General features: G+C 29.9%; 37 protein-coding genes and 1 tRNA gene. 20 read left to right on the top strand and 18 right to left on the bottom strand.

The genetic code is table 11. The features are described from left to right. The 3 genes from AC3ATN_RS05685 to topA all read right to left on the bottom strand — a co-directional run. A partial coding sequence (locus AC3ATN_RS05685) for an SUMF1/EgtB/PvdO family nonheme iron enzyme (RefSeq protein ID WP_487532272.1) occupies positions 1-920 on the bottom strand: 920 nt, incomplete at its 3' end. A 91-nt stretch (positions 921-1,011) separates the two neighbouring features. Continuing rightward, positions 1,012-2,160 carry a formimidoylglutamase gene (locus AC3ATN_RS05680; protein ID WP_487532271.1) on the bottom strand — a complete coding sequence of 383 codons (1,149 nt, stop codon included), beginning with the start codon at positions 2,158-2,160 and terminating at the stop codon, positions 1,012-1,014. Beyond that, positions 2,160-4,637 (bottom strand): type I DNA topoisomerase, encoded by a 2,478-nt coding sequence (topA, locus tag AC3ATN_RS05675; RefSeq protein ID WP_487532270.1) that lies wholly within the window; start codon positions 4,635-4,637, stop codon positions 2,160-2,162. Before topA ends, AC3ATN_RS05680 begins: the two co-directional genes overlap by 1 nt. Positions 4,638-4,978: 341 nt before the next feature. Here topA and miaB point away from each other — a divergent pair, with 341 nt between their 5' ends. The 7 genes from miaB to groL all read left to right on the top strand — a co-directional run bounded on the left by miaB (position 4,979) and on the right by groL (position 11,411). After that, on the top strand, positions 4,979-6,520 hold the full coding sequence (gene miaB / locus AC3ATN_RS05670) for a tRNA (N6-isopentenyl adenosine(37)-C2)-methylthiotransferase MiaB (RefSeq protein WP_487532269.1): 1,542 nt from the start codon (positions 4,979-4,981) through the stop codon (positions 6,518-6,520). A gap of 1 nt (position 6,521) precedes the next feature. Continuing rightward, positions 6,522-7,793 carry a sigma 54-interacting transcriptional regulator gene (locus AC3ATN_RS05665; protein ID WP_487532268.1) on the top strand — a complete coding sequence of 424 codons (1,272 nt, stop codon included), beginning with the start codon at positions 6,522-6,524 and terminating at the stop codon, positions 7,791-7,793. Continuing rightward, positions 7,777-8,304: an LPS assembly lipoprotein LptE gene (gene lptE, locus AC3ATN_RS05660; protein ID WP_487532267.1), complete on the top strand. Its 528-nt coding sequence runs from the start codon at positions 7,777-7,779 to the stop codon at positions 8,302-8,304. The genes AC3ATN_RS05665 and lptE overlap by 17 nt, the downstream gene beginning before the upstream one ends. Positions 8,305-8,308: 4 nt before the next feature. Further along, positions 8,309-9,025: a hypothetical protein gene (locus AC3ATN_RS05655; protein ID WP_487532266.1), complete on the top strand. Its 717-nt coding sequence runs from the start codon at positions 8,309-8,311 to the stop codon at positions 9,023-9,025. Further along, positions 9,022-9,360, top strand: coding sequence for a preprotein translocase subunit SecG (secG, locus tag AC3ATN_RS05650; RefSeq protein ID WP_487532265.1), 339 nt, complete (start codon positions 9,022-9,024; stop codon positions 9,358-9,360). The genes AC3ATN_RS05655 and secG overlap by 4 nt, the downstream gene beginning before the upstream one ends. Positions 9,361-9,476: 116 nt before the next feature. Further along, the gene (locus tag AC3ATN_RS05645; RefSeq protein ID WP_487532264.1) at positions 9,477-9,755 is read left to right on the top strand and encodes a co-chaperone GroES; all 279 of its coding nucleotides are present in this window, start codon (positions 9,477-9,479) and stop codon (positions 9,753-9,755) included. Between the two features lie 15 nt (positions 9,756-9,770). After that, positions 9,771-11,411: a chaperonin GroEL gene (gene groL / locus AC3ATN_RS05640; protein ID WP_487532263.1), complete on the top strand. Its 1,641-nt coding sequence runs from the start codon at positions 9,771-9,773 to the stop codon at positions 11,409-11,411. A 36-nt stretch (positions 11,412-11,447) separates the two neighbouring features. Here groL and AC3ATN_RS05635 read toward each other — a convergent pair whose 3' ends face one another. The 4 genes from AC3ATN_RS05635 to AC3ATN_RS05620 form a co-directional block, all read right to left on the bottom strand. Further along, the gene (locus AC3ATN_RS05635; RefSeq protein ID WP_487532261.1) at positions 11,448-11,807 is read right to left on the bottom strand and encodes a heavy-metal-associated domain-containing protein; all 360 of its coding nucleotides are present in this window, start codon (positions 11,805-11,807) and stop codon (positions 11,448-11,450) included. Positions 11,808-11,820: 13 nt separating this feature from the next. After that, a complete protein-coding gene (locus AC3ATN_RS05630) occupies positions 11,821-13,986 on the bottom strand; it encodes a TonB-dependent receptor (protein ID WP_487532260.1) in 2,166 nt (721 codons plus the stop codon). A gap of 113 nt (positions 13,987-14,099) precedes the next feature. Beyond that, positions 14,100-14,510, bottom strand: coding sequence for an HYC_CC_PP family protein (locus tag AC3ATN_RS05625; protein WP_487532259.1), 411 nt, complete (start codon positions 14,508-14,510; stop codon positions 14,100-14,102). 24 nt (positions 14,511-14,534) lie between these two features. After that, positions 14,535-15,221, bottom strand: a complete 687-nt coding sequence (locus tag AC3ATN_RS05620; RefSeq protein WP_487532258.1) for a heavy-metal-associated domain-containing protein — start codon at positions 15,219-15,221, stop codon at positions 14,535-14,537. A 98-nt stretch (positions 15,222-15,319) separates the two neighbouring features. On the opposite strand from AC3ATN_RS05620, the gene AC3ATN_RS05615 reads away from it, so the two are divergent. Genes AC3ATN_RS05615 through rodA form a run of 7 tightly spaced genes read left to right on the top strand, consistent with a single transcriptional unit; the run spans position 15,320 to position 22,785 of the window. Continuing rightward, positions 15,320-15,811: a GAF domain-containing protein gene (locus tag AC3ATN_RS05615; RefSeq protein WP_487532257.1), complete on the top strand. Its 492-nt coding sequence runs from the start codon at positions 15,320-15,322 to the stop codon at positions 15,809-15,811. Next, entirely contained in the window at positions 15,798-17,321 is a 1,524-nt protein-coding gene (gene purH, locus AC3ATN_RS05610; protein WP_487532255.1) for a bifunctional phosphoribosylaminoimidazolecarboxamide formyltransferase/IMP cyclohydrolase, read from the top strand. The genes AC3ATN_RS05615 and purH overlap by 14 nt, the downstream gene beginning before the upstream one ends. Positions 17,322-17,358: 37 nt before the next feature. Next, positions 17,359-18,378 carry a rod shape-determining protein gene (locus tag AC3ATN_RS05605; RefSeq protein WP_487532254.1) on the top strand — a complete coding sequence of 340 codons (1,020 nt, stop codon included), beginning with the start codon at positions 17,359-17,361 and terminating at the stop codon, positions 18,376-18,378. Between the two features lie 4 nt (positions 18,379-18,382). Then, a complete protein-coding gene (gene mreC, locus AC3ATN_RS05600; protein ID WP_487532253.1) occupies positions 18,383-19,174 on the top strand; it encodes a rod shape-determining protein MreC in 792 nt (263 codons plus the stop codon). Next, on the top strand, positions 19,174-19,674 hold the full coding sequence (locus tag AC3ATN_RS05595; protein ID WP_487532251.1) for a hypothetical protein: 501 nt from the start codon (positions 19,174-19,176) through the stop codon (positions 19,672-19,674). Before mreC ends, AC3ATN_RS05595 begins: the two co-directional genes overlap by 1 nt. Further along, positions 19,671-21,533: a penicillin-binding protein 2 gene (gene mrdA, locus AC3ATN_RS05590; protein WP_487532250.1), complete on the top strand. Its 1,863-nt coding sequence runs from the start codon at positions 19,671-19,673 to the stop codon at positions 21,531-21,533. Before AC3ATN_RS05595 ends, mrdA begins: the two co-directional genes overlap by 4 nt. After that, positions 21,526-22,785, top strand: a complete 1,260-nt coding sequence (gene rodA, locus AC3ATN_RS05585) for a rod shape-determining protein RodA (RefSeq protein WP_487532248.1) — start codon at positions 21,526-21,528, stop codon at positions 22,783-22,785. Before mrdA ends, rodA begins: the two co-directional genes overlap by 8 nt. Before the next feature lie 23 nt (positions 22,786-22,808). Here the strand turns inward: rodA and AC3ATN_RS05580 are convergent, their stop codons facing one another. Then, positions 22,809-24,929, bottom strand: coding sequence for a carboxy terminal-processing peptidase (locus tag AC3ATN_RS05580; protein WP_487532247.1), 2,121 nt, complete (start codon positions 24,927-24,929; stop codon positions 22,809-22,811). A 140-nt stretch (positions 24,930-25,069) separates the two neighbouring features. Between AC3ATN_RS05580 and surE the strand changes: the two genes are divergently transcribed. Genes surE through lpxB form a run of 3 tightly spaced genes read left to right on the top strand, consistent with a single transcriptional unit; the run spans position 25,070 to position 27,234 of the window. Next, positions 25,070-25,846, top strand: coding sequence for a 5'/3'-nucleotidase SurE (surE, locus tag AC3ATN_RS05575; RefSeq protein WP_487532246.1), 777 nt, complete (start codon positions 25,070-25,072; stop codon positions 25,844-25,846). Then, positions 25,839-26,120, top strand: a complete 282-nt coding sequence (locus AC3ATN_RS05570; RefSeq protein ID WP_487532245.1) for a hypothetical protein — start codon at positions 25,839-25,841, stop codon at positions 26,118-26,120. Before surE ends, AC3ATN_RS05570 begins: the two co-directional genes overlap by 8 nt. A gap of 1 nt (position 26,121) precedes the next feature. Then, positions 26,122-27,234: a lipid-A-disaccharide synthase gene (gene lpxB, locus AC3ATN_RS05565; RefSeq protein WP_487532244.1), complete on the top strand. Its 1,113-nt coding sequence runs from the start codon at positions 26,122-26,124 to the stop codon at positions 27,232-27,234. A 7-nt stretch (positions 27,235-27,241) separates the two neighbouring features. Here the strand turns inward: lpxB and AC3ATN_RS05560 are convergent, their stop codons facing one another. Genes AC3ATN_RS05560 through AC3ATN_RS05550 form a run of 3 tightly spaced genes read right to left on the bottom strand, consistent with a single transcriptional unit; the run spans position 27,242 to position 31,525 of the window. Beyond that, positions 27,242-27,796, bottom strand: coding sequence for a thioredoxin family protein (locus tag AC3ATN_RS05560; protein WP_487532243.1), 555 nt, complete (start codon positions 27,794-27,796; stop codon positions 27,242-27,244). An 11-nt stretch (positions 27,797-27,807) separates the two neighbouring features. Continuing rightward, positions 27,808-29,367: a peptide MFS transporter gene (locus tag AC3ATN_RS05555; protein WP_487532242.1), complete on the bottom strand. Its 1,560-nt coding sequence runs from the start codon at positions 29,365-29,367 to the stop codon at positions 27,808-27,810. Position 29,368: 1 nt separating this feature from the next. Beyond that, the gene (locus AC3ATN_RS05550; RefSeq protein ID WP_487532241.1) at positions 29,369-31,525 is read right to left on the bottom strand and encodes a S9 family peptidase; all 2,157 of its coding nucleotides are present in this window, start codon (positions 31,523-31,525) and stop codon (positions 29,369-29,371) included. Positions 31,526-31,634: 109 nt separating this feature from the next. Here AC3ATN_RS05550 and AC3ATN_RS05545 point away from each other — a divergent pair, with 109 nt between their 5' ends. Continuing rightward, the gene (locus AC3ATN_RS05545) at positions 31,635-32,939 is read left to right on the top strand and encodes a hydroxymethylglutaryl-CoA reductase, degradative (RefSeq protein ID WP_487532240.1); all 1,305 of its coding nucleotides are present in this window, start codon (positions 31,635-31,637) and stop codon (positions 32,937-32,939) included. After that, positions 32,940-33,836, top strand: a complete 897-nt coding sequence (locus tag AC3ATN_RS05540; protein ID WP_487532239.1) for a GYDIA family GHMP kinase — start codon at positions 32,940-32,942, stop codon at positions 33,834-33,836. 1 nt (position 33,837) lies between these two features. Here the strand turns inward: AC3ATN_RS05540 and AC3ATN_RS05535 are convergent, their stop codons facing one another. From AC3ATN_RS05535 to AC3ATN_RS05505, 7 genes are all read right to left on the bottom strand, one after another. Further along, the gene (locus AC3ATN_RS05535) at positions 33,838-35,958 is read right to left on the bottom strand and encodes a peptidylprolyl isomerase (RefSeq protein WP_487532238.1); all 2,121 of its coding nucleotides are present in this window, start codon (positions 35,956-35,958) and stop codon (positions 33,838-33,840) included. A 90-nt stretch (positions 35,959-36,048) separates the two neighbouring features. Further along, on the bottom strand, positions 36,049-37,323 hold the full coding sequence (locus tag AC3ATN_RS05530; RefSeq protein ID WP_487532237.1) for a hemolysin family protein: 1,275 nt from the start codon (positions 37,321-37,323) through the stop codon (positions 36,049-36,051). Positions 37,324-37,328: 5 nt separating this feature from the next. After that, on the bottom strand, positions 37,329-37,520 hold the full coding sequence (locus AC3ATN_RS05525; RefSeq protein ID WP_487532236.1) for a hypothetical protein: 192 nt from the start codon (positions 37,518-37,520) through the stop codon (positions 37,329-37,331). 9 nt (positions 37,521-37,529) lie between these two features. Next, positions 37,530-38,090 (bottom strand): LPS export ABC transporter periplasmic protein LptC, encoded by a 561-nt coding sequence (gene lptC / locus AC3ATN_RS05520; RefSeq protein WP_487532235.1) that lies wholly within the window; start codon positions 38,088-38,090, stop codon positions 37,530-37,532. Beyond that, entirely contained in the window at positions 38,090-39,475 is a 1,386-nt protein-coding gene (locus AC3ATN_RS05515) for a hypothetical protein (protein ID WP_487532234.1), read from the bottom strand. Before AC3ATN_RS05515 ends, lptC begins: the two co-directional genes overlap by 1 nt. Before the next feature lie 13 nt (positions 39,476-39,488). After that, positions 39,489-40,742: a BamG family beta-barrel-assembly machinery protein gene (gene bamG / locus AC3ATN_RS05510; RefSeq protein WP_487532233.1), complete on the bottom strand. Its 1,254-nt coding sequence runs from the start codon at positions 40,740-40,742 to the stop codon at positions 39,489-39,491. Further along, positions 40,739-41,470 carry a type III pantothenate kinase gene (locus AC3ATN_RS05505; RefSeq protein WP_487532232.1) on the bottom strand — a complete coding sequence of 244 codons (732 nt, stop codon included), beginning with the start codon at positions 41,468-41,470 and terminating at the stop codon, positions 40,739-40,741. The genes bamG and AC3ATN_RS05505 overlap by 4 nt, the downstream gene beginning before the upstream one ends. A gap of 101 nt (positions 41,471-41,571) precedes the next feature. Here AC3ATN_RS05505 and AC3ATN_RS05500 point away from each other — a divergent pair. After that, a tRNA-Phe gene (locus AC3ATN_RS05500) sits at positions 41,572-41,644 on the top strand. The last annotated feature ends 315 nt before the right edge of the window (positions 41,645-41,959 follow it).

The following is a 41,959-nucleotide window of genomic DNA, read 5'->3' as shown; positions in this document are numbered from 1 at the left end:
TCCCATTCTGCCTCAGTTGGAAGTCTGAATTTACTAACAAGAGGGTCTCCTTTAGATCTTTGATAATTATTTTTATTTAGGGTTCTCCAATTACAAAAAGCAGTTGCTTGTTTCCAAGAAATTCCTATAACAGGATAATCTTGAAATGCAGGGTGTGAAAAATAATCATTATGCATCGGCTCATTATAAGAATACATAAAATCTTTAATCCAAACAGTAGTATCCGGATATATTGAAACGTGAAGAGTGTCAATAAAGGTTTTACGTATTGAATCTGATAATCTTCTTGTTCCAAGACTTTTTGACTTCATAGCTGCACCTTCTGCATCAAAATTTATATAAGCATATTTCAATCTATTGACATCAATCTTCATTTCACCGTCATACCAAAAACTTGGGTCTAAGTATAAAGAATCCATTGCAGCTGCATAAAATTCGTCGGGATAATCATTGGTTCCCCATTCGATATCTTCATCCCAATTGATTTTACCAGGATCAAGATCATAATTATCCAACATATATTTTTGATAGGCATTTAATTCTTCCTCATCACTCGAAAGTTTTTTCCAATTACTGATGCCTTCTGCGCCTTCATTTCCTTCCGCTTCGTTTGCAAGGAATGTACGAGCTATTGAATCTTTCACCCAATAAACAAATTGTCTGTACTCACTATTTGTGATTTCAGTTTCATCCATATAAAAAGATGGGACTGTAACTGTTCTAGCTTGAGCATTTTGAAGCTGAGCAACATCCTCATCAGATTTACCCATAATGTAAGCTCCACCCTCTACAAGGGTCATACCAAATGGTTTTTCAGGAAACCATTTTTTTTGCTTGACACCAACTAACTCTCCTTTATCACGTCTACCACAACTTATTGTGGTCAGAACAATAACAATAATTAAAACAATTTTTTTCATAAGCTATTCAAGCTCTTTATTGTTCGATTTCTTTACAAAATTATTATTTCAATGCAAAGTACCACTAAAATAGTGGTTTTTTTTTACTTTTTTAACCTCTTTTTGATGCTTTCCACCACCTTACAGGTAATTCATCCGCACAAGCTGATGTATAATCCTCTTGTGTGCATGGTAATAACGTTGATCTTTTTAATTTATTATCTATATAATTTTCATTTGGTAATTCTACCCACCATCTTTTACTTTTATTACTTTTATGGAAAATCAACTCTCTGTCAGACAAAGTTACAATATACTTTACAAACTCATCACTTATTAAAACAGGATACTCATTAAACCTATTGGAATAACCTTCAATAAAATACCAAATTATTTGAGATAAAAGTTGATGAAAAACAGGATTGCTTGGTAATTCAAACAAACCAAAACTTGAGACCCTATCGCTAATTCCAGAATAACGAGCTAAAGAACATATACTTCTACCATCTATTCCGTTCGGCTGACCTGAAACACTAGTTCCACAAGCTGTCCAAGACAAAACCTTCATGTCAATACCCACAATGTCAGCATCCCTAAAATAGGGTTCAGTCTGGTTAATATCATCCAAAACTTTACCAAGCCGCATAGATTCAAAATACAATCTATCCATTAAAGCAAGTTCTTCTTGAGCAATGAAAAAGCTTTGATATCCTATATTTGTAAAATTATTTAAAAAGTTGGGTTCTTCCATTATAATTTGACTCATATAAGATCTTCCTGATATCAACTCTTCATTTTGTGAAAAATCAAATTGATTGTCTATTGAAACAATATTAGTTAATCTATTATTCGATGAATATGATTTGTAAATGGGATATATCAAATCATGACTTCCTCCAATTAACACGGGTATAATATTTTTCTTTTGTAATTCATTACATATCTCTGTAATAGCAAAATATGTATCATTTATAGTCTCCCCATTAGGTAAGTCTCCTAAATCAGCAATTTTAAAATTCCAATTTCCCGGGAAAAGATTATAAAAAGCTTTTCTAAATGAATCTAAGTCATAATCTAAAGTCGGAAAAAAAGCATTTCTATTTTCAGTGATTCCAATTAATGCAATTTTAACATCCTCCAATATTGGAAAACCATTTCCTTCATTATGGATTGCAATGGTTTTTCCAATTACCTGTTCAGGGGCAAGAACCAAAGAATTCATGGAAGTTTCAGAAATAGGATTAAGCAACTCTAGGCTCATTATTTCTTTTTAGTGGTTTGTTTTTTCTTTTTACTTTTTAATGAGGCTAAACGATCCTGGGCGTCTTCTAACGTTATCTTAGTCGCATCGATAGTTTTAGGTAACTCAATTTTTGTTTTACCTTTAATTATATTAGATCTTCCCCATCTTGCTTTTTCTACCCTTATTCCTTCGTCAATCCAGTTGCTGATAATTTTATCTTTTTCTTTTTGAATTTTCTCTTCTATTAATTTTAAAATATCAGAATCACTTAGATTGTCATAATCATAATTTCTATTGACATTTATAAATAAATTGTTCCATTTTATAAACGGACCAAAGCGACCCTTTCCTTTAGTTACAGGAAATCCATCGTGTTCATAAATTGGTGCGTCAGCTTTTTTCTTTTCTTCAATAAGATCAACAGCTATCTGATAATCAACTTCGGTGGCAATCATTCCTTTACTTAAAGAAACAAATAGCTCTCCAAATTTAATATATGGACCAAAACGACCGTTATTAACACTAATTATTTTATCTTCATATTCTCCGAGATCTTTTGGTAACTTAAAAAGATCCATTACTTCTTCTAAGGTTATAGTTTCTAAATTTTGATCTGGACCGAGACTTGCATATTGTGGCTTATCATCGTCTTCCATGTTCCCGATTTGGGCCAGCGGTCCAAATTTTCCAAGTCTAACTTTTATTACTCTTCCATTTTCAGGATGATTTCCTAGGACTCTTTCTCCAGATTCACGTTGAGCATTTTCTTTAACAAAATTAACTGAACTATGAAAATCTGAATAAAAGGTTTTAAGCATTCCTTTCCACTTCTGATCACCGTCAGCAATTCTATCAAAACTTTGTTCAACTTCTGCTGTAAAATTATAATCCAAAATGTTTTGAAAATTATTAACTAAAAAATCATTTACAATTTTACCTATATCAGTAGGAACAAGCTTTCCTTTATTGGACCCGACTTTTTCAGAAATATTTTTTTCGCAAACTTCATTTTCAACAAGAGACAAATGGATATACTCTCTTCCTACTCCCTCATCTAATCCTTTGGAGATATAACCCCTATTTTGAACTGTTGAAATTGTTGGAGCATAAGTGGAAGGTCTTCCAATCCCCAATTCTTCGAGTCTTTTAACAAGTGCTGCCGCCGAAAAGCGTGATGGAGGTCTCGAAAAACGCTGTATACTATTCAATTCTCCTAAAGCCAGGCTTTCACCCTTTAAAATGTTGGGTAAAATTCCTTGATCTTCCTCCGTATCTTCATCCGTTCCTTCAAGATAAACTTTTAAAAAACCTTCAAAAAGTAAAACTTCTCCATTAGCTACGAATATTTCATCATGATTAGAGGATTTAATTTTAAACTGTGTTCTTTCAAGTTTTGCTTCACTCATTTGAGAAGAAATAGTTCTTTTCCATATCAATTCATACAAACGAATTTGATCAAAATCTCCAGTAATTGTATTTTTACTTAGATCGGTGGGGCGAATTGCCTCATGTGCCTCTTGAGCTCCTTTATTTTTGTTTTTATAACTCCTTGCCTGCACATATTCTTCACCATAACGTCTTTTAATTTCAGCAATTGCGGTTCCCTGGGCTTCTTTTGATAGGTTTACACTATCAGTACGCATGTATGTTATTAATCCGGACTCGTATAGTCTTTGGGCAACAACCATTGTTTTACTGACTGAAAAATATAGTTTTCTAGATGCTTCTTGTTGTAAAGTTGAGGTTGTAAAAGGAGCTGTTGGACTCTTTTTGCCTGGTTTTTTCTCAACAGCATCAACATTATAATCAGAATTTACATTAATTTTTAAAAAATCTATTGCACTATTTTTATCCCCAAAATTCTTTTGAAGTTGAGATTTGATTTTCTTTCCTTCATTTGTTACAAAAACTGCTTGAGATTTAAATGATTGTTTAGATTTAAAATCTTGAATTTCCCTTTCCTTTTCTACTATTAACCTCACCGCAACTGACTGAACTCTTCCCGCAGATAAACCTCCCTTTACTTTGCTCCATAAAACTGGAGAAAGCTCATAACCTACAAGACGATCTAATACTCTTCTAGCTTGCTGGGCGTTAACCAGGTTTTCATCAATTAATCTTGGGTTTTCAATAGCTCTTAAAATTGCACTTTTTGTTATTTCGTGAAAAACAATTCGTTTAGTATTCTTAACGTCTAATTCTAATTGTTGGGATAGATGCCAAGCAATAGCCTCTCCTTCTCTATCCTCATCTGACGCCAACCATACGGTTGTTGCTTTTTTTGCCAAACTTTTAAGCTCTCTTACAACCTTCTTTTTATCATCTGTAACTATATATTTTGGGGAAAAGTCAGATTCGACAGCAACTCCTAATTCGTTTGAAGGAAGATCAGCTATATGTCCAAAACTAGATGCAACTTTATAATCCTTACCCAAAAACTTTTCAATGGTTTTTGCTTTTGCAGGTGACTCAACAATAACTAAATTTTTAGCCATGAAATAAATTAATTTAGAGAACAAAAGTATGTAGTTTTTTTAATAATAAATTAAAGTCTGTTTTTTTAATTAAAAATATAGAATGATTTATTCCCTGAGAAAGCTAATTTTAACATGTATGGATAAATAATAATTTTTTAATTAAACCTTTTTTATTTTTCATAAAATAAGAATGAGTTATTTAATTTCTTGATAAACTCTTCTTTTAGATTTAATATATTACTGACAAAATGACCGAAATTGATTATCTTTGTATTTTAAAAAGTATGTTAATTTTCTTTATACCCAAGTTTGGGAATAACTAATTTTAATTAAAAAAATATAAAAAAGGTTATACCTAAATGGGTAATACGAAAACACATAAAAAACTGAATAACAATTCATTAAAGAATTCAAAGGCTCTAACTTCATCAAGTTATACTCAAAGTTATACTCACAAAAATCCTAACCAATATAACGGAGAAACCATTTCTGATCAAATAGTTACGAGTAAAAATACCCATAATAAAAAGGTATATATAGAAAGTTATGGTTGTCAAATGAATTTTTCTGACAGCGAAGTTGTTGTTTCAATATTACAAAAAGAGGGATATTCTACAACAAAAATAATTAAAGAGGCTCATCTTGTTCTTGTAAATACCTGTTCAATTAGAGAAAAAGCTGAATTGACAGTCAGAAAACGATTAAATTATTTTCAGTCAATAAAAAAACATAATAAAAACCTTAAAGTTGGAGTTTTAGGTTGTATGGCTGAAAGACTTAAGCATAAATTTTTAGAAGAGGAGAAAATAGTTGATTTGGTTGTAGGACCAGATGCTTATAAGGATATTCCAAATCTATTAGAAGAAGTCGCCAATGAAAAAGAAGCTGTAAATGTAATTCTATCAAAAGATGAAACTTATGGTGATATTTCTCCTGTTCGTCTTAGCTCAAATGGAGTTTCTGCTTTTGTTTCAATAACAAGAGGTTGTGATAACATGTGTACATTTTGCGTAGTACCCTTTACACGTGGACGAGAACGAAGTAGAGACCCAAAAAGTATTCTGAATGAAATTAATGACTTAGCCTCTAGTAATTTCAAAGAAATTACACTTTTAGGTCAAAATGTCGATAGCTATTTATGGTATGGAGGCGGAATGAAAAAAGATTTTTCAAAATCAAGTGCTATTCAGCAAAAAACTGCCATAAATTTTTCAAAACTTCTTACCCTAGTTGCTGAAAGTTATCCAAAAATCCGAATACGTTTTTCAACATCCAATCCTCAGGATATGTCAATTGATGTTTTACACACAATGGCAAAATACGATAATATATGTAAATATATTCATCTTCCAGTTCAGTCTGGAAGTGACTCTATTCTCAAAAAAATGAATCGTTTGCATACTAGAAAAGAATACTTCAATTTAATCGATAATATTAGAGCAATAATTCCAGATTGCGGAATTTCACAAGATATGATTGCAGGTTTTCCAACAGAAACAGAAGAAGATCACAACGATACTTTAAGCTTAATGGATTATGTTAAATATGATTTTGGTTTTATGTTCTCGTATTCTGAACGTCCAGGAACTCTTGCTGCAAGAAAAATAATAGATAATATTCCTGAAAAAACAAAGAAGCGAAGACTTCAAGAGATAATATCTGTTCAGTTAAAGCATAGTAAGCATAGAACAGAACAATACATTAATAAAGTTGTTTGTGTATTAATAGAAAAAGTATCAAAAAAAAGTAATCATGAGTGGAGTGGAAGAACAACACAGAACACGACTGTTGTTTTTCCAAGAGAAAATTATTCTATAGGGGATTTTGTTGATGTTAAAATTGAAAGTGTTACTTCTGCAACCCTTAAAGGACATGCTATAGACTACTCAAAAACAATTTAATATGGAAATATTACAATCAATTAAACAACGATTTGGAATTATTGGGAACGATCCTGGACTAAATAGATCTTTGGAAAAAGCTCTAAGGGTTTCAGCAACTGACATCTCTGTTTTAGTAACAGGGGAAAGTGGTGTTGGAAAGGAAAGTATACCTAAAATAATTCACCAAAACTCTCCAAGAAAGCATTTTAAATACATAGCTGTAAACTGTGGTGCTATTCCAGACGGCACAATAGATAGCGAGCTTTTTGGGCATGAAAAAGGTGCATTTACTGGAGCCACATCAAATAGAAGTGGCTATTTTGAAGTTGCAGATGGAGGAACGATTTTTTTGGATGAAATAGGAGAACTGCCCCTTCAAACTCAAGTTAGACTTTTAAGAGTTTTAGAAAATGGTGAATTTATTAAAGTAGGCTCATCCAAAGTTCAAAGCACTAATGTTAGAATAGTAGCTGCTACAAATTTAAAAATGGACGATGCTATCGCAAAAGAAAAATTTAGGGAGGATTTGTATTATCGACTAAGTACAGTAGAAATTAATTTACCTCCACTAAGAGAAAGAAAAGAAGATATTCCTCTTCTCTTTAGGAAATTTGCTTCTGACTTTGCTCAAAAATATAAAATGCCAACTCTTAGACTTGATGATAATGCACAGAAAATGCTTCAAGACTATTATTGGAATGGAAACATTAGACAATTAAGAAATATTGCTGAGCAGCTCTCAGTTTTAGAGAAAGAGCGCATTTTATCTCCAATGACTCTAAATAATTATTTACCAAAGAATTTTAGCAGACTTCCTGCTCTAATTGAAAAAAGTAAAATGAAATCTGATTTCTCATCTGAACGAGAAATATTATATAAAGTTTTATTTGACATGAAAGGAGACTTAAATGATTTAAAAAAATTAACATTAGATCTTATGAAGAGTGGTAATTCTTCTGAAACTCAGGAGAAAAACCAAAACTTAATTCAAAAGATATATCAAAATGTTGAAAAAAAATCGGAAGTGAAATCTGTTAAAAATGATATAAATGTCAATGAAGAAACAAGCAGTTTAGACAATAAATATACCCAAGAACTAAATTACGATTATGCTGAAACTGTAATTGAAGAGGAACCCCTATCTTTACTTGAAAGAGAAATAGAAATGGTGAAAAAGGCTCTGGTTAGAAGTAAAGGTAAGCGAAAAATTGCCGCACAAGAACTGGGTATTTCTGAAAGAACTTTATATAGAAAAATAAAACAACACGATCTTAATGAACTGGAGGAATAATCTAAATTTATATTTTACAATATTAATCTTTACTCTTTTAATTGGGTGTAAATTTTATTCTTTTACAGGGGCTTCTATTCCTGCTGGGACAAAAACATTTCAAGTTAATTTTTTTGAAAATCTTGCAGGTAATAGACCAGGGTCTATTGTTGAGCCTGGTTTAGATCAAGAGTTCACAATAGCTCTTCAAGATCTTTTTTTAAATCAAACTAATTTATCCATAGTAAACAAAGGAGGTGACTTGGTATATGAGGGAGAAATTGTAGAATTTAGTGTGACTCCAATGTCGGCAACTTCTCAAATAAAAGCAGCACAAAATAGGTTGACTATGGAAATAAATCTCAGATACTTTAATAAAAAAAATAAAGATGATGATTTTGAAAAAAGATTTTCTCACTTTTATGACTTTGAGGCTAACAAACAAGTTTACGATGTTCGAGACGTAGCTTTAGATGAAATATTTGAAAGAATAACTCAGAATATTTTCAACGAAACATTAGCAAAATGGTGACAAAATGAATAAACATAAATTCTCTACTTTATTTGAGGAGTTTGATCCTAATTTACCCAAAACATCTGAAGAATTAGAGACAATTACAAAAATATATCCTTATTTTCAAACAGCTCATTTTCTCTATGTAAAATCTTTACAAAGCCAAGAAAGTATTAATTTTAATTCAGTTTTAGAGAAAACTGCCATAATAACTTATGACAGAAATTTATTAATGGAATGGATAAATGATAAATTTAAAATCAATAAACCTGAAAAAGAAAAAAAGAATAAACGGCAATTTAAGGTAAAACAAAAAGTTGAAAATACTTTTCAGAGAAACAAAGAGGATTCAAAACCTGATTTTAAATTAAAAAAATTAAGTTTTACTGAATGGGTTTCAATATCAAATAAAAATATTCAAAATAATTTTCACTTATCTAATAACGATAGTGAACATAATTGGAGAATTATCAATTCATTTTTGAAAACAAATCCAAAGGTTTCTCAACCAAAAGATATAAATCTAAATAATACAATTGATTTAAGTTCTGAAAGCAACTTTTCTGATGAAGAACTTATGACAGAAACCTTAGCCAAAATATTTTTTAAACAAGAAAAATATGAAAAAGCTCATCAGGCATACAAAATATTAAGTTTGAAATATCCAGAAAAAAATGCTTTATTTGCAATCCAAATAAGTGAAACAAAAAGATTAATGAAAAAAATGAATAAAAAATGAATACATTCTATGTCTTTATTGCCTTAATTATATTTTTCTGTTTTCTACTAATCCTTGTTGTTATGGTTCAAAATCCAAAAGGCGGTGGATTATCTTCATCTTTTGGAGGTGGAGTTCAACAAATGGGTGGGGTTCAAAAAACTACTGATTTTTTAGACCGTAGTACATGGATATTAGCAGCTGTTCTTCTAGTATTGATATTGTTATCTAATGTTGCTTTAGAAAAAAGTAGTTCATTTTCAGATTCCAAATTAATCGATGGAGATAATATTATAGAAGAGGTGATTCCTGAAGAGTCTTTCCCAAATAATTCAATTCCTGAAGTGAAAAATTAATTTTCCAAACACTTCTACAAACATGACATTTTGACATTTTATCATTAAATTATCTAATTGATACTATTTGGCATAGTTTATGAAATTATAGTTAATTAATTAATTAAATTTTAATTATGAGTAAAATCAATCTTAAACCTTTAGCTGACAGAGTGCTTATTCATGCTCTTGAAGCCGAAACAAAAACTGCTTCGGGAATATACATTCCTGATAGCGCAAAAGAAAAACCACAAAAAGGAACTGTAGTTGCTATTGGACCCGGTACTAGTGAAAACCCAATAACTGTAAAAGTTGGTGACCAAGTACTATATGGCAAGTATTCAGGAACTGAATTAAACCATGAAGGAACTGACTATCTTATGATGAAAGAAAGTGATCTAATGGCAATTGTTTAAACTTATAAAAAAATTATGGCAAAGAAAATAATATTTGATATTGACGCTAGAGATGGTGTCAAAAGAGGAGTTGACGCTCTGGCCGATGCAGTTAAAGTTACATTAGGCCCTAAAGGTCGAAACGTAATCATCGGAAAATCTTTTGGATCTCCACAAGTGACAAAAGATGGTGTAAGTGTAGCTAAAGAAATCGAACTTGAAGATCCACTTGAAAATATGGGTGCTCAAATGGTTAAAGAGGTTGCATCTAAAACTAATGATTTAGCAGGAGATGGAACAACTACTGCAACAATTTTAGCTCAAGCCATTGTAAAAGAAGGTTTGAAAAATGTTGCTGCAGGAGCAAATCCATTGGATTTAAAAAAAGGAATAGATAAATCTGTAGCTGCAATTGTCTCTGATCTTGAAAAACAATCAGTTGAAGTCGGCAATTCTTCGGAAAAAATAAAACAAGTTGCAAGCATTTCGGCAAATAATGATGAAAACATAGGTAGTCTAATTACTGAGGCATTTGAAAAAGTAGGAAAAGAAGGTGTAATAACAGTTGAAGAGGCAAAAGGAACCGACACTTATGTTGATGTAGTTGAAGGAATGCAATTTGACAGAGGTTACTTGTCTCCTTATTTTGTGACAGATTCTGAAAAAATGCTTACTGATTTAGAAACACCATATATTTTATTGTATGATAAGAAAATTTCTTCAATGAAAGATCTTCTTCCCGTTCTAGAACCCGTAGCTCAAACAGGAAAACCTTTATTAGTAATTGCAGAAGACGTTGATGGTGAGGCACTAGCTACATTAGTAGTTAATAAGCTTAGAGGGTCCCTGAAAATTGCAGCAGTTAAGGCTCCTGGATTTGGTGACAGAAGAAAAGCTATGTTAGAAGATATTGCTATTTTAACTGGTGGAACTGTTATTTCTGAAGAAAGAGGTTTTACTCTTGAAACTACTACTATTGAAATGCTAGGTTCAGCTGAAAAAGTAACTATAGATAAAGATAATTCAACTGTAGTAAATGGTTCTGGAGATAGTAAAGCAATCTTGGATAGAGTTAGCCAAATAAAAGCACAAATTGAATCCTCAACTTCAGATTATGACAAAGAAAAACTGCAAGAAAGATTAGCTAAGCTCTCAGGAGGAGTGGCTGTTCTTTACGTTGGGGCTCCATCTGAAGTAGAGATGAAAGAAAAAAAAGATCGTGTAGATGATGCTCTTCATGCAACTCGAGCTGCAGTTGAAGAAGGTATTGTTGCAGGTGGAGGAGTCGCTTTATTGAATACGAAGAAGACTCTAGAAAAGCTAAAATCAGATAATGCTGACGAGGCAACTGGTATTCAAATTGTCTATAAAGCGATTGAGTCTCCTCTCAGAACAATAGTTGAGAATTCTGGAGGCGAAGGGTCTGTAGTGGTCTCTAAAGTTTTAGAAGGTGATGCTAATTATGGATATAATGCAAAAGAAGGAACTTTTGTTGACATGCTTAAAGAAGGAATCATTGACCCTAAAAAAGTCACAAGAGTTGCACTTGAAAATGCAGCTAGTGTAGCAGGTATGATTCTCACAACTGAGTGTGCATTGGTTGATATTAAAGAAGATTCTCCGGCTGGAGGAGGTGGTATGCCTCAAATGGGTGGTGGTATGCCAGGAATGATGTAAATATCATTTTTCCTTAAACCCTATCAAAGCCTCATTTTATTTTTTAATGGGGCTTTGATTATTTTCTCTTACGTACAAACAACATATTGGCAACTCATTATAAGTTTCAGTTGGAGCACTTTTAACTGAAGTATCATGCCCACTATTTGCAATTGAATTATGAATCTCTGTAAGCTCAACCCTTCTTGGATTATATATTAATCTTATTTGATTATCTGGTATACTCCAATTAGCATATTTAACACCTTTTAGAGAAAGTGCAGCTTTTTCAATTCTCATTTTACACATTTCACAATTACCCGCGACTTTGAAAGAAATTTCATCTTTTTTTAAATTATTTTGAGCATTTGAATTTGAGAAAATTACCAAAAACAGAATAAATAAATACTTTTTCATATTATTATAATTATTAAATTTTAAAACGAAAACCTCCATAAATCATTTTCCCAAAAACAGGGGCCCAAACTTGGGAGGTGTCAAAGTTTGCGCTAAAAGGATCTTCACTCGATATTATAGGATTACTTTGCGTGTAATTACCTAAGTTTTCCATTCCGATATATATTTCAGAAGAACTCGAAAAAACCCTTGTTAGTTGTGTATTTAAAAGAGAGTAGGATGGGCTTTGGTTGTTATTTGTGTTTAAACTATTTTCAACCAATCTCTGACTCCCCAGGTGATGTATTGTGAAATCATAAAGCCATTGTTTACCTTTTATTGTTTTGATAGATTTCCAGCTTAAATTTGCAAAAACTCTATTCTTAGGTACTAATTGTTTTTGTTTTTCTCCGCTCCTATAGTCAATAGATACTATATCATTTTTATACGCAGATTTGAATTCTAACTGAGATGTTAAATCAATATCAAATGATACTTGAAGGCTTTTAGCAGAACTATTTCCATTTAAATTGTAAAATGATACTCTACCTTCATTTTCTAAATCTACAATAACCTGATTTTCAAAATGGGTTGCGTAATAGTCAAAAACAATATTTGCATTTTTATTAAACAATTCTATATTTTTACTTAAACTAACTCCAAAATTCCATGCTCTCTCAGGTAATAAACCATAAAATGGGTTACCCCCCTTTTCAATATATATTTTTCTATTTGAACCAAATATTGGTTGATTCTCGGCAAAAATATTTGCAGCCTTTCTTCCTGATCCAGAAGAAAATCTAAAAATAGTTGATGAATTGTAAGCGTATCTTAAATGAATTCTTGGCGTGATGAACGTACCAATATTATTATTAATATCAATCCTCACACCCGCTGTCCAACTTAACTTTTCTATATCATCGTGACTCCATTCAAAAAAGGCACCCAAATTTTTATCAATTCTTGAAAAACCATCATTATCAACATTTTCAACATATTTATCAACTGAAAGGTTTAATCCAGACTTGAATTTATTATTTGTATTATTTAAAATTGAGTTATATAAAAAATTACTGTAAAAACTTTCATGAAAAATATCATAATTCCTTAAACCATAATAAGCTTTTTGATCGTGATTACTATAAGCCGCTTGAACACCAAAACTCTTGTAAGAATATTCTGGAAAAACATATCCAATCTTTAAAGCGGTATCAAATCTTTTTGTATTTATTTCACTTCCCCACAAAACACTTGAGTTAATATCTGATGAAGGATTAAATAAAGTCTGGCCTGTTTGTTTTTGATCATTTAAAATTCTCCAGTTATAAAAGACTACCCATCCTTTTAAAAGATCCATAAACTGAAATCGATTGAGAATATTAACCTGATTCGATAAAGGTACATCTAAAAAACCGTCAATATTATTATCAATTTTTTGATTTCGTTGGTTTAAATGAATATATAAGCCTGTACTCCACTTTTCTCCAATTTTTTTGTTAAAATGGGTATTTAACTCTAATCTTCCATTTTTTGATCCAAATAAATTTAAAAAAAATGGATTGTCAGTGAAAGGTTTTTTTAATTCTGTATTAATTTGTCCGGCAATACTCTCAAATCCATTGACAACACTTCCTGTTCCTTTAGAAATCTGAATACTCTCAACCCATGTTCCCGGTGTAAATGTTAATCCATAAGCCTGGGAAGCTCCTCTTACCATTGGAATATTTTCTTCAGAAATAAGAATATATGGACTTTTAAGACCAAGCATATTAATTTGTTTTGTTCCTGTAAGAGCATCTGAAAAATTTACATCAATCGAAGGATTAGTTCCAAAACTTTCAGAAAGATTACAGCATGCTGCCTTTAATAGTTCACTTGCATCAACAAGTATGGTGTTTTGTGTTTTAGTGAAAGAAATTTTAGAGGTTTTTTTTCTTTCAACCAAAGATACTTCATCAAGGTTAGTACTAAGATCTTCTTTCAAAAAATGCACAAATCTACTGTTGGATAAAATTTTTAAAGTATCGGAACGAAATCCTAAATAACTTATAACAAGTTTATCAGATTTCTTAGATAACTTTATATTAAAATCACCGGACTGGTTAGTAACACTGCCTTCGTTTGTAGATAGCCAATATATATTGGCTCCCTCCAAAGCGATGGTTTCTCTGTCTTGTTTGTACACTATTTTTCCACTCAAAGTTTCTTGGGACTTTAAAAAGTTGATACAAAAAAGGGATATAAAAATATAATACTTGATATTCATAAAATTCGAATTAAATTAAAAAAAAATATATTTAAAAGAATATTAGATTACGAGTAATATAATAATTGAGTAAACAATAAATACTTTTTATTTTTGTTTACAGGGGGAGAATCCTTGGTATGGAGATTCTTTGTTAGAAATGGTTCTAAATTATTGAAAGTATAATTAACAAAAGTGGAAGTTGATAATTTATGATTTTCAATTTCAAAAATTGGTTCAAACTGAAAATCTATTAAATATGTATTTAATATTTTATCCTCACAACAAGATTCTGAATTATAAGAAAGAACTTTACTTGAATTAATATCTGTTTTTGAGTGCATTCCACAATCAGTGGATTGATTAATGAAAGATAATGAAGAAAAACTACCACCACAGTAATGCAAGTTTAAATCAACACCTAATTGATTAAAAATTAATGTGAAAGAAATTAATAAATGTGATAATTTATTATACATTTTCATAATATAAAAGTACACTATTTAAATTAAAAAACTCACTGACATCGAAATCATAACAATATTCTCGACAAGAGTAGCTTCAGTCATTGGAAGATTGAGTGCTGTTCCTAAACAAGCACATTGAATTTCACTTTTATTATAAAGTGATTTTATTACTCCAAAGGTCGTAATACTGAGTATACATAGGGTTATTATGGAACATATTTTAATATTCCAATTAAACAAAAAACAAATACCCAAAAACAACTCTAAAAATGGATACAACTTTGCATAAAAAAGAGCTCTTTTGGCTAAAGGGTCATATTTCGAAAAACTAATTGAAAAAGATGAATAATCAAGGAATTTAAAGAAACTAAAAGTTAAAAAGAACAAGCCCATAAAATCAATCATCATTTTATCAAAAATAAAATCATTTCTACTTAAAAAAAATGTTCCAAAAATTAAATAAGCAAAAACTAACAATAACGGTTTAAGTTGAATTATTTTATTTCCCTTATTTTGTTTAGTTATATTATTTATTGAATATTTATCCCCTAATACATTCTTAATTTCATCATTACTAATTTTTTTATCAGAGTAAATGGTTGCAATATTATCTTTTAAACTTACTATGACTTTATTTACTCCAATTAAAGATTTTAAAGTATCATGTACGTGTTTTTGACAATTTTCACATGTCATTCCAAATATTTGTAAACTTTTAACCATATCACAAAATTAATTTAATTATTGCTTTAATAAATATATTTTTTGTTAAAAAAAGATATCATAGCCTTAATATATTTAATATTTTAGCAAAAAAAATAGTGAGCAATTTTTCAAACTTAACATCCAGAATTGAAATTATTTTAGATGATGAATCAAATTCTTTTAAAGTTTCTCTAGACGAAATTTGTAAAATTTTAAAATCTGAAATTAATTATTTTGATTGGGTTGGTTTTTATTTCTCAAATCATAAAGAAAAGGTGCTAATTCTTGAGTCTTATTCTGGAAAACCTACTGATCATTTAAAAATTCCATTTGGAAAAGGTATTTGTGGCCAAGTCGCCGTTTCTAATATGAACTTTATTGTCCCAGATGTATCGAAACAACAAAACTACATCTCTTGTAATGTCAATGTCAAATCTGAGATAGTAATCCCAATATTTGTTGATAGAAATAATGTTGGTCAAATAGATATTGATTCTGATTCACTTGATCCTTTTGGTGAAAAAGAAATTAAATTACTTGAATCTGTGGCCATACTAGTGTCAAAAAAAATGAAAAAAAGTAAAATAAAAATGTATGAATTCAATTAAAATATCTTCAGCTTTAATATCTGTTTTTGACAAAACAGGCTTAGAGCCAATATTAAAAAAATTAATTAATAATAAAGTTAAGATATATTCAACTGGAGGAACAGAAAAATATATTCGTTCTCTTGGATATTCCGTTACTCCAGTTGAAGACATAACTGGCTATCCGTCTATTTTAGATGGAAGAGTAAAAACTTTACATCCAAAAATATTTGGTGGTATTTTAAATAGAAAAGACAATATTTCTGACAACAAGGAGTTAGAAAAATTTGAAATTCCACAAATCGATTTAGTGATTGTAGATCTTTATCCTTTTCAGAAAACTGTAAATTCTGGAGCTACTGAAATTGATATCATTGAAAAAATAGATATTGGAGGAATATCTTTAATTAGAGCCGCAGCCAAGAATTTCAAAAATGTATTTTGTGTTTCTAGTAAATCTAATTATAAGAGTTTTCTTAATATAATTAATGAGAATAATTGTCATACTTCACTGGAAGAAAGAAAATATTTTGCTTCTCTTGCATTTAGTGAATCCAACGAATATGATTCAAGCATATTTAAATATCTAACTACCAGTGAAAAAAGTTTAAAAATAACTGAGAATACTCACAAAAAACTTCGCTACGGAGAAAACCCTCATCAAGAAGGATATTTTTACGGTAAAATAAATGAATTAATTGAACAAGTTAACGGTAAAGATATTTCATATAACAATTTACTTGATATTGACTCTGCTATTCATCTGATGAATGAGTTTAAAAAAAACGAACCAACTTTTGCAATTCTAAAGCATAATAACGCTTGTGGCTTAGCAACAAGAAACACTTTACTTAAAGCTTATGAGGATGCCTTGTCTGGAGATCCTGTTTCGGCCTTTGGCGGAGTTTTAATTAGTAATAAAGAAATAGACACAATAACAGCTAATTCAATCAATAATTTATTTTTTGAGGTTTTAATTGCTCCTAGCTACAACCCGGAAGCTCTAAAGCTTCTGGGTTCCAAAAAAAATAGAATACTTCTAATTCAGAAAAATACTATTTTACCTGAATCCTCAATCAGAAGCTGCTTAAATGGATATTTAGTTCAAAACAAAGACTTAAAAACCGATAGCTCTGAAAGTTTAAAAAATGTTACAATTAAATCTCCTGGCAAAAACGAATTAGCAGATCTAATATTTGCCTCTAAGGTCTGTAAACATACTAAGTCAAACACAATTGTTTTAGTGAAAAATAAACAATTATGTTCTTCAGGAACTGGACAAACATCCAGAGTTGACGCTCTAAATCAAGCAATAACGAAAGCCAATAATTTTGGTTTTGACTTATCAAATTCTGTGATGGCAAGTGATGCTTTTTTCCCATTTCCAGATTGTGTTGAAATTGCTAATAACTCTGGGATTAATTCAGTAATTCAACCTGGTGGATCAATTAAAGACGAATTGTCAATCAATTATTGTAATGAAAATAATATGTCAATGGTATTTACTGGAGTACGTCATTTTAAACATTAATTTATTTACCTTTAAAGGAATATAACTTTTATCTAAAATGGGATTTTTTACAGAAGAAATTGCAATTGACCTCGGAACAGCTAATACACTTATTATTCATAATGGTAAAGTTGTAGTTGACAGTCCTTCAATTGTTGCTATTGACAGAACAACTAATAAAATTATTGCCATTGGAAATGAGGCGAGTTTAATGCAAGGAAAAACTCATGAAAATATCAAAACTATTAGACCTCTAAAAGATGGTGTTATTGCCGATTTTAATGCTTCTGAACAAATGATAAGTAAATTAATCAAGAGTATACCTAGTTTGAAAAATCGATTTATTACTCCTTCCTTAAGAATGGTGATATGTATTCCATCAGGAATAACAGAAGTTGAAATGAGAGCAGTAAAAGAATCAGCTGAGAGAGTTAATGGAAAAGAAGTTTATTTAATTCACGAACCAATGGCAGCTGCAATTGGTATCGGAATTGATATCATGCAACCAAAAGGAAATATGATTGTTGACATAGGGGGGGGAACTACAGAAATTGCTGTAATTGCATTATCCGGAATAGTTTGTGATAAATCAATTAAAATCGCTGGAGATGTTTTTACAAATGATATTGTTTATTATATGAGAAGTAAACATAATCTTTATGTTGGAGAACGTACTGCGGAGAAAATTAAAATAATGATTGGTGCCGTAATTGAGGACCTGGAGTCTCCTCCAGATGAAATGTCAGTTCAAGGAAGAGATCTTTTAACTGGTAAACCAAAACAATCGATGATATCTTATACAGAAATATCAAAGGCTTTAGATAAATCAATAATTAGGATAGAAGATGCTATAATGGAGGCCTTGGCACAAACTCCACCAGAATTAGCTGCCGACATTTATAATACTGGGATTTACCTTGCTGGAGGCGGAGCTCTTTTAAGGGGTCTAGATAAGAGGCTGTCGAGGAAAACCGACCTGCCTGTTTATGTTGCTGAAGAGCCGTTACAGGCTGTCGTAAGGGGTACTGGGATCACTTTGAAAAATCTTGATAGATATAAAACAATATTGATAAAATAAGTTAATGCAACAAATTATCAATGTGCTTTTAAAGAACAGAACCTTTATTCTTTTCCTAGCTCTATTGTTTGTTTCTTTTATTTTTATCAAAAACAGAAGTCTATACCATCAATCTAAACTAAATAAAATCGCTATTGAATTTACTGGGTCAACTTATAATATTACCAAATCAATAAATGATTACTTTAATCTTAAAGAAATAAATAATAATCTTTTAATTGAAAATAAAATATTACTAAAGAATCAAATTAATGGTAACAAAAAAATTTCATATAATAAATCAAAAATTCCTTACGAGGTTATTGAGGCAAGTATTATAAAAAACAGTACAAAGTCTTCCAGAAATTATTTAATAACTAACAAGGGTGAAAAAGATGGTATAAAAATGGAAATGGGTGTAATATCAATTAAAGGTATTGTTGGGGTAATTAACAATGCTTCTGAAAATTATTCTAGTATTATTTCAATTTTAAATAAGGATTTACAAATAAATGCGAAATTTAAAAAAAATAATGCTTTTGGATCTTTAAATTGGGATGGATTGAATCCAAACATTATAAACCTAAATGATATTTCTGAAATAAATGAAGTTAAAATTGGAGATTCAATTGTTACAGGAGGAATGTCAACTTATTTTCCTGAAGGAATTCTGATTGGAATTGTGAAAGATTTTAAATTATACCCAGAAATGGGTTATTATCAAATTAAAGTAAGCTTGAATAACATAGTGGGGAATGAATTTAATGTATTTATAATAAAAAATAATTCACAAGATAAAATCAAATCTCTAGAGTAATGGTACATGAAAACTTAAAAATTGCAAAATATTTTATTTTAGGAATTGTAGTTCAAGTGACAGTTTTTGAATCATGGGATTTTCTAGGCTATTTAGACCCAATATTCTATATAATTTTTCTTTTAGTTTACAAATTTGATGGATCAAGGTTACAGTTTATTTTGTTAAGCTTTACTCTTGGGTTGTTAATAGATTTAATTACTCAAAACCCAGGATCAAATACTATATCATGTCTTGTTACAGCTTATATTAGACCATTATTAATTAATTTTTCTTTTGGAGTTAATGCTGATATTTCGAATGGGATGTTAAGTGGTACAAAAATCAAGAATAGAGTTTTATTTTCAGGATTAATAATTTTGATTCATCATTTTATTTATTTTTTCGTCTCTTATTTTAGTTTTTTAGCATTTGCTAATATTTTAAAAAATACAATTTTGACAGGTTTATTAACATCTATTTTAATTGCAATTTCATTAGGTTTTATTTCTAAAAAATGATAAGAAATTACTTCATACAAGTTTTTACTTTTCTTATTGCAATTATATTTACTATTAGACTTATGGAACTTCAATTAATAAATTCTAATTACAAGTCTCTTTCAGAAAACAATGCAGTACTTGAAAGTCCAATTTTTCCAGATAGAGGATTTATATTTGATAGAAATAATAAGATTTTAGTTGCTAATCAACCTGGTTACGACCTTATGGCTATTCCAGAAAACACTCGCAAATTTGACACTCTAGAGTTGATTGAAATAATTGATATATCTGTACAAAATTTCAATTCTAAATTTAAAAACGCCATACTTTATTCAAGAAAAAAGCCATCAATAATTTCAAGTGAAATTTCAAAAGAAAAACACGCCATTCTTCAAGAAAAATTATGGAAATATCCTGGATTTTATCTGCAGAAAAAATCAATTCGAAAATATTTTCATAAGGAAGGGGCAAATGTTCTTGGTTACATAAGTGAAGTAAATGAAAACGATTTATTTAAGGATTCTTATTATCAATCTGGAGAGTTGATTGGAAGACAAGGGATCGAAAAATTCTATGAAAAGATTTTAAGAGGTGAAAAAGGAAAGTCTTTTTATCAAAAAGATAGATTTAATAGAGTTATTGGACCTTATGAAGATGGGGATTTTGACATAAAACCAATTGCAGCAAAGAATATTAGCTTAACTCTGGATATTGATCTTCAAAAATATGGAGAAAAACTTCTACAAAATAAAAGGGGTGGAATTGTAGCTATAGAACCCAGTACAGGAGAAATCCTGGCTCTTATATCTTCTCCAAACTATGATCCAAATCTATTGGTGGGGAGAAACAGATCTAAAAATTATGGAGAACTGTTAAATGACACTATTTCAAAACCCTTATTCGATAGAGGCTTACAGGCTCAATATTCCCCAGGATCTCCTTTCAAAGTTTTAAATGCTCTAATAGCTCTGCAAGAAAAAGTAATAAATAAAGAATCTAGATTTATCTGTAATAAAGGGCATTTTTATGCAAAAGGTTCTTTCATGGGTTGTCATTGTATAGCTGGTACAAGTAATAATCTTATAAGTGCAATACATCAATCGTGTAATACATACTTTGCAAATACATATAAAAAAATAATTAATTCAAAAGAATCTCCTAATGCGGGTCTAAATAATTGGAAAAATCATCTTTCTAGTTTTGGGTTAGGTAATTATTTAGGCTATGATCTTCCCACAGGTCAACCAGGATTTATACCAGATGGTGAATACTACAACAGAGTTTACGGTCAGGGAAGATGGAAGGCAGCAACAAATATCTCTAATTCAATTGGTCAAGGAGAAGTATTGACTACTCCCATTCAAATGGCAAATTTTACTGCTGCAATTGCTAATCGAGGATTTTATATTACCCCCCATTTTATAAAATCTATAAATGGAAATAATCATAACAGTATATTTAAAAAAAAGAAAACTACAATAGATTCAATTTACTTTGATCCAGTAATTGATGGAATGGAAAAAGTTATTTTAAATGGAACCGCTAAAATTGCAAAAATAGATGGAATCGAGTTTTGTGGTAAAACTGGAACAGTAGAAAATTTCATTAAACTAAATGGGGAAAAAACACAATTAACAGATCATTCGATTTTTATAGCTTTTGCCCCTAAAGATAACCCTAAAATTGCTTTAGCAGTTTTTATTGAAAATGGATATTGGGGATCAAGATGGGCTGCCCCCATAGCAAGCCTAATGGTTGAAAAATATATTTTTAAAACCGTTAAAAAAAAGTGGCTTGAAACAAGAATGTTGGAGGGGAGTCTTAATGAGGAGTATTTAAAACCTTTTAAAGGAAAATCATTTAAAATAAATGAATAAACCTCTTATATATAGACTCGACTGGATAATAATTTTTTGTTATTTAATCCTTGTTTTTTTTGGACTTATAAATATTTATTCTTCAAATTATAGTAGTGAAATCCTTAATAGCACAAACTCAAGTAGTTTAGTGGGGAAACAAATTATATTTATTTTATTAAGTATCTGTTTGGGGTTTATTGTTTTAGGTGTTCGTACAAAATTTTTTCAACAGCTATCATACATAGTATATATACTTAGCATATTTTCATTGTTGGGTCTTTTTGTTTTTGGTCAAACAATTAATGGGGCAAATTCATGGTATATTTTCGGAGGGATAGGTATTCAACCATCCGAGTTTTCAAAAATTGCTACATCATTAATGATTGCAAGACATTTAAGTGAATACCAAACTAATCTTAAAAATAAAAAATCTCTTTTAATTGGAATATTAATTATTGCGCTTCCAGCAACTTTAATTATTCTTCAACCTGATCCTGGTTCTTCAGTTGTTTTTTGTTTCATTTTTTTAGTTTTTTTTAGAGAAGGACTTTCATTTAATTATTTAATTCTATTAATATTATCAATAATTTTATTTATACTCACTCTTTTGATTCCCGTTCAGATAATGATTTATTCAATAGTATTAATTAGTTTTTTTTTATTTTTCTATTTTAGAAAAAAGAAAAATAATCTAAATAATTTTCCGATTTTATCAATTGGACTTTTGTCAATAATTTTTATATTTTCAGTAAATTTTATATTTAACTCCGTATTTGATCAGCGTCACCGTGACAGATTTAATGTGATACTTGGAATAACTCAAGATTCGAGAGGTATAGGTTACAATATAGAACAATCAAAAATAGCTATTGGTTCTGGGGGATTATCAGGAAAAGGTTTTTTACAAGGAACGCAAACAAAAGGTAATTTTGTTCCAGAACAACAAACAGACTATATTTTTACTACCGTTGGGGAAGAGTGGGGTTTTATAGGTGGATTTGGATTAATTGCAATTTTTGTAATATTGATTGTAAGAATGCTAAATCAAGCAGAAAAACAAACTAATATCTTTAGGAGAACTATTATTTATTGTATTGCCTCCATCTTTTTTGGACATTTCACAATAAACATAGGGATGACTCTTGGGTTGTTGCCAACAATCGGAATACCCCTTCCCTTTATGAGTGCAGGAGGTTCAAGTCTTTTAACGTTTAGTTTGTTTATTTTTATTTATTTAAACTTTGATTCAAATAGATTAAGTGATTGGTAATGTTTTGCAGCATCAATCTTAAGTCAATTTATATTAAGTGAAATCTTTTTTTCAAAACTTATGTTTAAATCACTTAAAATATTTACAGCTTCTTCAAGATAAATATCTTTTTTTAGTCCTTTCACCCATCTATCTCTTCTTATTTCTAAATCCTTTGTTGGTCCATTTTTTTCATACGAATCAGGAAGCCATTTGATAGATAATCCTGAATTAAAGTCTTCTAGGGCTTTAAATCTGAGAGAATAAGATTTATCTTTATTTTTTTCATTAATATACTTTTCATATTCTAAGTTATAAGTGAAATCATTTTGTTTTAATTTAATCCATTCTCCTTGCTCTAGTATCAATTTCACCAAAGGATTATTTTCTATACGATCTTTACTTTTTGAAATTATATTATTATACTGAATAATTTCTGTCCAAGATGAATAATTTGCAGGACTAATCCTATCCCAAACTAACGGGTTTGGTTGATCCTTCTCTCCAATCTTGATTGAATTATATCTGCTAGGAAAAACGATATCACTCTTCACACCTTCTAACTGAGTAGATCCACCATTTATTCTATAAAACTTGTCTGTAGTAATCTTTAAAGCCCCTAAATCACCATATTGATTCAAATTAATTATTTGATTTAAATCAATTACATTTTGGACTGTTCCCTTTCCATAAGTCTGATTACTTCCTAATATAATAGCTCTTCGATAATCTTGAAGAGCTGCAGCTAAAATTTCAGATGCCGATGCAGAAAACTCGTTAACTAAAACAACTAATGGTCCATCCCATATTAAAGATGGATCTGTATCCTTTAAAATTTCTTTTCTACCTCCAGTACTTTTAACTTGAACAACTGGACCCTCATCAATAAAATATCCAGTCATATCAACAACTGTTTTCAAAGATCCCCCACCATTATTTCTTAAATCAATAACAATTCCATCTACTGAATTGTTTTTAAATTGATTTAATACTTTTTTTACATCTGTTGCTGCATTGCGTTCTCCATAATCTTTAAAATCAACATAAAACTTCGGGAGTTCAATTAAGCCAAATTTCTTTTGATCTTTTTCTATGATTGCACTTTTAGCATAGGACTCTTCCAATATGACCACATCCCTCTCTATTGTAACATTCTCAACAGTTCCATTTACTCTTTTTACAGTTAAAATTACATTGGTTCCTTTCGGACCCTTTATTAATTTTATTGAATCATCTAGTCTCATTCCAGATATTTCAATTGGATCTTCATTGGGTTGGGCAACCATTAAAATTTCGTCACCGGGTTGTAACGAATTATTTTTCCACACTGGTCCTCCAGAAATAACCTCTACTATTTTAACCTTTTCTTGTCTTTTAGATAATCTTGCACCAATTCCTTCAAACTTGCCAGACATGCTTGTGTCAAATAGTTCTTTTTCTTTAGGGGGAAAATAATATGTATGAGGATCAAATTCTGAAACAACTGCGTTAACAAATAAGTTGAAATAATCTTTTCGCGTAACCTCACCTATCATTTCGAAATATTCATCTATATTTTGACGAGTTAGAATTCTTGCTTCTCTCTCAAGAATACTATCTTTCCTAATAACATAGGAAGGATCACTGTCTTTTTTGGATAATTCTTGCTCTTTTTTACTTACAAATCTATCGAGTGTTGAAAGTTTAAATCTTTTCCTCCAAATTTCCTTTAATTGAGATAAATTTTTGGCATAAAGTGTTTCTTTAAAATTTAAGGTTGTTGACTCATCGATCGTGAAATCAAACGGATTTACTAGTAAACCTGGATAAAAATTTTTTACTTGCTCAATCCGAATTTTGTATTGATCATATGTTAAATTGAAGAAATCAACTTTTGCTGATTTTAATTGATTGTCAATCTCTAATTTATATCTACCAAAATTATCAATATCAGATTTTAGTAAATACCTGTGCTGTCCATCCATTGTTTCTAAATAAGAATTGAAAACATTTTTAGAAAATTCATCATTCATCTCTTTAGGATCATAATGTCCTTTATTGATGACGTAAGTTATAATCTCCAAGAGTAATTTATCTTTATCTGAGTTGTTAAATTTTGGGTGAGAAAAACTAGAAAAAAGATTTACAATAAATAATAAAGAAAATACAAAATCAAAAATTCGCATATTGAGTTTTAAAATTATAAATTTAACCATAAATGTAGCTAAAATGAAGAACCTTATGGCATCAGAAAACAAAAGTTTATCTTAAATTATTAAGTCTTATCAAACCTTAATTAAATATTAATCTTATGTCAAAAAAATAAATGTCAAAAAGACCACTAATACTCATAACAAATGATGATGGAATAACTGCCCCAGGTATTCGCGCATTAATAGGTGTGATGAATAAAATTGGGGAAGTTGTTGTTGTTGCTCCAGATAGACCTCAGTCTGCAATGGGACATGCAATAACGATTAACTCAACTCTTCATTGTACAAAAATTAAATTAGACAAAGGACCGCAGAAAGAATTCAGCTGTTCTGGGACTCCAGCAGATTGTGTAAAACTTGCAGTCAACGAGTTACTGGACAGGAAACCGGATATATGTGTGTCAGGAATTAATCATGGATCAAATTCATCAATTAATGTGATTTATTCAGGAACAATGAGTGCGGCTTTAGAAGCTGGAATACAAGGGATTCCGGCTATAGGTTTTTCATTATTAGACTACAGGTGGGGAGCAAACTTTGAACCACTAAAACCAGCAGTTAGAAGTATTACTGAAAACGCAATAAAAAATGGTATTCCGCAAAATGTAGTATTAAATGTTAATTTACCTAAAATTTCATCTCGAAAAGAATTAAATGGTATTAAAGTTTGTAGGCAAGCCAGAGCGCATTGGATTGAAAAGTTTGATAAAAGAACAAACCCAATGGGTAAAGATTATTATTGGCTTACTGGAGAATTTATTAATGAAGACAAAGGGGAAGATACTGACGAATTTGCGCTAGGTAAAAACTTCATTTCTATTGTTCCCGTTCAATATGATCTAACTGCTCACCATGCAATTCAAGAATTAAATACATGGAATTTTGAATAAAAAAGAGATTTTTACTGGATTTATTACCGGTTCACTAGCTACTGCTTCATGTATAATATTTTTAACACTAATTTTATCTGATCTACCCATTGAGAATAGCTGGAAACAATTGTATTATCAAAAAAAGCTCGGTAGCTTAATTAGTTTAGGTGCATTAATTAATTTAATACTATTTTTATTTGCAATAAAAAAAAATAAAATCTCATTTGCAGCCGGTCTAGTAATACTATCATTATTTTTAATATTACTTATTGTTGTTTTAAAAGTATTTTAAAATGAAATATTACATTATCGCTGGAGAAGCCTCGGGAGATCTTCATGGGAAATACTTGATAAATGCTATTAAATCTAAAGATGAGAATGCCGAAATTCGTTGTTGGGGTGGCGATTTGATGAAAAGTGTAGGCGGAGAACTAGTAAAACATTATAGAGAATTATCCTTCATGGGCTTTTGGGAAGTTTTAATAAATATTTCAAAGATTCATAAAAACTTAAAATTCTGTAAAAGTGACATAAGTAACTTCAAACCAGATGTGATTGTTTATATTGATTATCCAGGGTTTAATTTAAGAATTGCCAAATGGGCTAGAGAAAAAGGATATAAAAATCACTACTACATAAGTCCACAGGTCTGGGCATGGAATGAAAGTAGAGTAGCTTCAATGAAAAAAAATATAGATTCATTGTATGTTATTTTACCATTTGAAAAAGATTTTTTTGAAAAGAAGCATAACTACAAAGTTAATTATGTTGGACATCCACTAATGGAGCATATTCCAAAATTATATGTCAATGAGAATGCTGTTAGAAAAATTGGTTTAGATCTTAAAAGACCTATAATTTCATTTTTACCTGGAAGTAGAAAACAAGAAATAAATAAAGTTTTACCAGAACTTATTAAGATTCAAGATCAATTTCCTGATTATCAATTTGTCATTGCTGGTGCTCCTGGAAGAGCAATTGGAGACTATAATAAAATTCTTAAAAATTCCTCAATACCAGTGGTTTTTAATGAAACTTATAATCTTATAAAAATATCTAAAGCTTGTATTGTAACAAGCGGAACCGCAACATTAGAAACTGCATTAATTGGAACTCCTCAGATTGTTTGTTATAAAAGTAGTTTACTAAGTTATTTTATCGCTAAGAATGTTGTCAAATTGAAGTACATTTCATTAGTAAATATTATCATGAACAAAGAGGTAGTTCAAGAACTCATCCAAACAAATTGTAATTCCAAAAAAATATCAGACTCTCTAAGAAAAATTTTAACTACTAATAAGATAATTACAATGAAAAAAGATTACAAAAATTTATATCAACTTTTAGATAAAGGTGGAGCTAGTAAAATAACCTCTGATTTGATATTTAAAAGCATCTCTAAATAAAATATCATCATTTGATTCTAAATCTAGGTCGAAAAAATTTCTTGTACTTTTCAAAATCCTGGGCTGTTGAAAAAACTTGATAATCTCCCTGTTTTATCATCTTTAAATATAATTCCATTTGATGAGTATTTAAATACCCAACGACAGGTGTAATCAAATCTCCTTTCTCACTTAAGAATATGGTAGTAGGATATCCGTTTACACCCAGAAATTGACTAAATTGATGTGTGCTATTTCTTCTTGATTTTCTTGACTCGTCATAGTTTGGGTTTTCAAAATTATTACCAAAAAAACTAATTTTTTCGTTACCTTCTCCATTAAATTTAACTGCATAATAAAATTGGTTTACATAGTTCACCAGGTCAGGGTTTGTGAAAGTTTTTTTATCCATTAGTTTACAAGGACCGCACCAAACAGTGTAAACATCCATCATTATTTTTTTTGGCTCACTCTTTTGAGCTGCCAAAGCCTGGTTTAAGGTCATCCAATTAATTTCTTGTCCAATCAGTGAATATTGCGAACAAAAAACTAAAATAAAAATTATCTTAAATTTAAAAGACATATATATTAATCTTAGTTAACTCCGTGCATCATTTTGACTATTTTTTTATTTGCTATAAGCATAACAATTCCAGCGGCTGTTGGTATTATTGTAAACATAAGGAAGAAAATACTCATTCCGTAATCCTCAACAATTGGATCAATATAACTTCCGGTAAATCCTGCAGCAGTATTTGCTATAAAGTTGGCAACAAACCAAACCCCAAACATTAAACCTACTAGGTTTTTCGGTGCCAACTTACTTACATATGACAAACCAACAGGTGAAACACACAACTCTCCCATCGTATGAAAAAAATAGGCAAGTATTAGGAAAATCATACTTACAGATGCAGTTTTTGCTCCTAATGGAATATCGATTGAACCATATGCTAAAATAGCAAAACCTATAGCTAATGATATAAGTCCAAAACCGAATTTGAACGGTCCAGATATGTTATACTTGCTTTGCCATACTTTAGAAACAAGAGGAGCAAATACTATTATATAAAAAGAATTTAAAATCGCATACCATGAAGCTGGAACTTCAGTAGATTGATTTTTAAACTCTCTACCTAACATCCAAATTATAATAAACCAAATAATTATAAAACTTAGAATTAAAAAAATATTAGACAGTTTATAGGTTGAATAAGTATTTAAGCTAAGCAAATAAATTATATAACTTATAATTATCATTGGGACAATAGTAATCAATGAGTTGAATATTTTAAATATAAAAGCGCCATTGCCTTCTAAAAGTCTATCCGTATAATCAGCGGCAAAAATCGTCATTGATCCACCAGCTTGTTCAAAAGCCCACCAAAAAAATATTACACAAAAAGAAAAAATAACAATTACTAAAAGTCTATCAAATATTATATTTGAAGAAACTTTATTTTTATTATTAAGTAAGTTATCATCAGATTCTTCAAGTGAATTTGAATTGTCAAAAACTCCTATCGAACCAAATATCTCTTGGGCATAATAAAATTGTAGCATGCCCAAAAACATAAAAATTCCAGCTAATCCAAATCCATAATGCCAGCCTATATTTTCACCAATATAACCACACAATAAAATTCCTAAAAATGCCCCTGAATTAATTCCCATATAAAAAATAGTATATCCGGCATCTTTATCTTGACCTTCGGTTTTATATAATTGACCTACAATTGAACTTATATTTGGCTTAAAAAACCCATTACCTATGATTAAGCAAACTAACCCCAGATATAGAAAAAACCCATTAAATACTTCCAAAGTCATAGCTGCATGGCCAAGGGTCATAACTAATGCACCTATTATTACAGCTTTTCTATATCCCAAAAATTTATCTGCAATGAATCCTCCAAAAATTGGAGTAATGTATACAAGTCCAGTATATATTCCGTATAAGGCAAGCGCTTCACTTCTCTCCCATCCCCATCCACCTTCAGTAATAGACGAAACTAAAAAAAGAACCAAAATTGCTCGCATTCCATAATAAGAAAATCTTTCCCACATTTCAGTGAAAAATAAAATATAAAGTCCGGAGGGTTGTCCCAGGATTGTTTTTTGATTTAGTTCACTTCCGTTATATATAGAATTCATCTCATAAATTATTTAGGATAAAATTAGTCATTTTTGAATAGAGATGGTTTTGTGTATTTCCCCCGTAAATTCCATGATTTTTATCAGGATAAATCATCCATTCAAATTGTTTGTTGGCATCAATTAGAGCTTTAATCATTCTCATTGAATTTTGAACATGTACATTATCATCACCTGAACCATGAATTAGTAAATATTTTCCCTTCAATCTGTCAGCATAATTTATTGGAGAGTTTAAGTCATATCCTCCAGGGTTTTCTTGGGGGGTTCTCATAAAACGCTCAGTATATATTGTATCATAAAACCTCCAATTGGTTACAGGGGCAACAGCAATGGCCATTTCAAAAACATCGTTACCAAGTAATAACGAATGGGTGGCCATATGGCCTCCATAACTCCAACCCCATATGCCAGTTCTATTTTCATCTATGTACGGGAGTAATGAAAGCTTTTTAGCAGCTGATATTTGATCTTGAGTTTCTAATTCACCCAATTTTAAATATGTCATTTTTTTAAAATATTCTCCCTTAAAACCTGTTCCCCTTCCGTCAACACAGGCTATGATATAATCTTTTTGAGTTAGCATTTTATGCCACAAATCTCTATTATTCCCCCATCTATTTGTCACTTGTTGAGACCCAGGTCCAGAATATTGAAAAAATAACAAAGGATATTTTTTTGATGGATTAAAGTTTATAGGTTTTATAAAGTACATATTAAGGTCGTTTCCATTGATTCTTAATTCTGTAAATTCTTTATCTGGAAGATTATATGTCTTTAGTTTATTTTTTAATTCTGTATTATCAAGAAGAACTTTTATTGTAGATCCATTTTTAGAGGACTTCAAAGTATATTTCGGTGGGGTTATTTGATCAGAATAAGTGTGTATAAACGTACTTCCATCTGAACTGAAAATAGCCCCATTGTATCCCGACTCATTTGTTAATGGTCTCATACTTAAACTATTAAAATCTATAGAATAAACACCTCTTTCAATCGATGATGATTTTGCAGCACCAAAATAAATTTCTTTTGTCTTTTGATTAAACTTATATAAAGATGTAACCTCCCAATTCCCACGAGTAATTTGTTTAAGAATATTTTCTTTTATGTTGAAATGATAAATATGATTATATCCATCTCTCTCACTTAACCAAAAGAAGTTATTATTCTCTAAAAAATTCAAATCGTTTTTTACATCAACATATTGAGTAGATTTTTCTTCAATTAAAAGCTTTGATTTACTTGTCTTAATATTATATAGGTGAAGTTTCAAATCATTTTGTTTTCTATTGAGAGTCTGAATCGTTAAAAGAGAAGGATCGTTAGTAAATTTTATTTTAGGAATATAATATGGATTTAAATTTTCATTTAAAATAACTTTAGATTTCTTGCTTTCTTTAGGATAAAAAAGATGAAGTGATACTTTTGAGTTTGATTCTCCAGCCTTTGGATATCTAAATTTATATGGATATTGATACAAATTAGTTCCATAAATATCCATTGAAAATAAAGGAACTTTTGATTCGTCGAATCGCATATAAACTATTCTTGAACTATCTGAACTCCATTCAAATGCTCTAACAAATCCAAACTCTTCTTCATATACCCAATCTGTTATTCCATTGATAGTTTGCTCATCTCCATCGTTTGTTACTTGAATAATTGTATTATCAATTAAATTTTTAATAAAAAGGTTTCTATTAAAAACAAAGGCAACTTTATTTCCATCAGGAGAAAAATGGGGTTCTTGAATTTTTTTACTGTAAACCATTTTTAATGATTTATCTTTTCTATTGTAAACCCAAAAAATACCTTTGATTGAACGCCTATATATTTTCTCTTCTTTGGTTGTTATTAATATATTTCGCTCATCATTTGAAAATTTATAATCAGTAAAAAAAGGGACTAATAATTCATTTTTGGAGCTTAATACTATTTCTTCATTTTTAGAAGAATCGTAGTATCGTGAAATTATTTTTGAATAACCCTTACTTAAATCAATGACAGTATACTTATTCCCATCTTTCATTGAATTTAATGATTCCAGTCTGATTGGAGAGAATTTATCGTTCCAAATATCATCCAAATTTAATTGCTTTTGAGCGGATAAAAGAAAAGTTCCAAAAATAAATAATACAAGTAATTTTTTTTTCATTTATCTAAATGATTTAATGTTCTAAAATAGGGAAATTAGATAGTTTTAAAAAATCATTCTGAAAAGATTGGAAATGAAAATACATATCTTTGAGTTTTAAAACGAAAAAATGAAAAACGAGATCTCTGGATTTTCTAAACTCAGTAAAACCGAAAAAATAGAGTGGATAACTAAATCTTTTTTTAATAATCCTGAAAAAGCCAAGAAAAAACTTAGTACATATTGGAACTTAAATCCAGAAATACAACTAAAACATGATGAATTTATTGAAAATACGTTAAGTAACTTTTACATGCCCTTGGGTGTTGCTCCTAATTTTTTAATAAATAATAAAAGCTACACAATTCCAATGGTTATTGAAGAAAGCTCAGTTATAGCTGCAGCCTCAAATTCTGCAAAGTATTGGTTGAAACGAGGAGGATTTAATGCAAAAGTTATAGATATCGAAAAAATTGGTCATATTCATTTCACTTACAGTGGAATTAAGAAAAATTTAGTTGCTTTTTTTGAAAAAAACAAAAGCATCCTTTTAGAAAAATGTGATGAAATTACTTCTAATATGAAAATTAGAGGAGGAGGTATATTATCCATTGAGTTAAACGATAAAACAAATGCTCTAGATAACTATTTTAAGATTTGTGTAAAGTTTAATACTGTGGATTCAATGGGAGCTAATTTTATAAACTCCTGTTTAGAGATAATAGCCTCGTCTATGAAAGATTTATCCTTAAAATCTAATTTGATTGATGGCAATGATTTGGATATTATAATGAGTATTTTATCAAACTATGTTCCTAATTGTCTCGTCAAAAGCTGGGTAAGTTGCCCTGTGAAAGATCTTGGTGAAAATGGTCAGTTATCACCCGATGAATTTGCGAAAAAGTTTGTTCAAGCAGTTAAGATTTCAGAAATTGATAAATACAGAGCTGTTACTCACAACAAGGGTATAATGAATGGGATTGATTCAGTTGCTATAGCCACAGGAAATGACTTTCGTGCTATTGAGTCTGGAATTCATGCATATGCTTCAAAAAATGGTTCTTATGAAGGTCTCACTAAGGCTAGTATTATAGATAACATCTTTACTTTAGAGATTACAATTCCTTTATCTGTTGGTACTGTCGGAGGATTAACTAATCTACATCCTCTTGTAAAATGGTCGTTGGAACTATTAAAAAATCCAAATTCTAAAGAATTAATGAAAATAATTTGCGTTGCCGGATTAGCACAAAATTTTGCAGCTATTCGCTCATTAATTACATCTGGAATTCAGAAAGGTCATATGAAAATGCATCTATTGAACATTTTAAATCAAATAGGAGTCAAAAAAGAGGAAAAGTTAAAGGCGATTGAATATTTTAAAAACGATATTGTTAGTCATAAAAAGGTTGAAAAATTTATAAGATCATTGTAAATGAATAACTATTATAGTAATGGTAAAGTTTTACTTAGTGGAGAGTATGGTATTTTATATGGAGCAGTCGGAATTGGCCTTCCAACAAAAATGGGGCAGAACCTATTAATTCACAATCGAAATGATGATTTAATAGAATGGATTAGTTTCAATATGGATAAAAAAGTTTGGTTCAATTGTGACTTTAAAATTGATAATTTAAATATCATTAAAACTAATGAGATTAATATTGCAAAAAGACTTCAAAAAATATTAATAATTGTTCGAGAATTGAATAGAGATATTTTGCGTTCTGGAAAAACAATAATAACGTCTCTTGATTTCGATTTTAGGTGGGGGTTAGGCTCTTCTTCAACCTTAATAAATAATCTAGCTCAGTGGGCGAAAATCGACCCATATAAGTTATTGAACGAAACATTTGGAGGGAGCGGGTATGATATTGCTTGTGCGTCAAATAACTCTCCCATTTTATTTTCACTGAATTCAAATAAACAAATAATAAAACCTGTAGTATTTAATCCAAAATTTAAAAATAATTTATTTTTTATATATCAAAATAATAAACAAAATAGTCAGAAATCAATTAAAGATTTTAAAAAAAAGATTTCTATCGAAAAGTCAACATTAGAAAAAATATCTAAGATAAGTCTTGATTTATTATCTGCTTTAAATGTAGATGAATTTACAAATTCAATTAATTGTCATGAAAAAATTATAAGTAAACTGTTGAAAATAAATCCTCTTATTGAGAAATTTCCTGATTATAAAGGGGCTGTTAAAAGTCTCGGGGCATGGGGAGGTGATTTTTTTCTAGCAATAGGACCAATCAACTCTTTAGAGTATTTCAAAAGAAAGGGTTTTAATATAGGCTACAATTTTAATGACTTTATTTTATAAATTAATAGTAAAGTGATCTGTTGTCCACAATAAAAGCTGATGATTTTAAAGCTTCGTAGATTGCTATGTTTATTCTAGCATTTTCAGCCGACTTAAGAGTATTAGAATAGGCAGAATAATTTGCTAAATCCTCAGCAATCTTTTTAGTTATTAATTTTATTTTATATAAACCTTTTTTTCCACTTATAAAATTAGATATCTGCTTCTCTTTAAGAGAAAATGCAGCTCCAATAACATATGGCTCTTGACCTGACCCGACTAAAACAGCATTTAATTGGGTTAAAGCTGAGGCAGATTGAATCTCTGAATCTGAATTTTTAGATAGCTCTTCTAGAGAAGTAAATTTATCGTATTTAGCCCTTAAAATTTTAGCTTTTTTTTCATTCTTCAGAACTTCAAAAACATCAAGTCTTGCTTCGTCAACATCAGCAGTTTTCATATCTCTTATTTTTGTTATTTGAACAATAACATAACCGCCTGAAGAAAGCGTGAATTTTCTAATATCACCCACATTGGAGTCTGAATTAAATGACCATTGTACAATTTGTCTTTGATTTGGTAAACCAGGAAGATTATCATCTAAAATATTGACGTAATCGACTTGTCTTACGTCTATTTTTTGTGATTCGGCTATGGAAATAAATTCATTTTTTTTAGCCTTGATTGTCTCCATTTCAAAAGTTGTTGCTAACTTAAATATACTGTTTGAGGTTAATTCAGAGGGGACTATTGGCTGCACAACATCGGCCATTAATAAAATATCTTGTTTTTCTTTTATATTGATTATGTGAAATCCAAACTCTGTTTCCACTAATCCAATTTTACCAATTTTATTTTTATTTGCAAAATCATAAAACTCTTGAGCCATGTAACCCTCTTGGAAAAAACCTAAATCCCCACCTAAAACATTTGATGGCCCATCTGAATTATCTTTGACTAATTCTTCAAAAAGCCTAGGATTCCTTCTTATTTTTCTAAAAAGACTACTAGCTTTTCTTTTTGCATCATCCTTACTCCTAACAATTGATGGGTTAGACTTTTCAGAACCCTCATATGCAACAAGTATGTGACTTGCACGTATAGAACCTCCTTTTTTTCTATCTATAATTCTAGATATTTTAAAATTATCACCATCCTTGTAGGGACCAAAAACTTCCCCTTTAGAAAGGTTAAACAAAATTTCTGCATACTCGCTAGATAACTGGCCTTTGGGTTTAAATATAGAATCGAATGGCTCAGAAGAATATTGAGAAATAAAATCAGAAACATTTTTAATATTTTTAAAACCTATTATTGTGTCATTAAGTTTTGAAACATCATTATATTCTATTTTATTTTCAATGATTGACTCCAAGTAATTTCTTTGATTAACGATATCTTGCTCTGAAGCTTCTTCACTAAACAAAACATATCTAACTGACCTAGTAGGCTCTCTTTTAAATTTATCAGGATTTTCAGAAATATAATTTTTAATTTCTTTATCAGAAATTGATATTAGACTATCTGGTATCTGTGCATATGGAAGCTGAATGTATTCAATAGAAACCTGATCATTTTCCATATGATATGCATTTTTTCCTTCATAATTTGTAAAACCTGCACTTGATTTGACTAAATCAAGGTAAATTTTTTCTTTTGCTAAACCGATAAGATTTGCTTCTTGAGATTTCCAATTTTCATATCCATCCGGATTATTGGTTTTCATTGAAACTATAAAGTTTGTGAACAAGCCGAAATCAAAGAAACCAGATTCATTCAAGAATCGACTATCATTCAAGAAAGCATTATTTGAACTAATTATTTCTTCTAGTTGCGCCTTTCCAGCATCTATTCCCAATATTTTGTATTCTTGATTCAGAATAGTATTTCTTATTGTTTGATCCCAAACCAATGAAACAGATTGAAGTGTTGAGTAATTATAATTTCTTTCTGTTTGCTCAACATTAAATCTAAAAAGATCTATGTCAACTTCTGCATCATTAATAACGGCTATAGGGTCTGAAGGAGATGTGTTATCTAAATTACTGGTAAATACACCTGAGATTACAAAGGCAAAAAGTGCCATCCCTATAACAATAATTAAAAAAAATGATCTTTGCCTGATTTGTCCTAGTACAGCCATAATTATATTTTAGTTTTGGATCGATTGCGAATTTACAATTTCCATAGGGTTTTAAAAAATTAAAATCTTAAAAATAAGTTCCTCACTAGGTTAAATATCCTCATTTAACTCTAAAAATATCTTTTCAATTTTAGTGGACGAAACTTCTAATATTGTAATTTTAAAATTATCTATATCAATAATATCCAGCTCGTCAGGAATTTCTTCGGTATGAAACACGATCCATCCGCCTAATGTTTCATATAATTCGTTTTCGATAATACCCAGCTGATAATTTTGATTGATATAATCAACCTCAAGTCTTGTAGAGAACTCAAACTTATTTTTTGAAATAACTTTTTCTATATGATCAATTTGATCATGTTCGTCCTCAATCTCTCCAAATAATTCTTCAACGATATCTTCAACCGTGATTAATCCAGATGTTCCACCGTATTCGTCTAAAACAATTGCCATGCTACTTCTTTGTTTAGAAAGAAGTTCTAAAACCTTATTTATTTTCATTGGTTCAGGAACAAATGAAACAGGTAAAATAATATCTTCTATTTTTTTTGGGAGTTTAAACATTTCAAATGCATGGATGTACCCTACAATATTATCTATAGATCCTCTGTAAATTGGGATTTTAGAAAAGCCTGTTTTTATAAATATTTCTTTTAGTTCTGCTGATCCCGTGTAAATATCAACTGCAATTATTTCAGTTCTCGGAACCATCGTTTCTCTAGATCGTAGGTCTGAAAAATCTAGTGCATTTTGAAATATTTGAATTTCTGGATCAATCCGATCTTTATTTCTCGCACTTTCTATTTGATTTTCAATATAATCTCCCAATTCAAGTTTGGAGAAAGATAGCTGAACTTTATCAGACTTTGTTTTAAAAATATTTTTTAAAATCCAGTCTGTTAAATTTATTATGGCAGAAGTGAAAGGGCTGAACAAATAGAAGAAAAAAGCTGCAGGTATTGCAAAAACCTTGATTGATTTATGAGCATATAACCTAAAAAAAACTTTTGGTAGAAATTCAGCCGTTATTAATATTATAAGTGTTGAAATTATGGTTTGATATAATAAAATATCAAGTCTGATTTGATTTTGAGTATTAATCTCTGGAAATAGAATGCTTATTATTCTCTCACCCATGAAAATCCCATAGATAACTAATGATATATTGTTCCCCACTAACATAGTAGCAATAAATCTAGAAGGATTTTTAGTACATTTTTTTAAAAGTCTGGAACTATATCCCTTTTGTTTTTTTTGGATTTCTAAAAACAATCTATTAGATGAAACAAAGGCAATTTCTAACCCAGAGAAGAAGGCAGAAAATAATAATGAAAAAATAATTATAAAATCAGTAATTATCATCAGTCTTAGTCTGATTTATTTTTGGAATATTTTTTTCGAAAGTATCTACGAAAAAGGGCCATAAAAACAGAAACAACAACAAAAAATATGAAAATATAGGACTTTTGCCTGTTTAATTGCCAATTTTGGGAAACTTGAAAAAGAGAGATTGTAGCAATTACCCAATATAAAATTTCAGATATTAAAAGTCTTTTCATTTTCAATTTTTATTTTACAGAGTCTCTAACTGCAATAGTACCCGTAAGTCTTCCTGTTTTGAATTTACTAAATTCTTTATTAGTATCCAATCTAGTTGCTGATATCTCATAATCTGAATCTTTAAAATCGAATGGAAACTCTGTAAAAACCCAATTATTAGAGGAGTCCCAATAAATCTGATCTGAAGTCAGTTCCGCACCATTATTTGATTTAATCAAAACATTTCCCTGTAAATCAATTAATTTTGTTAAATCATACATAATGGCATAATCGGCTGTAACTACATTTTCATTTTCATTTTCATCATAAAAAACTACTTTAACTCCCTCGGGGAATTCAGAATATTTAAAAGAAAGGTTTGTAAAGTCGATATGCTTACTAGCTGTTAAAATTGCCGATACTCTCATTGAGTCTGTATATACCATTCTTACATTGGAAGCTGTTCCAATAGGTTCTTTTTCGTATAAATTTATTTCTGTAAGAGCTTGTTTATTATCTAAACATGAATAAAAAAATATTATTGATAATATAGATACTCTATTTATCTTTTTTAATAAGTTTTTAAACATTATAATTTCGGTACAGTAATGCTGGCTCCAACCCAACAATTAAAGGTAATTTTAGTGCCTTCATTTGCCTGAGAAAATATATCAGTTTTACTTGGCGCTCTTCCCATATAACTTTCAGCAGTTTTTATTGCGGACTTTTTAATTGATGCATCTACTCTACCAGCTTTTCTTGCAACATCAGCTGCTAACCAATATATTGCACGTTTATCAAATTGATTTTTACCACAATCATTAGCACTTGAAGCATAAAGATTTGCTATAAGTAAATACGCACGTCCCATTGAAGGTTGATTCCTTAGTGCTTTTTGAGCATATTTTCTAGCTGATTGTTTTCGACCACTGTTTTTAAATTTAACAGCAATTTTATATAAAATTTTTGCTTTTTTATATTGATCTGTTTCTAATGAAATTGATTCTTCGAAGTATCCTAAAGCCTCAGAACTTTTACCTTTTTTGTCATTCAATAAGCCAAGATAATATGCCGAGTCAGCGGATGGATCCAAATTATGAAGAGCCTCAACAAGAGTCACAAACAGTGGATCATCTGAACATTCTTTGCTATCCATTCTACTTGCAGCTCTTTTCAACCATGTTGGGTCTGATTTATTTTCCTCAAAATTTCTTTGATATAGTGGAATTAAGTTTTTGCATGTAGCCTCGATAGCAATTATTGCATCTAAATTCGATAAAAATATACCAATAGCTCTTGAGTTAACGTTATATACTCTTTTGTTTTTTATTTCTCTTTTAGTAAGAGGTTTACCATTCTCCTCCTTTATTAAAATTTTATCTAATTTTTTTGATAGATTGGTTGATTCAAACTCAAATTTTTCAGATATTTCTTCATACATATTGAACAAAAGTTCTGTTGTTACATTAGTATCTGTGTCCTTGTATAACTTATATAGAGTGTCAAAATAGTTGTACAAACCTTTAGGGTTTGTAAAACTTGCTGGATCTTTTTTATATGCCTCGTCAAAAACTTCATAAACTCCAGCGTTATCAGCCATTTTATAATCTATTAATGCTTGCGCTTTTGTACTTAATATGCTCCCCACTTTACTTATCCCTTTTCTTTCAGGAAAATTAATTATCCAGTCATCGTATAGAGAAATAAGATCTTTTTTAAAAGACTGCTGTTCTTCGTTAGTGGAATTTTTTATTTTATATTTCAAAATTCTTTCGCCATAAGAGTAAATTGCTAGATTTAATTTTGGACATTCATTCAGAACTAAAATCCAAGGGTCATAGGCGGCATCGTAATTTTTAATTTTTGCAGATTCTGCAAAAATTGATAAGTTATTCAAACATTTTTCGTTCGATTGACCATTCGCAAAGTTGAAGGTCAATAAATATGAGATTAAAAGGTATTTAAAAATCTTCATGTCTTCTGTTTTGTTAGTTATACTTTCTTTTTATGAACCAAATATCATTGAGCGAAAATCCAAATCTAACTGCCCAATAATTTTCTTCAATTAAATTACTGTTTTTTGTTCCAAGTTTACCAATTTCAAAAGTAACATTTGTATTTGAATACCCTGCCATTGGCAAACCTAACCCAAATGTAATACCATTTTCTTTAATTGACTGATTGTTTATTTGATACCCCTTATCTTCAAATCTAAAACCAAATCGATAAACTATCCTTTTCCAATAAGATGTTATAGATGTATATTCAGGTATGTAAAAACCACCAAGTCCAAATCTTGCTGCATCCTCGTAGGTTATACTTTCTTGATTTACAAATTCATTTATGAAACTACTATTATTAGATTTATTATATTGAGAACCAAGGAACCATTTCTTATCTTTTCCAATACCCAAACCAATTGAATATGTTCTTGGAAGTATAAATTTAGTTTTATCAAGACCCCTTTTAGCTAAATCCGTCTCCTCAAAGTCTCCCAACTGGTCTCCATTAAGGAGGGATCTAGTATAGACAATCTGAACGTTTTGTGAGGTGAGTTTAGATTCTGGGCTAAAGCTAACTAATCCATGAAATTCTAAGTTTTGAAACGGAATAGTAAAACCAACAGAAGCTTTAAAATTTATCCCTGACAAACTTGAATTACTCTCAAGATATGTTCCATTTTCAATACCATCAATTATTTGAGTTTTTCTGTATGTTATGTCTCCAAATCCATAATTTGTTGAAAGTCCAATATTTAAACCTTTTGCAGCTTTAAACCCAATATTTAAAAAAGCATTATTTATTCCACCTTCACCTGTAAATCTGTTGATTGCATCAATCTGATTTGTTTGTGTTACTTCTTCAAGCAAATAGCCAACTGAACTAAAAGGAGTAATTCCGAATCCAAATCCAAAACGTTTTGTTGGTATAGAGACTCCAATGTAGTCTATGGCTGAAGTAGTAACTTTTTGAGATTCTGAGTTATTAGATAAAATATTGTTTCGATAATTAACACCAACAGAATATGTGGTCACCTTTAACATACCATAGCTTGCAGGATTATTTATATTGGGATGTATCGAGTCTATGTAAACATCAATACCACCCATTGCTCTATTTAAATGATTTCCCCTAAAATTGGTTTCACCAAAACCAATATAAGAGTATGGTGATCCGGTTCCAACTTGGGCAAAAGATGGTAGACTAAGTAAAACGATAAAAAACAGAATTATTTTTTTCAAAATCCTTTTGTATTCAATTTTAAAAGGGAATATAATCCCTTAGCTAAAAAAATATGATTGGCAAATATGCCATTTTTTATTTGGTTTGCCAACTTATCACTGTCTCCTCCTGTTAAAATGACTGTTAAATTTTTATAAATTTTCGTGTAATATGCTATTTGATTTTCAACCTCCGCTTTTATGCCATAATATATTCCGGAATGAATACTTTTTTCTGTCGAAGTACCATGAAAATTATCTGGCAAATGAAAATCTAATTGAGGTAGTTTTGAGGTATATAAATTCAGACTCTTATATCTTAGCGAAAAACCTGGACTTATTGATCCTCCAAAATAATCTCCAAGGTCATTTACAAAATCATAAGTTATACAAGTTCCTAAATCAATAACTAAACAGTTTTTTTTAGGGTATTCAACTACTACTGAACTTATAAGACTGATTCTGTCTGCCCCCAAAGTTTCAGGCGTTTTATATTCTATTTTAAATGGTAATTCAATTTTATGTGAAACCCAAATAACTTTACATTTAGCTATTGACTCGAAAATAAAATTATCAATTCCAAAAACATCTGAAACTATAATAGATCTACAATTAGGATTGTTTTTTATCCAGGTTTTAAATTCTTCAATTATCTTGTCAGTCGCCCAATAACCATGATCCTGAATTTTTTCAATATTAAAAACAGAATATTTAGAGAAGGTATTTCCAATATCTAAAACTAGATTCATAACTATCATTTATCTATAAATCAAAAATACCAAAAGATTTTTATTAGTAATGATTTGTTCTAGTCTAAAAAGCCCATTATATTTGCTACACTTTAAAATCCGGTACCTTAGCTCAGTTGGTAGAGCAAAGGACTGAAAATCCTTGTGTCCCTGGTTCGATTCCTGGAGGTACCACATTTTAACCCTGTAAGTCTCTTATTTTACAGGGTTTTGTATTTTATATCCCTCAATTTGTTCCAAATCTTGTTCCAAATATGGTATCACTATTAACTAAAGATTAAGTTAGATCATAAATTATTCTATAGTTATAGGCTCCCCTCCGGACGATGAACATAACTTAACATCTAACACTTGATAATCTTTACAGAAAAGGACAGGGAACCGAACCGATTTAACTTCTGTTAAATCTAACAGAAGTTCAACAAGAGATATTGTTTCTAAAGAATTAGGAATATCATCTTCTCAACTAAAAAGGTTGGTTTATATATA

It is taken from the genome of Candidatus Marivariicella sp., assembly GCF_983056325.1.
Note: the sequence above shows the minus strand (reverse complement) of the source record. Positions and strands in the feature narration are given on the sequence as shown.

What these genes read in the sequence shown, in the direction of transcription:
- AC3ATN_RS05635 (WP_487532261.1), bottom strand. Translation starts at nt 11,807, where the DNA reads ATGAAAAAGTATTTATTTATTCTGTTTTTGGTAATTTTCTCAAATTCA.
- AC3ATN_RS05665 (WP_487532268.1), top strand. Translation starts at nt 6,522, where the DNA reads ATGGAAATATTACAATCAATTAAACAACGATTTGGAATTATTGGGAAC.
- secG (WP_487532265.1), top strand. Translation starts at nt 9,022, where the DNA reads ATGAATACATTCTATGTCTTTATTGCCTTAATTATATTTTTCTGTTTT.
- AC3ATN_RS05580 (WP_487532247.1), bottom strand. Translation starts at nt 24,929, where the DNA reads ATGCGAATTTTTGATTTTGTATTTTCTTTATTATTTATTGTAAATCTT.
- topA (WP_487532270.1), bottom strand. Translation starts at nt 4,637, where the DNA reads ATGGCTAAAAATTTAGTTATTGTTGAGTCACCTGCAAAAGCAAAAACC.
- lptE (WP_487532267.1), top strand. Translation starts at nt 7,777, where the DNA reads ATGAACTGGAGGAATAATCTAAATTTATATTTTACAATATTAATCTTT.
- AC3ATN_RS05540 (WP_487532239.1), top strand. Translation starts at nt 32,940, where the DNA reads ATGAATAACTATTATAGTAATGGTAAAGTTTTACTTAGTGGAGAGTAT.
- miaB (WP_487532269.1), top strand. Translation starts at nt 4,979, where the DNA reads ATGGGTAATACGAAAACACATAAAAAACTGAATAACAATTCATTAAAG.
- mrdA (WP_487532250.1), top strand. Translation starts at nt 19,671, where the DNA reads ATGATAAGAAATTACTTCATACAAGTTTTTACTTTTCTTATTGCAATT.
- AC3ATN_RS05645 (WP_487532264.1), top strand. Translation starts at nt 9,477, where the DNA reads ATGAGTAAAATCAATCTTAAACCTTTAGCTGACAGAGTGCTTATTCAT.
- mreC (WP_487532253.1), top strand. Translation starts at nt 18,383, where the DNA reads ATGCAACAAATTATCAATGTGCTTTTAAAGAACAGAACCTTTATTCTT.
- AC3ATN_RS05525 (WP_487532236.1), bottom strand. Translation starts at nt 37,520, where the DNA reads ATGAAAAGACTTTTAATATCTGAAATTTTATATTGGGTAATTGCTACA.
- AC3ATN_RS05550 (WP_487532241.1), bottom strand. Translation starts at nt 31,525, where the DNA reads ATGAAAAAAAAATTACTTGTATTATTTATTTTTGGAACTTTTCTTTTA.
- AC3ATN_RS05680 (WP_487532271.1), bottom strand. Translation starts at nt 2,160, where the DNA reads ATGAGCCTAGAGTTGCTTAATCCTATTTCTGAAACTTCCATGAATTCT.
- AC3ATN_RS05605 (WP_487532254.1), top strand. Translation starts at nt 17,359, where the DNA reads ATGGGATTTTTTACAGAAGAAATTGCAATTGACCTCGGAACAGCTAAT.
- AC3ATN_RS05560 (WP_487532243.1), bottom strand. Translation starts at nt 27,796, where the DNA reads ATGTCTTTTAAATTTAAGATAATTTTTATTTTAGTTTTTTGTTCGCAA.
- rodA (WP_487532248.1), top strand. Translation starts at nt 21,526, where the DNA reads ATGAATAAACCTCTTATATATAGACTCGACTGGATAATAATTTTTTGT.
- purH (WP_487532255.1), top strand. Translation starts at nt 15,798, where the DNA reads ATGAATTCAATTAAAATATCTTCAGCTTTAATATCTGTTTTTGACAAA.
- lptC (WP_487532235.1), bottom strand. Translation starts at nt 38,090, where the DNA reads ATGTTTAAAAACTTATTAAAAAAGATAAATAGAGTATCTATATTATCA.
- AC3ATN_RS05555 (WP_487532242.1), bottom strand. Translation starts at nt 29,367, where the DNA reads ATGAATTCTATATATAACGGAAGTGAACTAAATCAAAAAACAATCCTG.
- surE (WP_487532246.1), top strand. Translation starts at nt 25,070, where the DNA reads ATGTCAAAAAGACCACTAATACTCATAACAAATGATGATGGAATAACT.
- lpxB (WP_487532244.1), top strand. Translation starts at nt 26,122, where the DNA reads ATGAAATATTACATTATCGCTGGAGAAGCCTCGGGAGATCTTCATGGG.
- AC3ATN_RS05530 (WP_487532237.1), bottom strand. Translation starts at nt 37,323, where the DNA reads ATGATAATTACTGATTTTATAATTATTTTTTCATTATTATTTTCTGCC.
- AC3ATN_RS05655 (WP_487532266.1), top strand. Translation starts at nt 8,309, where the DNA reads ATGAATAAACATAAATTCTCTACTTTATTTGAGGAGTTTGATCCTAAT.
- AC3ATN_RS05595 (WP_487532251.1), top strand. Translation starts at nt 19,174, where the DNA reads ATGGTACATGAAAACTTAAAAATTGCAAAATATTTTATTTTAGGAATT.
- AC3ATN_RS05625 (WP_487532259.1), bottom strand. Translation starts at nt 14,510, where the DNA reads ATGTATAATAAATTATCACATTTATTAATTTCTTTCACATTAATTTTT.
- AC3ATN_RS05515 (WP_487532234.1), bottom strand. Translation starts at nt 39,475, where the DNA reads ATGAAGATTTTTAAATACCTTTTAATCTCATATTTATTGACCTTCAAC.
- groL (WP_487532263.1), top strand. Translation starts at nt 9,771, where the DNA reads ATGGCAAAGAAAATAATATTTGATATTGACGCTAGAGATGGTGTCAAA.
- AC3ATN_RS05505 (WP_487532232.1), bottom strand. Translation starts at nt 41,470, where the DNA reads ATGAATCTAGTTTTAGATATTGGAAATACCTTCTCTAAATATTCTGTT.
- AC3ATN_RS05535 (WP_487532238.1), bottom strand. Translation starts at nt 35,958, where the DNA reads ATGGCTGTACTAGGACAAATCAGGCAAAGATCATTTTTTTTAATTATT.
- AC3ATN_RS05620 (WP_487532258.1), bottom strand. Translation starts at nt 15,221, where the DNA reads ATGGTTAAAAGTTTACAAATATTTGGAATGACATGTGAAAATTGTCAA.
- AC3ATN_RS05545 (WP_487532240.1), top strand. Translation starts at nt 31,635, where the DNA reads ATGAAAAACGAGATCTCTGGATTTTCTAAACTCAGTAAAACCGAAAAA.